Here is a 56228-nt window from a genome sequence, read left to right on the forward strand (position 1 = left end):
GCCCCAAGGCAAAAGCGCCCCCTTGGGGGGCAGCAAGCCGAAGGCGCGGCGTGGGGGCCTTTATTTATTGCGCTGGTTCAGTGCGGCGATCAGGCCGTCGATGCCGTTCTGGTTGATCTGCTGGGCGAACTGGTTGCGGTAGTTCTCGATCAGCCAGATGCCTTCGACGTTCAGGTCATAGATGCGCCAGCCCTGGCCGCCTTCCTTGCCCAGGCGGTAGTCGACCTGCACGGGGGTGTTGTTGGACTGGGTGATGGTCGAGCGCACCACCACGTCGTCGGCCTTGGCGTCGCCGCGGAACGGCAGCAGTTTCACGGCGGTGGAGCTGTCGGCCTTGGCCAGCGCGCCGCTGTAGGTGCGGATCAGCGTGCCGCGGAAGGCTTCGGCCAGTGCGGTGCGCTGCTGCGGCGTGGCTTGGCGCCAGTAGCGGCCAGCGGCCAGGCGGGTGGTCTTGGTGAAGTCCACGTACGGCAGGATGTGCTGGTCGACCACCTGGTTGATGCGGTTCAGGTCGCCGGATTTGATGGTGTCGTCGGCACGCAGCACGGCCAGCGTTTCGTTGGCGGCGGCCAGCACGAACTGGTCGGGCGGACCGTTCGGATTCGGCTTGGCGCCCTGGGCTTGCACGGCGGCGGCGGCAGCCATCAGGCTGCAGGCCAGGAACAGGCGTTGCATCAGGCGGGAAACGAAATACGACATGAAGACTCCTGGTTGCGGGGCGGCGAGCCACCCGGTGTTACTTGGCCGGCGCGGGGGCCGGCGCCGGGGCGGCGGCGGGCGCGTCGGCTTCTTCGTCGATGCTGTAGTCGGGCAGATTGGCGTCGCTGCCCGGCTTGGCGCCACGAACCATCGCGGCGCGGCGTTGCAGATAGGCGTCGCGCACGAAGCTGTAGGGGTCCAGCGCCACGCGGTCGACGGTGTCGGTGGCGCCCAGCAGGCTGGCGCGCGTATCGATCACTTCCAGGCCCCACAGCGAATTGCGCAGTCGAACGTTGTCGATCTCGCGCACCGAGACCACGTTGCCGGCCCAGTCGCCAACGCGGCCGACGCTGTCGCGCACGGTGCTGGGGCCCAGCAGCGGCAGGACCACGTACGGGCCCTGGCCCAGACCCCAGACACCCAGCGTCGTGCCGAAGTCGTTGGGGATCTTGTTCGCGCCGTTCATGGTGGCGACGTCGATGCAGCCGCCCAGGCCCATGGTGGAGTTGAACAGGAAACGGCCGAAGGTGTTGACGGCGTCGTGGCCGCGGCCCTGCAGCATGCTGTTGGCCGCGCCCCAGACGTCGCCCAGGTTGCTGAAGATGTTGTGCACGCAGCTCTGCACCGGATTGGGCATGACGTAGTCGTACGCCTGCGCGACCGGCTTGAACAGGCCACGGTCGACCGTATCGTTGAACTTGTACACGCCACGGTTGAAGCCTTCCCAAGGATCGCTCGGGCTCGGATTCTGGGGGGCGGCGCAACCTGCCAGCATGGCGGTAGCCAGGGCGGCGGCGGCGAAGCGGGGATTGACGGTGATGTTCATGGTCTTCTTGGAGGTCGATGGCCCGCGGTTGCGGCGGCGGGCGCTGCCGTACTCGTCAGTTCTGGGGTGCGGCCGGAGCGGGCGCGGAACCGCCTTCGGCGGAGGTGCCCTGCTTTTCGGCGGTGCCATACAGGAACTTGCTGATCAGCTGTTCCAGCACGACGGCGCTTTGTGTATAGCGGATTTTGCCGCCATCCGCAAAATTCTCTTCCTCGGCGCCGGGGACGAGGCCCAGGTATTGCTCGCCCAGCAGGCCCGACGTGAGGATCGACGCGGAGGAATCCTTGGGGAATTCGAAGCCCGTGTCCATGTCCAGCGTGACCACGGCCTGGAAGGTCTGGTTGTCGAAGCCGATGCTGGCCACGCGGCCGACCACCACGCCCGCGCTCTTGACGGGCGCGCGCACCTTCAGGCCGCCGATATTGTCGAAATTGGCGGTCAGGTGATAGGTGGGCTTGAACGAGAAAGTGCTGAGATTGCCGGCGCGCAGGGCCAGGAAGACCAGCGCGGCCGCGCCCAGCAGCACGAACAATCCTACCCAGAAATCGGTTCTTGCACGGGACATGATCGAGGAATCCGTAAGTTCAATTGCCAAACATCAGGGCGGTGAGCAGGAAGTCGAGGCCGAGCACGGCCAGCGAGCCCGCCACCACGGTACGGGTGGTGGCGCGCGCCACGCCTTCGGGCGTGGGACGGGCCTGCCAGCCCTCGTACAGGGCGATCAGGGTGACCGTGATGCCGAACACCAGGCTCTTGACGACGCCGTTGGCCACGTCTTTCCAGACGTCGACGCCGCTTTGCATCTGCGACCAGAAGGCGCCCGAATCGACGCCGATCAGCACCACGCCGACCAGCCATCCGCCCAGGATGCCCACCATGGAAAACACCGCCGCCAGCACCGGCATGGCGATGATGCCGCCCCAGAAGCGCGGCACCAGCACGCGCTGCACCGGGTCGACGGCCATGACCTCCATGGCGGAAATCTGTTCGCCGGCCTTCATCAGGCCGATCTCGGCCGTCAGCGAGGTGCCGGCGCGGCCCGCGAACAGCAGTGCGGTCACCACCGGCCCCAGTTCGCGGACCAGCGACAGGGCCACCAGCAGGCCCAGCGCCTCTTCGGAGCCGTACCGGTTCAGCGTGTAGTACCCCTGCAGGCCCAGCACGAAGCCGACGAACATGCCGGACACGGCGATGATCAGCAGCGAATAGTTGCCGATGAAATGCACCTGCTGCGACACCAGGCGGGGGCGGCGCAGCGCGATACCGCTGCGCGCCACCAGGGCGCACAGGAAACGGGCGAAGAAACCGACGCCGCTGATGCGCTCGCGGGTCCAGCCGCCGATGGCGCTGATGGGATTGCTCATTGCTTGTGCCCCTGCTGCTTGGCCAGCCAGGCCTGGAACGCGGGCGTGTCGGGGTATTGGAACGCCACCGGGCCATCGGGGGCGCCGTCCAGGAACTGCCGCACGTACGGGTCTTGCGAGCCGGACAGGGTTTGTGGCGATCCCGAGGCGGCCAGCCGGCCCTGCCCGACCAGATAGACCTGGTCGGCGATCGCGAAGGATTCCTGGATGTCGTGGGTGATCAGCACCGACGCACAGCCCAGCCGGTCGGACAGGTTGCGGATCAGGCGGGCGGTGATGCCCATCGAGATCGGATCCAGGCCGGCGAAGGGTTCGTCGTACAGGATGAGTTCGGGTTCGAGCACCACGGCGCGGGCCAGCGCCACGCGCCGCGACATGCCGCCGGAGATCTCGGATACCTTCAGGTGGGCCGCGCCGCGCAGGCCGACGGCGTCCAGCTTGTCCAGCACGCGGTCGAGGATTTCGCCCTCGCCCAGCCGGGTATGTTCACGCAGCGGGAAGGCAACGTTCTCGAAGACGTTCAGGTCGGTGAACAGCGCGCCCTGTTGGAACAGCACGCCCATGCGCTTGCGCAGGTCTTGCAATCCCGACGCGGGCAGGCCGGCCAATTCCTGGCCGAACACCTGCACGGAGCCCGACTGAGGCGGGATCTGGCCGGTGGCGGCACGCAGCAGCGTGGTCTTGCCCGAGCCCGATCCGCCCATGACGGCCACGACCTGGCCGGCATGAACCTGCATGCTGATGCCGCGGAGCACAGTGAAGTCTCCGTATCCCAGGTCCACGTTTTTCAGGGACAGGACGAGTTCCGAACGGTTGGAAGGGGGCATAGGTAATGTGGTTTCTGCGGGGCATGCGCACGGCGCGTGCCCGGCGAAGGCGTCTGCCATTGTAGCTGGTCGCTTAGGGGGCTCCGGGGAAAGCGTCAGTAATGGAACAGTGACAAATTGCGTACGGCCCGTGCCCGCGCCCGATCCGGCCCGCTGGCATGCCAAGGCTAGGGCATGCGCTTTAAGACGGGTTTAAACGGGCCCGGCAGCCGGGCCCCTGGTAGCGCCTGGAAGCCTTATTTATTGCAGGGTTATATTGCCGGCCTTGATGACCTTCGCCCATTTGTCGGTCTCGGCGGCAATGAATGTCCCGAACGCCTCGGGCGTGCCGCCGCCGGCCTGGCTGCCGGTGTCGGCAATCGCCTTCTTCACGTCGGGGTCCTGCAGGATGCGGTTGAACTCGGCGTTCAGCTTGGCAATGATGGGGGCGGGCGTACCGGCCGGGGCCACGATACCTTGCCAGTTGTACGACTCGAAGCCCGGCAGGCCGGATTCGGCCATGGTCGGCAGGTCGGGCAGCACGTCCAGGCGCTTGGCCGACGTGACGGCGATGGGGTGGATCTTCTTGCCCTGGATGGCAGGCAGCGCCGAGTAGCCCATTTCGAACATCATGGTCAGGTGGCCGCCCATCAGGTCGGTGGCGGCCAGGCTGCCGCCTTTGTACGGCACGTGGACGATGTCGATGCCGGCCTGTTCGCGGAACATCTCGCCCGACAGGTGGTGGGCGCCGCCCACGCCGGACGACCCGAAATTGAGCTTGCCGGGCTCTTTCTTCGCCAGCGCGATCAACTCTTGCAGGGTGTTCACCTTCAGTGTGGTGTTGACGCTGAGCACCAGCGGGCTGTTCTCGATCAGGATGATGGGGGCCAGATCCTTGCGCGGGTCGTACGGCATGTCGCGCATCAGCGTGGGGTTGACGGCCATGGGCGCCAGGTTGCCCGTGCCGATGGTGTAGCCGTCGGGCGCGGCCTTGGCGATCAGGTTGGTGCCGATCACGCCGCCGGCGCCGGCCTTGTTCTCGATGACGATGGGTTGGCCCAGGGACTCGCCCAGCTTGCGCGCCAACAGGCGCACCCGCGTGTCGGCGAAACCGCCGGGGGCGTAGGGCACGATCATGGTGATGGGTTTGCTGGGCCAGTTGTCGGCGGACTGGCCGTGGGCGGCCGTGGCGATCAGCGAGGCGCCGGCCAGGATGGCGGCGAGGATGGCGCGAGGGGTGCGCATGCGAGCGTCTCCGTTGTTATGGATTTACGCCTGCATTATGCGCGACGCGGGCCAGGCTTTACACCTGGCCCGCGTCGTGCTCGTGCGAAACGATCAGCGCGGCAGCTCGCTCGAGCCCATCAGGAACTCGTCCACCGAGCGGGCGCATTGGCGGCCTTCACGGATGGCCCACACCACCAGCGACTGGCCGCGGCGCATGTCGCCGGCGGCGAAGATCTTGTCCACGCTGGTGCGGTAGTCGTCGGTGTTGGCGCGCACATTGCCGCGGCCGTCGCGATCCACGCCAAAGGCGTCCAGCACGGTGGCGGTGGGCGAGACGAAACCCATGGCCAGCAGCACCAGATCGGCCTTGATCTCGAATTCCGAGCCTTCGACCTCGTGCATCTTCATCTGGCCGGTGGCGTCGTCCTTGACCCACTCGACACGCGCGCCGACCAGTTTCTGCACCTTGCCGTCCGCGCCGACCAGCGCCTTGGTGGTGATGGACCAGTCGCGCTCGCAGCCTTCGTCGTGCGACGAAGAGGTGCGCATCTTCAGCGGCCAGTACGGCCACACCATGGGCTTGTTCTCGCTTTCCGGCGGCTGAGGCATCAATTCGAACTGGGTGATCGAGGCCGCGCCGTGGCGGTTGCTGGTGCCCACGCAGTCGGAGCCGGTGTCGCCGCCGCCGATGACCACGACGTGCTTGCCGCGGGCATTGAGCGGGTCCTTCAGGCGGTCGCCCGCCACGGCCTTGTTCTGCGGGCGCAGGAAGTCCATGGCGAAAGCCACGCCGTCCAGCTCGCGGCCGGGCACGGGCAGGTCGCGCGGGGTTTCCGAGCCGCCGGTCATGACGATGGCGTCGAACTCGGCCTTCAGCGATTCCGGGGTGCGCACGGTCAGGCCGTCGGCGGCGTCATCCGTGGCGCGGCCGATGTAGGTGGACGGCGCGAACTCGACGCCCTCGGCTTCCATCTGCGAGATGCGGCGGTCGATCTGCGACTTTTCCAGCTTGAAGTCGGGGATGCCGTAGCGCAGCAGGCCGCCGATGCGGTCGCTCTTCTCGAACAACGTGACCGCGTGGCCGGCGCGCGCCAACTGCTGGGCGCAGGCCAGGCCGGCCGGGCCCGAGCCCACCACGGCGACCTTCTTGCCCGTCTTGCGGGCGGGCAACTGCGGCACCACCCAGCCTTCGGCCCAGCCCTTGTCGATGATGGCGTGCTCGATCGACTTGATGCCCACCGCATCGCTGTTGATGTTGAGGGTACAGGCGGCCTCGCAGGGCGCCGGGCAGATGCGGCCCGTGAACTCGGGGAAGTTGTTGGTGGAGTGCAGCACGTCCAGCGCGCGGCGCCAGTCCTGCCTGAACACCAGGTCATTCCAGTCGGGGATGATGTTGTTGACCGGGCAGCCGTTGTTGCAGAACGGGATGCCGCAGTCCATGCAGCGCGCGGCCTGCTGCTTGGCCTGGTCGTCGGTCAGGTGCAGCACGAACTCGCGCCAGTGCTTCAGACGCTTCTGCGGGGCCTCGGAGGCCTCCTGCAGGCGTTCGTATTCCATGAAGCCAGTGATCTTTCCCATGTTCTTCGTCCTCAGGCGGCCAGCTGTTGCGGGTTGGCGGCGCGCCACATTTCACGCAGGGCCCGGCGGTATTCCGTGGGCATGACTTTGATGAACTTGCCGCGCGAGGCTTCCCAGTCGCCCAGGATTTCACGGGCGCGGAAGCTGCCGGTGTAGCGGAAGTGATCCTCGACCAGGCGGCGCAGGATGGCTTCGTCGGTATCGCGCTCGCCGCCGCGCTGGGCGCTGTGCCACGTGTCCTTGTCCTGCGAGGCCTGCTCGGCATGCGGCGTGACCGGTTCGAGCTCGACCATCGACAGGTTGCAGCGATGCTTGAACGAACGGTCCGGATCCCAGACGTACGCCACGCCGCCCGACATGCCTGCCGCGAAGTTGCGGCCCGTGTCGCCCAGCACCACGACGGTGCCGCCGGTCATGTATTCGCAGCCGTGGTCGCCCGTGCCTTCGACGACGGTGGCCGCGCCCGAGTTGCGCACCGCGAAACGCTCGCCGGCCACGCCGTTGAAGAACGCCTCGCCGGCCAGCGCGCCGTACATCACCGTGTTGCCGGCGATGATGTGGTCGGGGCCGAAGCCGCGGAAGTCGTTGGGCGAGCGCACCACGATGCGGCCGCCCGACAGGCCCTTGCCGACGTAGTCGTTGCCTTCGCCGACCAGGTCCAGCGTGATGCCGTGCGCCAGGAAGGCGCCGAAGCTCTGGCCGGCCGTGCCGTTGCACTGGATGTGGATGGTGTCGTCCGGCAGGCCCTCGTGGCCGTAGCGCGCGGCCACCGCGCCCGACAGCATGGCGCCGATGGTGCGGTTGCGGTTGCGCACGGGGGTGATGAACGAGACCTTCTCGCCACGCTCCAGCGCGGGCTTGCTGCGCTCGATCAACTGGTGGTCCAGCGCGCCGGCCAGGCCGTGGTCCTGCGTTTCGGTCTGGCGCACGTCGGCATCGCTTTGCACGCGGTGGAAGATGCGCGAGTAGTCGAGCCCGCTGGCCTTCCAGTGTTCGATGCCGGCGCGCATGTCCAGCAGGTCGGTGCGGCCGATCAGGTCGTCGAAGCGGCGGATGCCCAGCTGGGCCATGATCTCGCGCACTTCGTCGGCGACGAAGAAGAAGAAGTTGACGACGTGCTCGGGCTTGCCCTGGAACTTCTTGCGCAGTTCCGGATCCTGCGTGGCCACGCCCACCGGGCAGGTGTTCAGGTGGCACTTGCGCATCATGATGCAGCCTTCGACCACCAGCGGCGCGGTGGCGAAGCCGAATTCGTCGGCGCCCAGCAGCGCGCCGATGATGACGTCGCGGCCGGTCTTCATCTGGCCGTCGGCCTGCACGCGGATGCGGCTGCGCAGGCGGTTCAGCACCAGGGTCTGCTGCGTTTCGGCCAGGCCCAGTTCCCACGGCGTGCCGCAGTGCTTGATGGACGACACGGGCGAGGCGCCGGTGCCGCCGTCATGGCCGGCGATCACGACGTGGTCGGCCTTGGCCTTGGCCACGCCGGCCGCCACCGTACCCACGCCGACTTCCGACACCAGCTTGACCGAGATCGACGAACGGCTGTTGACGTTCTTCAGGTCGTGGATGAGCTGGGCCAGGTCTTCGATGGAGTAGATGTCGTGGTGCGGCGGGGGCGAGATCAGGCCCACGCCCGGCACTGAATAGCGCAGCTTGGCGATGTAGTCGGTGACCTTGTGGCCGGGCAGCTGGCCGCCCTCGCCGGGCTTGGCGCCCTGCGCCATCTTGATCTGGATCTGGTCGGCCGAGGACAGGTACTCGGCGGACACGCCGAAGCGGCCCGAGGCGACCTGCTTGATCTTCGAGCGCAGCGAGTCGCCCGCCTTCAGCGCGACGTCGGCGGCGATGCGTTCCTCGCCCAGCACCGAGGCCAGCGTGTCGCCGTCCTGGATGCCGCTGTTGCCGTTGCGCATTTCCTCGCGGTAGCGCAGTTCGTCCTCACCGCCCTCGCCGGTGTTCGACTTGCCGCCGATGCGGTTCATGGCCACGGCCAGCACCGAGTGGGCTTCGGTCGAGATGGAACCCAGCGACATGGCGCCGGTAGCGAAGCGGCGGACGATTTCCTTGGCGGGTTCGACTTCGTCCAGGGGAATGGCGCGGCTGGGATCGACCTTGAACTCGAACAGGCCGCGCAGCGTCATGTGGCGGCGGCTCTGGTCGTTGATGATCTGCGCGTATTCCTTGTAGGTGCGGTAGTTGTTGGCGCGCGAGGCGTGCTGCAGCTTCGCGATGGAGTCCGGCGTCCACATGTGCTCTTCGCCACGGATGCGGAAGGCGTACTCGCCGCCCGCTTCCAGGTCGTTGGCCAGCACCGGGTCGGCGCCGAACGCCGCGCGGTGCATGCGCAGGGCTTCTTCCGCGACCTGGAAGATGCCGATGCCTTCGATGTTGGTGGCGGTGCCGGTGAAGTACTTCTGCACCAGTTCGCGTTGCAGGCCGACGGCTTCGAAGATCTGCGCGCCGCAGTACGACATGTAGGTCGAGATGCCCATCTTGGACATGACCTTGTTCAGGCCCTTGCCGATGGCCTTCACGAAGTTCTTGACGGCCTTCTCGGGATCGGCCATGCGGCCCAGCGATTCCAGCGCCAGGTACGGGTGGATCGCTTCGGCGCCGTAGCCGCCCAGCAGGGCGAAGTGGTGCACTTCACGGGCCGAGCCGGTTTCCACCACCAGGCCGGTGTTGGTGCGCAGGCCGGCGCGGATCAGGTGCTGGTGCACGGCCGAGGTGGCCAGTAGCGCGGGGATGGCCACGCGCTCGCTGTCGACCAGGCGGTCGGACACGATCAGGATGTTGTAGCCGCTCTTGACGGCATCGACGGCGCGGGCGCACAGGGCGGCCACGTGGGCCTCGATGCCCTCCGAGCCCCAGGCGGCCGGATACGTGATGTCCAGCTCGCAGCTGCGGAACTTCAGCGACGTGACCTGCTCGATGTCGCGGATCTGCGCCATGGCGGCGAAGTCGAGCACGGGCTGCGTCACTTCCAGGCGCAGCGGCGGGTTGACGTTGTTGATGTCCAGCAGGTTGGGCTTGGGACCGATGAAGGACACCAGCGACATCACCATCTGTTCGCGGATCGGGTCGATCGGCGGGTTGGTGACCTGCGCGAAGAGCTGGCGGAAGTAGTTGTAGAACGGCTTGGCGCGGTTGGACAGCACGGCCAGCGGGGCGTCGTTGCCCATCGAGCCGATGACTTCCTCGCCGCTGGTGGCCATGGGTTCCAGGATGAACTTGTAGTCTTCCTGGGTCCAGCCGAAGGCCTGCTGGCGGTCCAGCAGCGGCACGGGCGATTGCGCGGCGGGCGACGCGCTGGACGGCGCCGGCAGCGACTCCAGCTTGACTTGCAGGCGCGAGATCCACTGGCGGTAGGGGCGGCTGTTGGACAACTGCGACTTGATCTCGGCGTCGTCGATGATGCGGCCTTGTTCCAGGTCGATCAGGAACATCTTGCCCGGCTGCAGGCGCCACTTCTTGACGATGCGGTTTTCGGGGATGGGCAGCGTGCCGGCCTCGGACGCCATGATGACCATGTCGTCGTCGGTGATGAGATAGCGCGCCGGGCGCAGGCCGTTGCGGTCGAGCGTGGCGCCGATCTGGCGGCCGTCGGTGAAGGCCACGGCGGCCGGGCCGTCCCACGGCTCCATCATGGCGGCGTGGTATTCGTAGAAAGCGCGGCGGCTTTCGTCCATCTGGGTGTGCTGTTCCCACGCCTCGGGGATCATCATCATCATGGCGTGCGACAGCGAATAGCCGGAGTTGACCAGCAGTTCGAGGCAGTTGTCGAACGTTGCCGTGTCGGACTGGCCTTCGTAGACGATGGGGTACAGCTTGGGCAGGTCTTCGCCCAGCACCGCCGACTGCATCATGCCTTCGCGGGCGCGCAGCCAGTTGAAGTTGCCCTTGACCGTGTTGATTTCGCCGTTGTGGGCGATCATGCGGTACGGGTGGGCCAGCGGCCAGGCCGGGAAGGTGTTGGTGGAAAAGCGCTGGTGCACCAGCGCCAGGGCGGACACCGTGCGGGTGTCGGCCAGGTCACGGTAGTAGCGGCCCACCTGGTCGGCCAGCAGCAGGCCCTTGTAGACCACGGTGCGCACCGAGGCCGAGGGCACGAAGTATTCCTTGCCGTGCGCCAGCTGCATGTGCTGGATGGCGTGGCTGGCAGTCTTGCGGATGACGTACAGCTTGCGCTCGAGCGCGTCGGGAACCATGACGTCGGGACCGCGGCCGATGAACAGCTGGCGGATGACGGGCTCGACCGAGCGCACGGTGGGCGACATGGGCATGTCGACGTCCACCGGCACGTCGCGCCAGCCCAGCACGATCTGGCCTTCGGCGCGCACGGCGCGTTCCAGTTCCTGTTCGCAGGCCAGGCGCGAGGCGGTTTCCTTGGGCAGGAACACCATGGCCACGCCGTATTCGCCGGGCGGGGGCAGGACGATGCCTTGCTGCGCCATCTGGTCGCGGTACAGCGCGTCGGGGATCTGGATGAGGATGCCCGCGCCGTCGCCCATCAGCTTGTCGGCGCCGACGGCGCCCCGGTGATCCAGGTTCTCGAGGATCTTCAGGCCCTGCTGGATGATGGAGTGGCTTTTGCGGCCCTTGATGTGGGCGACGAAACCGACGCCACAGGCGTCGTGTTCGTTGGACGGGTTGTACATGCCCTGGGCCGCGGGGATGCCGATGCGGGTGGCGTCGATAGCCACCGCGCGGGCGGCGGGACGACAGGATTCGGAGGAAGAGATTTGGGACATGGCGCGCTCCGCAGGGGTCTGCGTCGAATTGTTGCAGTGCAGGAGGCGACAATACTGCGGAGCGAGGGGACGTGCAATAAAAATAATAGGGGTGCGTCCCTAAATAAATTCGGGTGCCTTCTCTATGGAATATATTGGGGACGTATTAAAAGATTCCCAGCAAATCACGTTCCCATAGGCGATTGAATTCCGTCCCTGCCCACGGCATGGACTTTTTAATGCGTCCCTTAATATTCAACGCGCGCAACCAGGCATCGGCGCAACCCCGCGCCTGGCGTTGCCTCAGGGCATCAAGGCGTCTGGGTGGGATCGGTCGCGGGGGCGGCGGGGGCCACGGGCGAAGCGGGCTTCTTGCGCGGGCGTCCACGCTGGCCCGGCGCGACCCGGCGGCTGGCGGTGTGGGCCAGGCCGGAGATGAAGGTGGGACCGCCGAGCGCCCACTGGCCGGACACGGCCTGCTCGATACGCAGGGATTCTTCGCGCGACAGGCCGTCGTGCAGCCGCCGGCGGTAGTTGGCCTGGCGGTCGAACGGGGTGTTGCCACACGCCCAGTAGTCGGCGTGATCGGATTGCCACTGGGCCGGCTGGGCACGGGTATTGCCGGTGTGGCTGCCCGCGGACGACCAGGGCCAGCCGTCGGGTTCGGTGGCGTTGCCGCTGCGCACGGGGTAGGTCTCGAGCCAGATCAAGGCCTTGAGCACCCAGGCGCCCGGTTCGAGCAGGGCCGACCGGTAACGACCAGCGAATACACGGCCGCCGCGCAGGCGGGCGGCCAGATTGCGACCGAGGGTCTGCATGAGCCGGGGCAGGCCGTCTTCGTCGGCAGGAGTGGCCAGCAGCAGGATACGGTCGGTGGCCAGCACCCAGCCATGCACCGCCACGCGGTGGCGTTGGGCGGAATCCCCCAGCCAGGTGGCCAACTGATTCAGGATGTCCTGCGGCGCAGGTTGGGACGGCGCGGCAAGCGGCTGAACGAAATTGGCCTGCACCAGTTGGGGCAGCCCGGGGGCGTACAGGCGGGGCAGACGGGCCATAGCTCTGGGCTTGCGGTATACGCAAGAACGGTTGCTGTTCGTTGACTATATATAGGTTGCCGGCGACTTGCACTATATAAATAGTGTCGTTGCCGACGGTCAAGCGTGGTAGCAGCCTGCGACAGCGAGTGGCCGGGCCGGCGCGACTGGTGTGAGGGTCAGGTTAACATTCCGCGCTGGGATGCAGTACCCCGCAGATATACCTACGCCGGGGCCTTGCATGAAGACCGAACGATGCACGGCCAGCCTGTCCGCTGGACGTTGATCCCCCGACGCAACCCGGCAGAACCGACATGACGACTTCCCTGGAACTGGTTTCGCAACATCGCTGCTTCGGCGGCTGGCAGCGCTATTACCGCCATCAATCGGCCCAGATCGGCCTGCCGATGCGTTTCTCGGTCTTCGTGCCCGAGCAGGCCGAGGCCGGGCGCCTGCCGCAGGCACGCCTGCCGGTATTGTTCTTCCTTGCCGGCCTGACCTGCACCGAGGAAACCTTCATGATAAAGGCGGGTGCGCAGCGTTTCGCGGCGCAGCATGGCCTGATGCTGGTGACGCCCGACACCAGCCCGCGTGGCGCGGGCGTGGCGGGCGAGGACGCCGACTGGGACTTCGGCACGGGGGCGGGCTTCTACCTGGACGCCACCGCCGAACCCTGGAAAACCCATTACCGGATGTATAGCTACGTGGTCGAGGAATTGCATGGCATCGCCTGCGGCGAGCTGCCGGGCGACCCGGCCCGCGCCGGCATTTTCGGCCACTCGATGGGGGGCCACGGCGCACTGGTCCTGGCGCTGCGCAATCCTGGAAAATTCCGCTCGGTGTCGGCCTTCGCGCCCATCGCCGCACCCTCGCAGTGCCCCTGGGGCCACAAGGCGTTCGGCGGCTATCTCGGCGAAGACCGGGCCCAATGGGCCGCTTACGACGCCACCGAACTGATGAAGGGCATGAAGGCACCTTTCCCGGCGGGTATCCTGGTCGACCAGGGCCTGGCCGACAACTTCCTGGCCCAGCAACTGCATCCCGAGGCGTTCGAGGCCGCCTGCCAGCAGGCCGGCCAGCCGCTGACGCTGCGCCGCCACGACGGCTACGACCACGGCTACTACTTCATCTCGACCTTCATCGAGGATCACATCCGGTTTCACGCCGAGCGTCTCGGATAACCTTCGCAGGGCAGGCCTCTCCTTATACTGAGGCCCCAGGCGGCTGGCTCCGGCTTGCCGCGGTACAAGGAGCTTGCGCCCCGTGATCGATTTCGCCCCTTTTGCCTGGTTTGCTCTGGGCGCCATCATTGCCTTGCTCATCGGCCTGGGCATGCTGCTGGGCCGCGGCGGCCCGCGCGACGACATGGGCCGCAAGGTCTTCCGCCTGCGGCCGGTTCGCCGGCTGTTCGGCCTGTTGATCGTGGCCCTGGCCTGCGTGTCGGGCCTGCTGGCCGTTTCCCTGGTGCAGTTCTACCGCCTGACGGCCGACAAGCCGGTCGCCGCGGTGAAGATGGTGCGGCAGAACGAGCAGACCTTCCTGGTCAGCATGCAGCCTCAGGGGGGCGAGCCCAGCGAGTACACCTTATATGGCGACCAGTGGCAGATCGATGCCCGCGTGGTGCGCTGGCGCCTGCCCGCCATGCTGGCGGGCGCCGAGCCGCTGTACCGGCTGGAGCGCCTGTCGGGCCGCTACGGCGACGCCGACAAGGAGCGCGCCGCGCCGCGCTCGGTCCATAGCCTGGACGACTGGCCCGTACCCGACCTGGGCGAACTCAAGCGCACGTTCCCCAACTGGCTGCCCTTCGTGGACGTGCAATTCGGCAGCGCGGCCTACATGCCCATGTTCGACGGCGCACGCTACGAGGTCTATCTGGATCCGCGCGGCGCGCTGTTCATCCGCCCCGCCGATGCCGCGACCGAGGCGGGCCTGAAGCAGCAGGGCTGGTAATCAGGGACACACAAAACCGGCGGGCGGAAGGCCGTTCTCCGGAACTCCCTACAGACTGTACGGTCGAATTAGCACTCGACAAACGAGAGTGCTAACATCCCTTGTCCGTATCCACCTTCCCCCTGGAGGCCGCAATCATGAAGCAACCCAGTAGTTCGTTGGCCCCCTCCGGCAACGCCCTGGCGCTGGCGATTGCCAATCCGGGCGCGCTCGGCACCATCGATGCCTATATCTCCACGGTCAACCGCCTGCCGGTGCTGACCCCCGAGCGCGAACACGAACTCGCCCGCCGTCTGCACGACCACGACGACCTGGACGCCGCCCGCGAACTGGTGCTGTCGCACCTGCGGCTGGTGGTGTCTGTCGCGCGCCAGTACCTGGGCTATGGCCTGCCGCACGCCGATCTCATCCAGGAAGGCAACGTCGGCCTGATGAAGGCCGTCAAGCGTTTCGACCCCGAGCGCGGCGTGCGCCTGGTGTCGTTCGCGGTGCACTGGATCAAGGCCGAGATCCACGAATACGTCATCCGCAACTGGCGCCTGGTCAAGGTGGCCACCACCAAGGCGCAGCGCAAGCTGTTCTTCAATCTGCGCAGCATGCGTCCCGACGGCCATTCGCTCGACCCGGATCAGGTCGATCACATCGCCAGCGAACTGAACGTGCGCCGCGAAGACGTCAGCGAAATGGAAGTGCGCCTCAGCGGCCGCGACCTGTCGCTGGAAAACCAGGACGATGACGACGACAGCTTCGCGCCGATCTCGTACCTGTCCGACGAGGGTCGCCAGGAACCCACGCGCGTGCTGGCCCGCATGGCTCACGACGACATGCAGGGCGCTGGTCTGGCCAGCGCGCTGGAAGCGCTCGACCCGCGTTCGCGCCGCATCATCGAGGCGCGCTGGCTGCAGGACGATGGCGGCTCCACGCTGCACGAACTGGCCGCCGAGTTCGGCGTGTCGGCCGAGCGTATCCGCCAGATCGAAACCGCCGCGCTGAAGAAAATGCGCGGCACGCTGCAAGCCGCATAAAGGGGCGGCGCATTTTCCTGGACTAAAGGATTGATACAAAATCGGCGACGATTTTTTTATCGAACCGGGAAACTTTGCCGCGCCGGCACAGACTAACTTACGTAGACCGCATGAGTTGGGAGCAATTCCCTGTCGGCAGTCTTGTCGTCCGTCTCGGCTTCTCCTCTTTCCCCTCCCCTATGAGACGGATGCTTGCGGGGCATCGGTATTCCGATGCCCCGTTTTTTATTGCCTGGCTGTTCCACGGTAAGAAAGCGCGCCTTGGGGCGGCAAGCCGCAGGCGCAGCGTGGGGGCGGTTTCTATTGTCGGTGTGCCCGGACAATAAATGACAGAAGGCCCGCGATAATGCGGGCCTTGGCTTTTGCAAAACAGATTTTCAATAATCCTGCGATAACGACACGCTACGACATGCGCGTCATGCCGCGCGAGGTTGCGCCGCGTTGCACAGCGCATGCCAGGTGGCGGGATGCAGGCGCCGCACGCCGGTGGCCAGCGAGCCGTCGCGATACAGCTTCAGCCACCGATATCCCGGCGCGGCGCCGTCCAGCGTGTGCCGGCCGTTGTGCACGGCGAACTGGAAGCACGTCGACGGCGAGGCCAACAGGCGCAGATTGTGGCGGCGGCGGTCGAACTGGCGGTGCACATGGCCCCACAGCACCACGCGCGCCTGGGGGATGTCCGCCAGGCGCTGGAACAGCGCCATCGGGTTGTCGACCATCATCGTGTCGTGCCGGTCGCTGTCCATCTGCACGGGGTTGTGATGCAGCGCCACCAGCATGTGGCGATCGCCCGCGGTGGCTGCGGCCTGGTCCAGCAGGTCGAGCTGGGTGTCGTCCAGATGGCCCGCGTCGGAGCCGCGTACCGTCGAGTCCAGCATCACCACACGCCATGCGCCGACGTCGGTGATCGGCGTGGTCCAGTCGGGCAGCACGGCGTGCATGGCGGTGACGTCGTCATGATTGCCGGGCAGGCAGCGCACGGTCGTGCCCAGTTGACCCAACAGGCCGCGCAGGCGCCTGTAGGCCGCGCGGCTGCCGTCCTGGGCCACATCGCCTGTGGCCATCACCAGTTGCGCATCGGGCATCTCGCGCACGGCCTGCCGCAGCACGGCCTTCAGGCTCGCTTCGGTGTCGACGCCCAGCATTTCCGCGTGCGGCTCGTCCATCAGATGCATGTCTGTCAACTGAATCAGCAGCGCGGGTTGTTCATCGATCGGGGTGACGTGGGCGGCGGACATGGCCTCTCCAGCGGTATTGGGTTGATTCCAGCACATTAGCCAGAAAGCACGGCAAAGAGGTCTTGCTGTGTGCGCAGCCGTAACCAAAGGTCGCCGCGCAATGTCTCTGCCATCCGCCCCGCGCGGGCGGTCGGTGGACAAAAAACCGCTATCCTTTAGCGTCGCACGCGCCTTTCCCGGAAAAGAATTCACACATGGATGTCGGTCTCATTGTCTTCGGCTTGGCAGGTCTGCTGACGCTGGTGTGTTTCATGCCGCCGCTGGCTGGCCGCCTGAAGCTGCCCTACTCGGTGTTGCTGGCCATCGTCGGGTGCCTGCTGGGGATCGTGGTGCACGTGCATGGCTGGGCGCCGCCGGTGCTGGGCGACATGCTGGACAGCATCGAACGCTTCGAGATCTCTTCAGAGACCTTCCTGATGGTGTTCCTGCCGGTGCTGCTGTTCGAGACCTCGCTGGCCATGAACGTGCGGCGCCTCATGGACGACATCGGGCCGATCCTGATGATGGCCATCGTGGCGGTGGTGGTGTGCACCATCTTCGTGGGTTTCACGATGAACGCGGTGTCGTCGTACGGCCTGATCGTGTGCCTGCTGCTGGGCGCCATCGTGGCCACCACCGATCCGGTAGCGGTGGTCGGCATCTTTCGCGAAGTGGGTGCGCCCAAGCGCCTGACCACGCTGGTCGAAGGCGAGAGCCTGTTCAACGACGCGGCGTCGATCGCGCTGTATTCGGTGCTGCTGGCCGCGCTGGCAAGCGGTTCGGGCAAGGTCGGCGTCGGCGACGTGGTGGGCGATTTCCTGCGCACCTTCATCGGTGGCGGCATCGCCGGCTACCTGATGGGCCGCGGCGCCTGCTACCTGTTCGTGTGGCTGCGCGGTTTTCCCACGGCCGAGATCACGCTCACGCTCACGCTGGCGTATCTGTCCTTCTTCATCTCCGAGCACTATCTGGGCGTATCGGGCGTCGTGGCCACTGTCATCGCGGGCCTGGTGGTGGGCTCCACGGGCCGCACGCGCATGTCGCCGGCCACGTTCGAATACCTGTCCAGCGCCTGGGAGCAGTTCGGCTTCTGGGCCAACTCGCTGATCTTCCTGTTCGCTTCCATGCTGATTCCCCGCCTGATGGAAGCGGCCGACTGGCAGGAACTGCTGCTGGTGGCGCTGCTGTTCGTGGCGACGCTGGTGGCGCGCGCGATCGTGGTGTTCGGGCTGTTGCCCATGCTCGGGTTGACGCGGCTGGGCACCAAGGTCAGCAATCCCTACAAGACCGTGATGTTGTGGGGCGGCCTGCGCGGCGCCGTGTCGCTGGCGCTGGCGCTGGCGGTGACCGAACAGGAAGCCGTGCCCGAAGAGGCCCGCCAGTTCGTCGCCGTGGCCACCACGGGCTTCGTGCTGATGACGTTGTTCATCAACGGCATCAGCCTGCGTCCGCTGATCCGCATGCTGGGCCTGAACCAGCTGTCGCCCGTCGAGCGCACCATCCGCAACCAGGCGCTGTCCATCGCCCTGGAAGACTTGCAGGGCAAGGCCGACGAGATCGCCAAGACCGATCACATCAGCCCCGAGGCCAGCGAGCGCATCCACGCGGTGTTCGATGCCAGCCTGGCCAGCGTGCACGACAGCCAGGTCAACCTGATGAGCCTGGAGCAGCGCGTGGCGGTGGGCCTGGGCATCGTGGCGCGGCGCGAAGAGGAAATGTTCTTCGACATCCTGAAGGCGCAGATCGTCGACTGGCGCATGGCCGAGACCTTGCTGGCGCGCGCCGAACGGCTCGAGGACGCCATTCGCGTGGGCGGCCTGCAAGGGTTCGAAGCGGCCATCGAGGCCGACGTGCGCTACTCGCCGGGGTTTCGCATGGCGCTGCGGCTGCACTACACCTTCGGCTTCAAGTCGTGGCTGGCGCGCGAACTGGCGCATCGTTTCTCCAACCTGATGACCAAGCGCTCGGTGGCGCAGCGGCTGATGCAGTTCTCGCGCGAACAGATTGCGCCCTTGCTGGGCGAGGATGCCGCGCAGCGCATCGTGGGGGCGCACCAGCGCCGGCTGGACCTGATCGAGAACGCCCTGCAGGCGCTCAACCTGCAATACCCTTCGTATGCGCTGTGGCTGCAGGAAAGCTATCTGGGGCGCGTCGCGCGCGAGCTCGAGCGCCTGCGTTACCGAGGCATGCTCGACCAGTTCCTGATCAGCGGCGAGGTCTATGCCGACCTGATGGCGCAGTTGAAGGACCGCTGGGAACACATCGACCATCATTCCGGCCTGGACATGGAGATGGGGGCGGCCGAGCTGGTCAAGCGCGTGCCCCTGTTCGAAGGACTCAGTGCCGACTCGCTGCGCGCCATCTGCCGCCTGCTGCGGCCGCGCCTGGCGCTGCCCGACCAGCCGGTGCTGGGCGGCACCAGCCGTCATGGCGAGGAAATGTGCATCGTGGCCTCGGGCGCCGTGGCCGTGCACCTGCCTGACGGCACCACCATCGAACTGGGCAGCGGCGAGTTCTTCGGCGAGTTGGCCCTGCTGGGCGAGAAGCAGGTCAATCCCGATGTGACCTCGCTGGGCTACAGCAAGCTGTTGATGCTGTCGGCGCGGGATTTCCACGCGCTGCTGGCGCGGGACGAAGCCTTGCGCGAACGAATCCAGACGGTGGCCAAGCAGCGCCTGCGCGCCATCGAGGTGTGGAAGCAGCACCAGAAAATGGCGCAACAGTTGCCTTGACCCGTCCGCCGCCGGCGTCTTCGCGCGAGGGCCCGGATGCCCGGCCACCGGGGCATTCCTTCGCGGAGGGCGGCGGGAGCACGCCGGGCGGGGCTTTGCGTGAAACGGCCGCGCAGCCGCCGTCAGGTCGTCTCGCGCTGCTTCAATTCGAACCCCAGATCCACGTGCCGCTGCGGCAGTGGCTCGTCCGCCAGATGCTGCATCAGCATGCGCGCAGCCGTGGCGCCGATGTGCAGCCGTGGCGTGGCGATGGTCGACAGCGGGGGCATGGTCCAGGCGCTGCCGCCCAGATCGTGGCAGCCCACCAGCCCCATCGATTGCGGCACGGCAAGCCCCAGGCGCGCGCACTGGAACAGCGCGCCCTGCGCCAGATCGTCGTTGCACAGGAACACGCCGTCGCAATCCGGATGCGCCTCATGCAGTTGCGTCAGCAACCGCGCGCCCAGCGCGACCGAGGTGTCCTCGGGGCTGCTGACTTCCAGCGCGGGATCGTACAGGCCGGCTTCACGCAGGGCCTGGCGGCAGCCTTCGCGGCGGCGTATCGAACGCGGGTCGGGATGCGCGCAGGCGATGCCGATGCGGCGGTAGCCGCGCTCGACGAGATGACGGCCGGCGGCATGGCCCGCGCCGAATTGCGAGAACCCCACGCTCATCCCCGCGTGCTCGGCCGGCAGCAGGTCGATGGTGTGCACCGCCGGCACGCGGTGCGTGCGCAGCAGCTTCCATGTGCCGTCGCTGTGGTCGATGCCGGTCAGGATCGCGCCGTCGGGCGCGTGCTGCAGATACGTGCGCAGCATGTTTTCCTCGGCTTCCGCGCCGTAGCCCGTGACGGCCAGCAGCATGTGATAGCCGCGCGCCTCGATCACTTCCTTGATGCCGGCGACGATGTCGATGAAGACCACGTTCGACAGCGAAGGAATCAGCACCACAATGGCGTGCGAGCGCGCCGAGGCCAGCGCACTGGCGGCATGATTCAGCACATAGCCCATTTCGCGGCACAGTTGCTGGATGCGCTCGCGCACCAGAGGGGCAACCTTGTGAGGGGTACGCAGCGCGCGGGACACGGTGATTGCGCTAACGCCGGCTCGCGTAGCCACGTCCTGCATCGTCACACGGCCATTGCGGGTACTGCGGGGCTTCCTGGGGGGCATGCTGGTGCTGCGGCTTCGCGCGGAATCAGTAGAGTCGTTATGACGTCAGCATATCCCATGCATCCGTGGCCGCGACAGCCACGTTACAAAAGCTCGGGATGTTATCGATAGCATCGGCTTGCAGGGCCGATGTGTACACTGGAAGCAGGTGCCGGCCCAGAAAAACAGGATGCGGCGGGCCGATCGCCGGCGCCTCTTCGTTCCCCAAAACGAGAGGTGACTATGTCCGATTCCCACCGCCGGCTGCGTAGCCAGAAATGGTTCGACGATCCCACGCACGCCGACATGACCGCGATCTACGTCGAGCGTTATCTCAACTATGGCCTGACACGCGGCGAACTGCAGTCAGGCCGCCCCATCATCGGCATCGCCCAGACAGGCAGCGACCTGGCGCCCTGTAACCGCCACCACATCGAACTGGCCAAGCGGGTGAAGGAAGGCATACGCGACGCGGGCGGCATTCCCATGGAGTTTCCCGTGCATCCGCTGGCCGAGCAGGGCCGCCGGCCAACCGCCGCGCTGGACCGCAACCTGGCCTACCTGGGGCTGGTCGAGATCCTGCACGGTTATCCCCTGGACGGCGTGGTGTTGACCACCGGCTGCGACAAGACCACGCCGGCCTGCCTGATGGCGGCCGCCACGGTCGACATCCCCGCCATCGTGCTGTCGGGCGGCCCCATGCTCGACGGCTGGCACGAAGGCCAGCGGGTGGGTTCCGGCACGGTGATCTGGCAGGCGCGCAACCTGATGGCCGCGGGCAAGCTGGATTACGAAGGCTTCATGGAACTGGCCACGGCGTCGTCGCCGTCGGTCGGCCACTGCAACACCATGGGCACGGCGCTATCGATGAACTGCCTGGCCGAGGCGCTGGGCATGTCGCTGCCGACCTGCGCCAGTATCCCGGCGCCCTATCGCGAGCGCGGCCAGATGGCCTACGCCACCGGCAAGCGCATCTGCGACATGGTGCATGAAGACCTGCGGCCCTCGCGCATCCTGACGCGCGAGGCCTTCGAGAACGCCATCGTCGCGGCGTCCGCGCTGGGCGCCTCCAGCAATTGCCCGTGGCATCTGGTGGCGATCGCGCGGCACATGGGCGTGTCCCTGACGACGGAAGACTGGCAACGGGTGGGCGAGGACGTGCCGCTGCTGGTGAACTGCGTGCCGGCGGGCGAATACCTGGGCGAGGGTTTCCATCGCGCGGGCGGCGTGCCCGCCGTGTTGCACGAATTGTGCGCGGCGGGGCGCCTGCATGAGGACTGCATGACGGTGTCGGGCCGGCGCATCGGCGAGATCGCGCGGGCCTCGCCCGCACATGACCGGCAGGTGATCCGCGCCTACGAGGCGCCGCTGATGCCGCACGCCGGATACATCGTGCTGTCGGGCAATTTCTTCGATAGCGCGGTGATGAAGATGTCGGTGGTCGGCGAGGCGTTCCGCCGCACCTACCTGTCCGAGCCCGGCGATGAAAACGCCTTCGAGGCGCGCGCCATCGTGTTCGAGGGTCCCGAGGATTACCACGCCCGCATCGACGATTCCGCCTTGCAGATCGACGAGCACTGCATTCTGGTGATACGCGGCTGCGGGCCGGTCGGCTATCCGGGCAGCGCGGAGGTGGTCAACATGGCGCCGCCCGCGGCGTTGATCAAGCGCGGGGTGGATTCCCTGCCTTGCCTGGGCGATGGCCGTCAGAGCGGCACGTCGGCCAGTCCGTCCATCCTGAACCTGTCGCCCGAGGCGGCGGTGGGCGGCGGCCTGGCGCTGCTGAAGACGGGCGACATCCTGCGCGTGGACCTGAACCAGCGCAGCGTCACGGTGCAGGTGGACGAAGATGAACTGAAGCGCCGTGCGGCCACCATGCGGACCGTGGTCCCTGAATCGCAGACGCCCTGGCAGGAACTCTATCGCAGCATGGTGGGCCAGTTGTCGACCGGCGCCTGCCTGGAGCCGGCCACGCTGTATCTGCGGGTGGTGGAGACGCGCGGCGACCCGCGGCATTCGCATTGAACGCCGCGGCCGTGCGGTCAGCGCCTCAGCCGATGCGGCCCTGCGCGCGTTGCTGGATGATGTCCTCGACGATGACCAGCGCCGCTTCCAGCGTGAATTCGCCGGCCTCGACGCGCTGCAGCACGTCCTCCACCGGCAAGGCGGCGATCTCCATCACCTCGCCATCCCGGTTGGCGGGCTGCACGCCATCGTCCAGCACACAGGTGCTGACCAGCAGGTCTTCCACCTGGTAGCCTTCGGGCAGGCGGCGGTGCATGCGCAGGATGGTGCGCAGCGGTTCGCGGGCGTGCAGGTGGTGCGGATCCAGGCCCGCCTCTTCGCCGCATTCGCGTTCCAGCGCCCGTTCCATATCTTCGCCGGCGCCGGCCAGGCCGCCCACCAGGCTGTCCCACATGCCGGGGTCGGTGGACTTGCTGAGCGCGCGGCGCGCCACCCACATGCGGCCGTCGGGCGTCCAGGCGCTGAGGTGCACGGCCCGGGTCGGCAGGCCCAGGGGCCGCATGGCGGCGCGCTCGATGACGCCCAGGCGCACGTCCCCCGCCGTCACCTCCAGCAGTTCGTCGCGCCAGCCGCGCAGGCAGTTGGCGTCGCGCAGGGTCTGCGCCACCTGCGCCAGCACGGCGTCCAGCTCGGGTCCGGGATCCAGTCCGGGCCCCAGCCGCAGCGCGTCGGCCTCGATGGCGGCCAGGCCGGTGCCGCGCAGCGCATCGCATGCCGCATGCGTCGCCCAGCCACAGCAATGGCCGGCGATATAGAGCGGACGCGCCAGTTGCGGCGGCAGTTCATGGGCGCGCGCGCCCAGCCGATCGTACAGTTGGGCCAGGCGCGAGGCTTGCTCGGTCGGGTCCTGGATGGCGGTGTTCTGCATGGCGCGGATTTTAGTGCAGCGGGCTGACATGGGGTTTTCGCCGAGACGCGATCCGGCCCCGCGACGGCCCACGGCCAGAGGTGTCCGCTATAATTTCGCGGTTTTCTTGTGAACTCGCGCGGAGTCGATGGGGTAGTCTTAACCCCGGCGAGTACCCGACGTCTAATAACAGTGCGCGAAAAACAGTGCCGGCAGCCGCCTTGCGGCTGAACAGGAGATACCGGAGAACTGCGCGCCGTATCACGAGGTAAGCATGAAGAAGTGGAGAGGGAGGTTCCTGGGCGCCTGTGCCATGCTTCTTTGCACCGCCGCAAGCGCGCAGGTGCAGGACATGCCGGGGGGGCCGAAGGTCAATCAGCTGAACCTGCACGAAGGCGTCACGCAGATGACCCGCGACGTGATGTGGTTGCACTGGATGATGCTCACGATCTGTATCGTGATCTTCGTCGGTGTGTTCGGCGTGATGTTCTATTCCATCTGGGCGCATCGCAAATCGCGCGGCCACCAGCCGGCCACCTTCCATGAACACCTCGGCGTCGAGGTGGCCTGGACGGTCATCCCTTTCATCATCGTCATCGCCATGGCCCTGCCGGCCACGCGCGCGGTCGTCGCCATGAAAGACACTTCCAGCGCCGATCTCACCGTCAAGGTCACCGGCTACCAATGGAAGTGGGGCTACGAGTACCTCGATGGCGACGCCGCCGGCGTCAAGTTCCTCTCCAACCTGTCCACCCCTCGCGCGCAGATCGAAGGCCGCGAACCCAAGGGGCAGTTCTACCTGATGGAAGTCGACAACCATCTGGTGGTGCCCGTGGACAAGAAGGTGCGCATCGTGCTTACCGCCGCCGACGTCATCCACTCGTGGATGGTGCCGGACTTCGGCGTCAAGCAGGACGCCATCCCCGGCTTCCTGCGCGACACCTGGTTCCGCGCCGAAAAAACCGGCGTCTACCGCGGGCAATGCGCCGAGCTCTGTGGCAAGGATCACGCCTTCATGCCCATCGTGGTCGAGGTGAAGTCGCAGGCGGACTACGATGCCTGGGCGGCCGAGCAGAAGAAGAAGCTGGCCGCCAACGCCGACGATCCCACCAAGGAATGGACCGAGGCCGAACTGATGGCCCGCGGTGAAAAGGTCTACACCGCCAACTGCGTGGCCTGTCACCAGGCCACCGGCAAGGGCGTGCCGGGTTCGTTTCCCGCGCTCGATGGCGACCCCACCGTCCTGGGGCCCAAGGCCAAGCAGATCGAGACCGTGCTGAAGGGCCGTCCCGGCACCGCCATGCCGGCCTTCGGTCCGCAACTGAATGACGTCGAGATCGCCTCGGTCATCACCTATACCCGCCATGCCTGGAGCAACGCCGGCAAGGGGCAGGATCCGGTGGTGCAGCCGAAGGACGTCACGGCGGGGCGCTGAGCACCGCGCTTTCCTGGCAAAAAACACAGTTTCCCGAGACAGAAACACGCCGCCGGGCTTCTGGACCGAGCCCGGCGATCAGCAGGAAGGAGTCCTCCATGAGCAGCGTCACCGCAGACCACGTGTCGCCCGGCCATCACGGCCACGGTCACGATGATCACCACCATCCCATCCCGACGGGTTGGCGTCGCTGGCTGTTCGCGACCAACCACAAGGACATCGGGACGATGTATCTCATCTTCTCGTTCGTCATGCTGCTCGAAGGCGGCACGCTGGCGTTGCTGCTGCGCACCGAGCTGTTCGAGCCGGGCCTGCAGTTCTTCCAGCCCGAGCTGTTCAACCAGTTCACCACCATGCATGGCCTGATCATGGTGTTCGGCGCGATCATGCCGGCCTTCGTGGGCTTCGCGAACTGGATGATCCCGCTGCAGATCGGCGCCTCCGACATGGCGTTCGCGCGCATGAACAACTTCAGCTTCTGGCTGCTGCCGGTGGCGGGCCTGATGCTGACGGGCTCGTTCTTCGTGCCGGGCGGCGCCACCGCCGCGGGCTGGACGCTGTACGCGCCGCTGTCGGGGCAGATGGGCCCGGGCATGGACCTGGCCATCTTCGCCGTGCACATCATGGGCGCCTCGTCCATCATGGGCGCCATCAACATCATCGTCACCATCCTGAACATGCGCGCGCCCGGCATGACGCTGATGAAGATGCCGCTGTTCTGCTGGACCTGGCTGATCACCGCCTTCCTGCTGATCGCCGTGATGCCCGTGCTGGCCGCCGCCGTCACCATGGTGCTGACCGACCGCCACTTCGGCACCGGCTTCTTCAACGCGGCCGCGGGCGGCGATCCGGTGCTGTACCAGCACGTGTTCTGGTTCTTCGGGCACCCCGAGGTCTACATCATGATTTTGCCGGCGTTCGGCATCGTGTCGGCCATCGTGCCGGCCTTTGCCCGCAAGCGCCTGTTCGGCTATGCCTCGATGGTGTACGCCACCGCCGCCATCGCCGTGCTGTCCTTCATCGTGTGGGCGCACCACATGTTCACCACCGGCATGCCGGTGACGGCGCAGCTGTACTTCATGTACGCCACCATGCTGATCTCCATTCCCACGGGCGTGAAGATCTTCAACTGGGTGGCCACCATGTGGCGCGGTTCGATGACGTTCGAGACGCCCATGCTGTTCTCGATCGGCTTCATCTTCGTCTTCACCATGGGCGGTTTCACGGGGCTGATCCTGTCGGTGGCGCCCATCGACATCCAGGTCCACGACACCTATTACGTGGTCGCGCACTTCCATTACGTGCTGGTGGCGGGCTCGCTGTTCGCGCTGTTCGCGGGCGCCTACTACTGGCTGCCCAAGTGGACGGGCGTGATGTACAACGAGAAGCTCGGCAAGCTGCATTTCTGGTCGTCGATGATCTCGTTCAACGTCACCTTCTTTCCCATGCACTTCCTGGGCCTGGCCGGCATGCCGCGCCGTTATGCCGACTACGCGGCCCAGTTCACCACCTTCCACCAGATCGCCACCATCGGTGCGTTCTGGTTCGGGTTGTCGCAGCTCATCCTGCTGTATGTGGCCATTCGCAGCTTCGCAGGCAAGGGCGAACCGGCGCCGGCCAAGCCGTGGGAAGGCGCCGAAGGCCTGGAATGGACCGTGCCGTCGCCGGCCCCCTTCCATACCTTCGAGACGCCGCCCGAGGTCAAGTAAGCGCCACGCGCCGGGAACATCGCCATGGCCACGCCTGAGCAAAGCCGCCGCAACCGCAAGGTCGGTCTCATCCTGCTGCTGTTCGTGCTGGCGGTGTTCGCCTGGACGATCTTCCGCGGCGCCGGGCTGCTGGCCGGCAAGCTGGGGTAAGCCATGACCGATCCGCAGCCGTCGCCGCCGCGCAAGGCCGGTTTCCTGCAGACGATGCGGGCGGTGCTGTGGGCGTTTCTGGGCGTGCGGCGCGGCGCGGGGTATCAGGAAGACGCCGCGCGCCTGAATCCGGTGCACGTCATCGTCGCGGGCATCTTGGCGGCGGCGCTGTTCGTCATCGGGTTGATCTCGATCGTGCGCTGGGTGGTGGCAAGTTCCTGACCTGAAGTCGTTGTATCGAACCAATCGTCCGACCAATCAGAATTCGCAAGTACCAGGGAGAAGTCCATGAGTGCAAGCCACTCGGTTCATCAGGGCAATGAGGCGCCGTACTACTACGTCCCGGCCGATTCCAGGCACCCGGTGCGCATGGCCGTCGCGTTGCTGTTCATGGGCGTGGGCGCGGCCACGTGGGTCAACAGCGTCGGCTGGGGCAAGTGGGCCGTGCTGGTCGGCCTGATCGGGCTGGTCATCGTGCTGTTCCAGTGGTTCGGCGACGCCATCCGCGAATCCGAGGGCGGGCTGAACAGCAAGAAGATCGACCTGTCGTACCGCTGGGCCATGAGCTGGTTCATCTTCTCCGAGGTCATGTTCTTCGCCGGCTTCTTCGGCGCGCTGTGGTACACGCGCACCGTCACCACGCCGTGGCTGGGCGACCTGGATCACCGCCTGATGCTGTGGCCCGATTTCCAGGCCATGTGGCCCAACTTCGGCCCGGCCGGCGTGGTCGAGCACTTCCAGACGGTGGGCCCGTTCTGGCTGCCCACCATCAACACGGCGCTGCTGCTGTCCTCGGGGGTGACGCTGACCATCGCCCACCACGCGCTGCGCGAAGACCATCGCACCAAAACCCTGATCTGGCTGGCCGCCACCGTCATCCTGGGCTTCATCTTCGTGGCCTGCCAGGCGCTCGAATACCACCACGCGTACACCGAGCTGAACCTGCGTTTCGACTCGGGGGCGTACGGCTCGCTGTTCTACATGCTGACGGGGTTCCACGGGTTCCACGTCATCATGGGCGCCACGATGCTGACGGTGATCTTTTTCCGCCTGCTGCGCGGCCACTTCACGGCCAACCATCACTTCGGATTCGAGGGCGCCGCCTGGTACTGGCACTTCGTCGACGTGGTGTGGCTGGGCCTGTACCTGTTCGTGTATTGGATGTAAGGCGGGCCATCGGCCGCGGTCCGCGCGCGTACGGACGTGGGCGTATCGTCAGGACCGCATGCGACAATGCCCCCGTCTCGGGGGCATTGCCTTGTGGGAACCGCCGGGTGCGGGCCTGGAACGCCGGCCCCGTGCGTTCATCGGATCCCGGTGCTTTCGATCCAGCCCATGTGATGGGCGAACAGCACGAACAGGAACAGGGCGACAGACAGCCCGATACGCACGGTCAGGGCATTGACCGTCCTGTTGGTGCCCCCCTTGTCCTTCATCAGGTAGACCAGGGCCGAGCCCAGGCTGACCAGGATGCCGATGAAGGCCACCACGACGATAATTCGCATTTTTAGGTCTCCTCCTGCGTGGAACGGAAATTATTGCAGACATGGCGCGAGCGCATTCCTTTCGGCTGACCGTGGCGGCGCTGGTGCTGCTGGCGGCGGCCGCCGCGATCCTCGCATCGCTGGGACGCTGGCAATTGCACCGTGCCGACGAGCGCCGCGCCACGCTGGCGGCCATCGAGGCCGGCCGCGCGCAGGCGCCCGTGACGCTGGCGGGCGACATGCCGGCCGGCGAGCTGCGCGCCTGGCGTCCCGCGCAGGGACATGGCCAATGGCTGCCCGCGCTGAGCGTGCTGCTGGAGAACCGCAACCAGGATGGCCGTCCGGGCTACTGGCTGGCCACCCCCCTGCTGCTGGAGCCTGCCCGGCGCCAGGCCGTGCTGGTGCTGCGCGGCTGGCTGCCGCGCACGCTGGACGGCACGCCGCCGACTGTACCGGCTGCCGCCGCCGGCGAACAGGACGTGACTGGCGAACTCGCCGCGCGCGTGCCGCGCTTGTTCGAACTCTGGTCCTTCGGCCCGCCGCGCGCGGCCCTGCCGGCCCGCTTGCCCACCCGTGGCGCCCTGCCTGCCGTGCAGAACCTGGATCTCGCCGATTACGCGCAAGCCACCGGCCTGGCCCTGCTGCCCGCCGTGCTGATGCAGACGCGCGGGGACGATGCGCTGGTGCGCGATTGGCCTCAACCTTCCGTCGACTACAACCAGAACCTGGGCTATGCCATGCAGTGGTTTTCGTTCGCGGGTATCGCGGCGATCGCCTGGCTGGCCGTGGCGGTGCGCGCCTGGCGGCGTGCGCGGCGCACGGGTTCGTAACGTTGGTGCTTCGCCCATGACTACGCCTTCCGTCTCGTCCCGTCCGCCGGCCAAGCGTTCCCTGATGCCGTTGGTGCTGGTGTTCCTGTGCGCGCTGGCGCCCATCGTGGCGGCCTTCGTCGTCTACTACAACCCGCAGTGGTGGCCCGAGGATTCGAGCAACTACGGCGCCTTGATCCAGCCGCAGCGCGTGGCGCCCGGCCCCGATGCGCTGGCGCTGACCACGCTGGACGGCCAGCCGTTCGACCTGCGCAGCCTGCGCGGCAAGTGGGTGCTGATCAGCACGGACCAGGCCGCGTGCCCGGAATCGTGCGCGCGCAAGTTGTTCGTGGCCCGCAACAGCCACGCCAGCCAGGGCAAGAACGTGGATCGCGTGGCGCGGGTCTGGTTCATCACCGATGACGCTCCGGTGCCCGACAAAGTGCTCGAGGCCTACAAGGGCACAGTGATGGTGCGGGCCCGTGCCGACCAGTTGCGCCCCTTCCTGCAGGGCCCGGACGGCGGCGCCGGGTCGCTGCGGGCCCCCATCTGGCTGATGGACCCGCTGGGCAACCTGATGATGCAATTCCCGGCCGAGGCCGACGGCATCCAGGTTCGCAAGGATCTGAGCAAACTTCTCTACCACTCGCGCATCGGCTGACGATGGAACACGATCGCATCAAACTTCGCTACCGCAAGCTCGTTTTCTTCACCTGGTTCCTGACGCTGGACCTCATCATGTTCGGCGCTTTCGTGCGCCTGACCGATTCCGGCCTGGGCTGTCCCGACTGGCCCGGCTGCTATGCCAGCGTGTCGCCCATCGGCGCCATGCATCACATCGATGCGGCCTCGCAGGCCATGCCGTTCGGCCCGGTCACGCTGTCCAAGGCCTGGATCGAGATGATCCACCGCTACGTGGGCGCCACGCTGGGCCTGCTCATCATCGCCATCGTGGTCATGGCCTGGCGCCATCGCGCCCGGTTGGGCCGCTCGCCGCTGCTGGCGACGGTCACGCTGGTGGCCGTATGCGTGCAGGGGGCGTTCGGCGCCTGGACCGTCACGCACAAGCTGATGCCGGCGGTGGTCACCTCGCACCTGGTGCTGGGCCTGCTGCTGCTGTCGCTGATGACCTGGCTGGCGGCGCGCGAGCAGCCGCACCAGGCGTTGTCGGCGGCCGCCGAGCGCTGGCGGCCCTGGATGCGGGGCGGGCTGTTGCTGTTGCTGATACAGGTGACGCTGGGCGGCTGGGTCAGCACCAACTACGCCGCGCTGGCCTGCATGGACTTTCCCACCTGCCACGGCGCCTGGGTGCCCGAGATGGATTTCCACGGCGGCTTTTCCATCATCCGGGGGCTGGGCGAACTGCCTTCCGGGGAAATGATCTCGCAGTCCGCGCTGACGGCCATCCACTGGGTGCACCGCAATTTCGCCTTCCTGGTGTTCGCCTACCTGGGCGTGCTGGGGTTCCGGCTGCGGTCCGAGCCCGGCATCCGGAAGCCGGCCACCCTGCTGCTGTGCCTGCTGGTAGCGCAGCTGTTGACGGGCCTGACCACCATTTTCTTCCAGTGGCCCTTGCTGATCGCCGTGTTACACAATGGCGGCGCGGCAGGCCTGACGCTGGCCAGTGTGGTCATTTTGGTACGGTTGGCCTCGGCCGGACAACGGCCGGTACAACCCGCCTGAGAGGGACAATGGCTTGCCTGCGACCCTAAGTCGCACCCCGTTGCGGCATGGGCGGGTAAAATAGAAAGGCTATGAGTACTGCCGTCGCTTCTTCCTCCGGACTTCTGCGTCAATACCTCGTGCTGACCAAGCCGAGGGTCACGCAGTTGGCCGTCTTCTGTGCGGTCATCGGCATGTTCCTGGCCACGCCGGGCGTGCCGCCGATGGATCGCGTGGTGTTCGCCACGCTGGGCATCTGGCTGCTGGCCGCCGCCGCCTTCGCCATCAACTGCCTGATCGAGCAGGAAGTCGACGCGCGCATGACGCGCACGGCGCGCCGCGCCACCGCGCAGGGCACCATCTCGTCCACGCAGGTACTGGGCCTGTCGGGCCTCTTGGGCGGCGCGGGCATGCTGGTGCTGTATCACCTGGTCAATCCCCTCACGATGTGGCTGACTTTCGCCACCTTCGTCGGCTACGCCATCATCTACACCGTCATCCTCAAGCCGCGCACGCCGCAGAACATCGTCATCGGCGGCCTGTCCGGGGCGATGCCGCCGGCGCTGGGCTGGGCGGCCGTCGCCAATGCCGTGCCGGCCGAGGCCTGGGCGCTGGTGCTCATCATCTTCATCTGGACGCCGCCGCACTTCTGGGCGCTGGCGCTCTACCGCACCAACGACTACGCCAAGTCCGGCCTGCCCATGCTGCCCGTCACGCATGGCCGCGCGTTCACCCAGCTACAGATCCTGCTCTACAGCGTGGCGCTGCTCGGTTGCACCATCATTCCGTACGCCATCCGCATGAGCGGCCTGATGTACCTGGCCAGCGCCCTGGTGCTGGGCGGCATGTTCCTGTCGTATGCCTGGCGCCTGTACCGCAACTACAGCGACGAACTGGCGCGCAGCATGTTCCGTTTTTCGATTCTCTATCTGTCGCTGCTGTTCGCCGCGTTGCTGGTGGACCACTGGATCGGCCTGCTGGTCTGATCGCTGGGCAGCCAGGCTCATCGGCCCGTCGGGCCCCACCCGGAGACTCCCGTTTTATGTTCGCGTCCGCTGCCCGTCGTCGCCTGTTGCAAGCCTGCGCCGCTGGTGCGGTCGCCATCGCCCTGGCGGCTTGCGGCGAAAGCAAGCCGTCCTTCAAGGGCAGCGACATCACCGGCACGAACCTGGGTAAAGACCTCGCGCTGACCGACCATAACGGCACCGCGCGCACGCTGAACGACTTCGACGGCAAGGTGAAGGTCGTATTCTTCGGCTTCACGCAGTGCCCCGACGTGTGCCCCACCTCGCTGGTCGAACTGGCCGACGTCATGAAGCGCCTGGGCCCCGATGCCGACCGCGTGCAGGTGCTGCTGATTACGGTGGATCCCGAGCGCGATACGCCCGAGATCCTCAAGCAGTACGTCACGTCGTTCGATCCGCGCTTCCTGGCCCTGACGGGCAATGCCGAGCAGATCCGCAAGGCGGCGGCCTCGTTCAAGGCCTATTACGCCAAGGTGCCGCGCAAGGATGGCGACTACACCATGGACCACACGGCCGCTTTCTACCTGATCGACGGCAAGGGCGACGCCCGGGTGCTGGCCAACAACAACATCGGCGCCGAGGCCCTGGCGCACGACATCAAGGCGCTGTTCTAGGCGCGTCGCCGGCGGCATCCCGCGGGGTGTCGCCTGGTGTTTTCGCTGCTGCAAGTCGTTGCGGCGGTTTCCAAGTGCTTCGCCGCCAAGCCGCCGTTCAGGCGGCTTTTGCCGTGCGCCACTGCCGATAGGCGTCGAGCGCCTCGGGGCTGAGGTCGTCCGGGGCGATGTCGTGGCGGTGGGCGATGATCATCAACGCATAGGGCCGGGCCAATGCCGCGGCCTGTGCGCACAGGCGCGCTTCCTCGCCTTGCGAGGGCGAACGGGCGCGCCAGTAGTTGATGGCGTCTTCCAGATCCGGCAGGGAGATAAGCTGATCCATAGGCTCCATTGTCCCAGAACCTGTTCGCGGCCGGTTGGTCTTGCAAAGGGTCACTATCGCAACACGCCGAAATGGCGCCTGGGTGCTATACCGTTTCCCCGTACGTACTTGGGAGACCCATCATGAACGTCTCGCCTTCGAGCGCCCGCAGTTCCGCGCCGCGCAGCGGCCTGCATCCCCTGATCGCCACCGCGGCGGTGTCCGTCATCGTGTTGTGCGCAGTGGCCGTCGCCGCCATCGCCGGATGGCTGCCGGGATCATCAGCCGACCGTGCGCCCGCCGAGCAGGCTGCCCTGCAGGAACCCGGCCAGCCGCCGCAACCCGGCCAGCAGCAGGCCGCGAAGGGCAAGGCGCCGGCCCCGGCTGCCGCCGCGCAGCCGCCCGCATGTGCCGCCTGCGGCACCGTCGAATCCGTGCGCACGGTCCAAGTGCCCGTGCGCAGCAACAGCAACAACATCGTCGGCACCTTGGCCGGCGGCGTGGTGGGCGGCGTGGTCGGCAACCAGATCGGCGGCGGCCGTGGCCGTGATGCGGCGACGGTGCTCGGCGCCGTGGGCGGCGCTTTTGCCGGCCATGAAATCGAGCGTAATATCAGGGCGCAACAGACGGTGACACACTACGAGCTTACCGTTCGCATGAGCGACGGCAGCGCGCGTTCGTTCCGCAGCGCCCAGCCCTTCCCTTATGCGTCTGGCACCCCCGTGCGGGTCGAGAACAATCAGTTGCTGCCGCTCTGACGACACGCCTCCAGGAGACCGCATGACCGATTCGAGCACCAATCCGTTCATCCTGCCCGGCATGGGCCAGAGTTCCAATCTCTCCGGCAATCCGCTGTTGGCCAGCATGGAAATGATGAAGCAGGCCTGGGCCGGCCTGACGGGGCCCGGCGGCCTCGCGCAGGCCCTGCCCATGACCGCGCCCATGAACGTCGAGGAGCTCGAGCGCCGCATTGCCGATCTGCGCGCCGTCGAAGGATGGCTGCGCATGAACCTGTCCATGCTGGGCAGCACCATCCAGGGCATGGAGGTGCAGCGTGCCACCATCGCCACGCTGCGCTCGTTCATCGACAGCGCCGCGTCCCTCGATACGGGCTCCGCGCCCGCGCCGGGTCAACCGACGCCGCTCGAGATCGTGCTGGGCATCAAGCCCGCGCCCAAGGACGACAAGGCGGCTTCGGCCGCCAGCAGCGCCGATGCGCCGGGCGCCGATGCGGCTTCCCCCGGCCCGGAGGCGCTGGACAGCGCGGCGCGCTCGGCCTCGCGGGCATGGTGGGACCTGATGCAGCAGCAGTTCAACAACATCGCCCAGGCCACCGTGGCCAGCATGTCCAGCATGGCGTCTGCCCCGGAAGCCACGGCGCAGCAGGCCCCGGCCGAGCGCGCGCCATCCGCACCCGCCGGCGGCGCACCCCGTGCCGCCGACGCCACGGCAGCGAAGACTGCCAAGCCCGCCGCGAAGAAGACGGCGGCACGCAAGACGCCGGCCAGGAAGGCCGCTGCGCGCAAGACGGCCGCCAAGCCCGCGGCCGACAAGACCTGACCTCCCTTCATCCTGGCCGCGCGGTCGCTGCCAAGGCGGCCGCACGCCTTTCTTACTGAATTCCACCCATGCTCAATGTAGTCATTCTCGCCGCCGGAAAAGGCAAACGCATGCAGTCCGACCTGCCCAAGGTCCTGCACTCGCTGGCTGGCAAGCCGATGCTGGCCCATGTGCTGGACAGCGCTCGCCAGCTCGACCCGGCCCGCATCATCGTCGTCGTCGGTCACGGGGCCGACCGTGTCCGCGGCGCTTTCGAAGGCCAGGACGGACTGGCCTTCGCGTTGCAGGATCCGCAGCATGGCACCGGCCACGCGGTGCAGCAGGCCGTGCCGCAACTGCTGGAAGGCGATGGCGCCGACGACGTCACGCTGGTGCTGTATGGCGACGTGCCGCTGGTGCAGCCCGAAACGTTGAAGCGCCTGCTGCAGGCGCGCGGCCAGGGCGCGGCGGTGCTGACCGAAGTGCTGGAGGATGCCACCGGCTACGGCCGCATCGTGCGCGACGCGAAAGGCAACGTGTCCAGCATCGTCGAGCACAAGGACGCCAGCGAAGCGCAGCGCGCCATCCGCGAGGTCAACACGGGCATCCTGGTGGCGCCCACCGCGCGCCTGAAGGATTGGCTGAGCCGTATCGACAACAAGAACGCGCAGGGCGAGTACTACCTGACCGACGTGGTGGGCCTGGCCGTGGCCGATGGCGTGGCCGTCGGCGCCGCGCAGCCGGAGGCGTCCTGGGAGACCCTGGGCGTGAACAGCCGCGTGCAACAGGCCGCGCTGGAGCGCAGCTGGCAGCGCGAGCAGGCCCGCCGCCATCTGGAAGCGGGCGTCACGCTGGCCGATCCCGAGCGCTTCGACGTGCGCGGCTCGCTGCAATGCGGCCGCGATGTGTTCATCGACGTGGGCTGCGTGTTCGAGGGCAAGGTCGAACTGGCCGACGGCGTTCGTGTCGGCCCCTATTGCGTGCTGCGCGACGTCACCGTGCAGGCGGGCACCCAGATCGAGGCCTACAGCCATCTGGCAGAAGCCACGGTGGGCGCGGATGCGCGCATCGGCCCCTACGCACGCCTGCGGCCCGGCGCCAAGCTGGCCGACCGCGTGCACATCGGCAACTTCGTCGAAGTGAAGAACAGCGTGCTGGCCGCCGACAGCAAGGCCAACCACCTGGCCTACGTGGGCGATGCCGACGTGGGCGAGCGCGTCAACATCGGCGCGGGCACCATCACCTGCAACTACGACGGCGCCAACAAGTTCCGCACCGTCATCGAGGACGATGCCTTCATCGGTTCCGATTCTCAACTGGTGGCGCCGGTGCGTGTGGGCAAGGGTGCCACGTTGGGCGCGGGCACCACGCTGACCAAGGACGCGCCCGCAGGCCAACTGACCCTCTCGCGCGCGCGCCAGACCACCATCGAAGGCTGGCAGCGTCCGGTCAAGCAGAAGAAGTAAGGTCTCCATGGACCGGGATCCGGCCGCGCCCCTCGCGCGTTCGCCGGATCCGCGGTCCCGGGGCGGACGGCCATGTCCGCGGCGCGCAGGGATACCCGTAGCCTGCCGCGCCATTTCCAGGACGCGTCTCGGGGAAAGAAGCACGAAGGCACATCCTTGAACGCCGCTGATACCCCGCCACCTCGCCAGGAACCCTCGGACGGGCTGCCCACGCCGCAACGCTATTGGGCGGCGGCCACCGTCCTGTTCAGCATCAGCCTGGCGGTGTTGGACGCCACCATCGTCAACGTGGCGCTGCCCTCCATCGCCATCGACCTGGACGCGCCGGCTTCGCGCGCGGTCTGGATCAGCAACGCCTACAGCGTGGCCATCGTGGTGATGCTGCTGCCCATCTCGGCGCTGGCCGAGCGGGTCGGCATCCGGCGCATGTTCACCTTCGGCCTGACGCTGTTCACGCTGGCCTCGGTGGCCTGTGCCCTGTCGGGATCGTTGTGGCAGCTCAGCCTGGCGCGGGTGGCGCAGGGCGTCGGCGCGGCCGCGCTGATGTCCCTGGTCGGGGGCATGGTGCGCAACATCTATCCCCTGCGGCTGCTGGGGCGCGGCATCAGCCTGAATGCCACCACCGTGGCCGTGATGTCGGTGCTGGGGCCCACCATCGGATCGCTGATCCTGTCGGTGGCCGACTGGCGCTGGATCTTCGCCGTCAATCTGCCCATCGGGATCGCCATCATGTTCGGGCTGCGCTTCCTGCCTGAAATACCGCGCACGCGCGCGCCCATGGATTGGCTCAGCGTGGCGCTGGTGATGATCGCCCTGGGCGTCTTCATCACCGGCATCGATTATCTGGGGCAGGACATCCTGGGCGGCATCGGCCTGGTGGCGATCGCCTGCGTGGCGGGCCTGCTGCTGCTGCGCCGCGCGCGTGGCCAGCAGGCGCCGCTGGTGCCGGTCGACCTGCTGCGCGTGCGCACCATCGCCTTCGCGGTGGCCGCCTCGGCGGCCACCTTCGCCGCGCAGATGGCGTCGTACGTCACGCTGCCGTTCTATTTCCAGCAGGTGCTGGGCCGCCCGCATCTGGAGGTCGGCCTGCTGATGGCCGCGTGGCCCATTGGCACCGCGCTGGTCGCGCCGCTGGCCGGCCGTATCTCCGACCGCTACTCGGCGGCGGCGCTCAGCGGTACGGGCGCGGGCGCCATGGTGCTGGGCCTGATCTGGCTGGCGGCGTTGCCGCTGGATGCGTCCAACGCCTGGATCATGGCCGGCATGTTCCTGGCCGGCGTGGGCTTCGGCCTGTTTCAGACGCCCAACAACCGCGCCATGCTGGGGGCGGCGCCACGGCAGCGCAGCGGCGCCGCGGGCGGGCTGCAGGCCACCACGCGGGTCTTCGGCCAAAGCTTCGGCACCGCGCTGGTGGCGGTGGCCTTCGGGGTCATTCCCAGCCAGGGGCCGGCCGTGGCCCTGGTGCTGGCGGCGGTCTGCGCGGCGGCGGCAGTGGCCGTCAACACGGTTCGGTCGGCCCGGGCGGCCTGACACAGAGCCGTCCAGAACAGGCTTCTATAATCGGCCCATCGTGGTGGGGCATCTGGTTCCGCCGAGATCAAGGGCGTTTCTCGAATGAAAATCACCGTGATCGGTACCGGCTATGTGGGCCTGGTTACCGGAGCCTGCCTGGCGGAAATGGGCAACCAGGTCCTGTGTCTGGATACCGATGCCGCCAAGATCGCCATGCTGCGCCAGGGCGCCATCCCCATCTACGAGCCGGGCCTGGACGAACTGGTCACCCGCAATGCGGCCGGCAATCGCCTGCGTTTCACCGACGACGTCGAGGAAAGCGTGGCATTCGGCGACCTGCAGTTCATTGCCGTGGGCACGCCGCCTGGCGAAGACGGCTCCGCCGATCTTTCCTACGTGCTGGCCGCGGCGCGCAACATCGCGCGCCACATGACCAGCCGCAAGGTCGTCATCGACAAGTCCACCGTGCCGGTGGGCACGGGCGATAAGGTGCGCGCGGCCATCACCGCCGTGCTGGCCGAACGCGGCGTCGACATTCCCTTCAGCGTGGCCTCGAATCCCGAGTTCCTGAAGGAAGGCGCCGCCATCAAGGATTTCATGGGGCCTGACCGCATTGTGGTCGGCGCCGACGACGAATACACCATCGGCATCATGCGCCGTTTGTATGCGCCCTTCCAGCGCACGCACGAGCGCCTGATGGTCATGGATGTCCGCTCTGCCGAGCTGACCAAGTACGCGGCCAACGCCATGCTGGCCACGCGCATCTCGTTCATGAACGAGATGGCGAACCTGGCCGAAGTGCTGGGCGCCGACATCGAACACGTGCGTCGCGGCATTGGCGCGGATCCGCGCATCGGCTATCACTTCCTGTATCCCGGCGTGGGCTATGGCGGCTCGTGTTTTCCCAAGGACGTGCAGGCGCTGGAACGCATGGCGGCGGAACATGGCATGCCCATGCGCGTGATCCACGCTGTGGAAGAGGCCAACGACGTGCAGAAACTGCGCCTGTCCGAGAAGGTCGTCAAGCGTTTCGGCGACGACCTTACTGGCCGTACCTTCGCGCTGTGGGGCCTGGCTTTCAAGCCCAACACCGACGACATGCGCGAGGCGCCCAGCCTGACCGCCATTGCCGACCTGACCGCGCGGGGCGCGCGGGTGTTGGCCTACGATCCGGTCGCCATGTCGCAGGCCGCCCGGGCCATCAAGGGCAATGCGTCGATCAAGCTGGTGGAAGACATGTACCAGGCGCTGGATGGCGCCGACGCGCTGCTCATTCTCACCGAATGGAAGCTGTTCCGCGCGCCCGACCTCGAACGCGTCAAGAGCCTGCTGAAAGCCCCCGTGATCTTCGACGGCCGCAATCTGTACGAACCGCTGGACATGGCCGAACAAGGCTTCGAGTATCAGGGCATTGGCCGCGCATGAAGATTCTTCAGCTCAACTTCGAGCGCGACTGGCGCGGCGGCGAACGCCAGACCATGTTCTGCATGCGGGTCTTCCGCGAAGAAGGCCATCAGGTCGAATTGCTGGCCCGGGAAGGTTTTCCCCTGGCCCAGCGGGCCGCGGCCGAAGGCTTCACGGTGCATGCGCGGCAGCAACCCGTGTCCATGGGCGCTTTTCTGGCGCAGCATGGCCGTCGCTACGACATCATCCATTGCCAGACGGCCAACACGCTGAGCTGGGCGGTCGGCGCCAAATGGCTGTATCGCCGTCCGCTGGTGGTCACCCGCCGCACGGCCATGCCGATCACGCGGCGCGAAGGCGCCACGGCGTTCAAGTGGCGGCATGCCGACCTGCTGTGCGCCGTAAGCGAAAGCGCCGCCGACGAGCCGCGCCGGCTGGGTTCGCATCCCGTCGTGGTGCACAGCGCCGTGCCCGATCCGCAGCCGGCCGATCCGGCGCGCCTGGCCGCCTTCGCCGCCGAGCATGGGCTGGAAGGCCGCCGCGTCATCATGACCGCCGCGTCGCTGACGCGAGAGAAAGATCCCGAGACGCTGCTGCGCGCCGTGGCCGCGCTGGCGCGGCGCCGGCAGGACTTCGTCCTGGTCCACATGGGCGCCGATGGCCCGTCGCGGCCCGCTGTGGAAAGCCTGGTCCAGTCGCAGGGCCTGCAACCGTACTACCGCTACGTGGGCTTCCAGGATCAGCCCGAGGGCCTGTACCCGCTGGCCGACGTGTTCGTGCTGACGTCCCGGCTCGAGGGCCTGAGCACCAGCGTGCTCGATGCCTTCCTGCGCGAGGTGCCGGTAGTATCCACCGACGCTGGCGGCCAGAAGGAAAGCCTGGCCGATGGCCGCGGCATCCTGTGCCCCATCGGCGACCACGACGCCGTGGCCGCCGGGCTGGACCGCATGCTGGGCGACGACACCCTGCGCCGCGAGACCGCGCGCCGGGGGCGTGACTACGCGCAACGCGAGCACGGCATCCGCGAGATGGGCCTGCGTTATCTGTCGCTGTACAAAGAACTGCTGGAGCGTCATGGCAAGCGTTGACACCGTCCGGCCCAAGCTGTCGGTCATCATCATCACCATGAACGAGTCGCGCCACATCGCCGCGTGCCTCGATTCCGTGGCGTTCGCCGACGAGATCGTCATCGTCGATTCGGGCAGCACCGACGGCACCTGCGACATTGCGCGCGCGCGCGGCGCCCAGGTCCACGTCACCGCCGACTGGCCCGGCTTCGGGCCGCAGAAGAACCGCGCACTGGATCGCGCCACAGGCGACTGGGTGCTGTCCATCGATGCCGACGAACGCGTCACGCCCGAACTGGCCGCCGAGATCCAGGCACTGCTGGCCGCGCCCACGCATCAGGCCTATCGCGTGGCGCGCCTGTCCGAATTCGAAGGCCGGCAGATGCGGCACACGGGCTGGTGGCCCGATCACGTGCTGCGCCTGTTCAAGCGCGGCAGCGCGCGTTTCTCCGACGCCGCCGTGCACGAGAAAGTACAGACCGAAGCCGATACCGGCGTGCTGCGCAGCCACCTGCTGCACTTTCCGTACGCCAACATCGAAGCCCTGCTCACCAAGGTGAACCGCTATTCTTCCGATGCGGCCCTGATGATGTACCAGCGCGGCAAGCGGACCACGGCGTTGGGTGCGCTGGGGCATGGCTTCTGGACCTTCGTGCGCATCTACATCATGCGCCGTGGCTTCCTGGACGGCAGCCAGGGCCTGATCGTGGCCTGCGCGGGGGCCTCGGGCAGCTTCTTCCGCTACATCAAGCTGCTGTCGCTGCAACGGCGCGGCGGGCCGGACCAGTAAGCGTCAGGCAATCGGTACCCGCGTCGGTACCCGGGTCGCTACGCGCGTCTCGAACTTCGCGCGGTGTACCGAGAAAAACGTGCGCACGTTGCGCACGTTGGCATGCCCGGTGAACACCCGGTGCGCCAGAGCATGGTAGGCGGGCATGTCCGCCACCTGCACGATCAATACGAAATCCGGCCCCGGCGAGACGCGGTAGCACTGCAGCACCGCGGGCTCGGCCTGCGCCAGTTGCTCGAAGGCGTCCATCGCTTCGGCCGCCTGCACATCCAGCGTGATCTCGACGATGGCCGTGAGTGTGGCGCCCAGCCGGGCCGGGTCGACGATGGCCACCTGGCGCGTGATGACGCCGGATTCCACCAGACGCCGCACCCGCCGCAGGCAAGTGGGCGGCGAGGCATGCACCCTCGCGGCCAATTCCTGGTTCGTCAGCGAGCTGTCCTGCTGCATCAATTCCAGGATACGGAGATCCAGGTCGTCCAGAACGAGAGAGGCAGGCATTTCTTGCACGATTAATCCATTTTTGATTATCAAATGGAAGAATATTTAATCACGTTTTTGTAAGAAAATAAAATTACATAACTAACTAGATAAAGAAATCCGATTTCTTTCCATGGCAGGCACAATGCGGCAAGCCCTTTAAGGAGAACCCTCTATGTGCGGCATCGTCGGCGCCGTCGCGCAACGCGACATCACCCCCATTCTTATCGAAGGCCTGAAGCGCCTGGAGTATCGCGGCTACGATTCCTGCGGTGTCGCGCTGTACATGGACGGGCATCTGCGCCGCACGCGCAGCACGCAGCGCGTGTCCGAGCTGGCTGACTTGGCCGCCCAGGACAAGCTGTCCGGTTTCACCGGCATCGCCCACACCCGCTGGGCCACGCATGGCGCGCCGGCCACGCACAACGCGCATCCGCATTTCTCGGCCATCGGCAAGGACGAGCCGCGCATTGCGCTGGTGCACAACGGCATCATCGAGAACCACGACGAACTGCGCCAGGAACTGCAGGGCGCAGGCTTCGTCTTCGAAAGCCAGACCGACACCGAAGTCATCGCCCACTTGGTCAATCACCTGTACCAGGGCGATCTGTTCGACGCCGTGCAGCAGGCCGTGCGCCGCCTGCAGGGCGCCTACGCCATCGCCGTGTTCTGCCGCGACGAACCGCACCGTGTGGTCGGCGCGCGCCACGGTTCGCCGCTGGTGGTAGGCGTAGGCCAGAACGAGAACTTCCTGGCCTCCGACGCCCTGGCCCTGGCCGGCACCACCGACCAGATCCTGTACCTGGAAGACGGCGACGTGGTCGACCTGCAACTGGCCCGCGTGTGGGTGGTCGACGGCGAAGGCAAGCGCGTCGAGCGCAAGGTGCACTCGGTGCAAGTCCACACCGGCGAGGCCGAACTGGGCCCGTACCGCCACTTCATGCAGAAAGAAATCTTCGAGCAGCCGCGCGCCGTGGGCGACACGCTGCAGGACATCGAGTCGATCACGCCGGAACTGTTCGGCGACAAGGCTCACCGGATTTTCAAGGACATCGATTCGCTGCTGATCCTGGCATGCGGCACCAGCTACTACGCCGGCCTGACCGCCAAGTACTGGATCGAGTCCGTGGCCAAGATTCCGGTGTCCGTGGAAATCGCCAGCGAATACCGCTACCGCGACAGCGTGCCGAACCCCAAATCCCTGGTGGTGACGATCTCGCAATCCGGCGAAACCGCCGATACCCTGGCCGCGCTGAAGCATGCTCGCGAGATGGGAATGAAGCACACGCTGACCGTGTGCAACGTGTCCACCAGCGCCATGGTGCGCGAGTGCGAACTGGCTTACATCACGCGTGCAGGCGTGGAGATCGGCGTGGCGTCGACCAAGGCGTTCACCACGCAGTTGACCGCGCTGTTCCTGATGACGTTGACGCTGGCGCAGACACGTGGCCTGCTGACGGCCGAGAAGGAAGCGGAAGGGTTGAAGGCGTTGCGGCATCTGCCGTCGGCCATTGGCTCGGTGCTGGCGCTGGAGCCGCAGATCATGGCCTGGGCGGATCGTTTTGCCTCGAAGGAAAACGCGCTGTTCCTGGGCCGTGGCATGCATTACCCGATTGCGTTGGAAGGGGCGTTGAAGCTGAAGGAGATCAGCTACATCCACGCCGAGGCGTATCCGGCTGGGGAGCTGAAGCATGGCCCGCTGGCGCTGGTGACCGAGCATATGCCGGTGGTGACCATTGCACCGAAGGATGCGCTGCTGGAGAAGCTGAAGTCCAACATGCAGGAAGTGCGGGCGCGTGGGGGTGAGCTGTATGTGTTTGCGGATGCGGACAGCAAGATTGCCAACGCGGAAGGCATGCATGTGATCCGCATGCCGGAGCATTATGGGTTGCTGTCGCCGATTTTGCATACGGTGCCGCTGCAGTTGCTGTCGTATCACACGGCTTGCGCGCGGGGGACGGATGTGGACAAGCCGCGGAATCTGGCCAAGAGCGTGACGGTGGAGTGATTCACAAGCGGGCGTGGGCTGGGTTGAAAACGAGAAATAAAGTCGGTCGCGCGGAATAAAGCCGGTCGTAACGCTAGCGGCTGTTTTTTTCGTCACCTTCGAAAGTGGGGAAGGGTCGTAGAAGCGGCCCTTCTTTTTTGCTCGTGCGCCCAGCATGGCAGCACTCCTGCGGGTGCAAGTCCCGCCGTAAGTCGATCACGACGAACGAAGCGAAGCCGATCGCGGCCCGGCGCAACTGCGTGAGGGCGCCCGAGCGTGGGGAGGAAGCGTGTAGCGTAAATCGCGAGCCGATGAACAAGAACCGGATAGAAGGCGTTGCCGAGCAGGGCGAGCGGGCAAGCAACCGCGAAGCGCTAGTGGTCAAGGCGAGGTGGCGTAGATCCGGCGGTTGTGCGATGAAGGAGTGCGCAATTACCTGGGGAGATCTCGCCTGATGCCTGAAAGGGCGACAGCGAAAGCTGGAGCGAGAAGTCGCAGAGGTCGTAGTAGCCGGAGTATCGGGGCTGGTGAGGCCAGAAGAGAAACGGCGAAGGACCGAAGGATAGGGAGGGCAAAGCCTCTGATTATCGGAATCGAAGGCTCAGATGTTCGCGAAAGCGAAGCTCGCCAGAGAGGTGGATAGGGGAAGCCCGACAGGCCGTGGCAGCGAGAAATCGAATCCGCCGAATCAGGTCAGGTAAGCCCAGGAGCCGGGTCGGCAGTGACACAAGCCCGGCGACCTCGACCCATCCAACCGCCCGGTGCGGACCCGCATGCCGGGGTGATGTGGCAGGGGCGCAGCCTGTAAGGGCTGCTCCTATGCGGATCAGTGTATTGAAACGGAGGGCTCGTCCCACTTCCCCGGAACTCGGCACGAGCAGCGCCGCCGAATAGTTTTACAACTATTGAATTGTAAAGCACAAATACAAAAATAAAGTTGTATTTTCGTTTTACAGCTTATGTTGAGCATTTCGATTTTACTGAGTAGAATTTGTAAATAGAAAAAACAACATGAGACTTGTATGTCCGACTTCACCGTCCGCACCGCGGAGCAACTACCAGAACTGCTCAAGGGTTTTCGCAAACAGTCCGGCCTGACCCAAGCGGATACGGCTATGCGCCTGGGTATCAGCCAGCAGGCCTTGTCTAATCTGGAGCGCCATGCCGACAAAGTCAGCGCCGATCGCCTGCTGGAGCTTCTGAGCATCCTGGGCGTCGAACTCGTGCTGCGCAAGGCCGGCGAATCGCCGTCGCCCAAGGCGTCGGCCGGCCCCAACTGGTGAGCCCGTGGGTCGGCGCTCCCACACCCGCACTCTGAATCTCTGGATGAACGGCGAATTCGTCGGCACCTGGAGCGTGCAACCGCATGCCGGAGAAGTCCTGCAGTATGCCGCCGCCTGGGTGGCTTCCGCCCAGGGGCGCCCGCTGTCGCTGTCTCTTCCTTTCACCCCGGGCAATCCGCCGCACCGTGGCGAAGCCGTGCGCACCTACTTCGAAAACCTGTTGCCGGACAGCAAGGATATCCGCGAGCGCGTCGCACGTCGGTACCAGGCCGGTTCGACCAACGCGTTCGCCCTGCTGGCTGAAGTCGGTCGGGATTGCGTCGGCGCGCTGCAGGTGGTGCCGGGCCCCGAGGCGCCGGACGGCGTTCAAGAGGTGAACGCGGTTCCGATGACCGACGCCGAGATTGCCCAGCTGCTTCGCAACACCCTGGCGCCAGGCCCCCTGGGCCGGGGCGCCGCCGAGAAGGAAGGCCTGCGTATCTCCATTGCCGGCGCACAGGAAAAGTCGGCCATGCTCTGGTACGACGGGCGGTGGTGCCGGCCGCATGGCGCGACACCGACCACTCACATCTTCAAGCTACCACTGGGCCTGGTCGCAAACATGAAGTTCGACATGAGCGATTCGGTCGAAAACGAGTGGCTGTGCTCCGAAATCCTGCGCGCCTACCAAATGCCGGTGGCGCGCACCGAGCCCCTGATGTTCGAGGACATGAAGGTGCTGGCGGTCGAGCGTTTCGACCGGATGTGGTGGGAGAACCTGGAGGGCGAGCGCTGGCTCATTCGGCTGCCGCAGGAAGACATGTGCCAGGCGACGGGAACCCCGCCGCATTTGAAGTACGAGTCCGACGGCGGGCCGGGTGTGCGCCAAATCATGAAGCTGTTGGCCACGTCGCGCGCTCCTGACCGCGACCGCCGCACGTTCTTCCAGGCCCTAGTCCTCTTCTGGATGCTGCGTGCCACGGATGGCCACGCGAAGAACTTCAGCATTTTTCTGCGCCAGGGTGGCACCTACGAACTCACCCCGCTGTACGACGTGCTGTCGGCTTATCCCATCATCGGCAAGGGGGCGAATCAACTGTCTCCGTACGACGCCAGGATGGCCATGGCCGTGCGCTCGAAAAACCCGCACTGGGTCATGCGCGACATCCTGCGTCGGCACTGGATTGCCGTGGGCACCGAGCATGGCGTAGTGAATCACAACGGTCAGGGGGTGGAGCACGTCCTCGACGACCTGGTGGTGCGCACGCCCGGGGTCGTGAAGACCGTCCGCGCGCTACTGCCGGCTGGATTTCCCGTGCACGTGGCCGACTGCATCCTCAACGGCCTGCAAGAGGCCGCCGACAAACTGGCAGGTTAGCGCCAGAGGATCAGCAGGGTGGAGCAGCCCGGCATTTGGGGATGGCCGGGGTCTCCCGACTTGGTCAGGCCCAGGCGCTTCGACCTCGGTGGCCGACGCTAAAAAAGCGTAGGTTTTCGATCGAGACGGCGGTCCTGCCTGCCGGGTTCCACTTAGGCTGGCAGCGCGTCAATCCCCTCGCGCCAGCCGCTCGGCGGTGGCCACCGCACGCATCAGGAAGGCCGAGCTGTCGTCCTTTCGATAACTCACGATCACCGGCGAAGTGAAGCCCGCTGCCGCGATCGGTACGTAGCGCACTTCGGTGCGATGCGCGCGCTGCACCGAGGCCGGCACGACGGTGACGCCGATCCCCACCGCCACCAATCCGAGCGCAGTCTGCAGCTCGTTCGCTTCCTGTACCACCTGCGGCGCGTGTCCCGCCTCGCGGAACAGGCCCAATACGTGGTCGGCGTAGTTGGGCCGCGGCCGGGCCGGATAGAGTACGAACGGCTCGGCCGCGAGCGCAGCGACCGCCACACGGGTGCGGCCCGCCAGCCGATGCGCCATCGGCAGCGCCGCCACGAGTGGCTCGTTCGTCAGCACGCGGCGCTCGATGTCCGGGTCGTCGAACGCGATGCGCCCGATGCCCAGGTCGATGTGGCCGCGTTTGAGGGCTTCGATCTGCGGCAGCGAGGTCATCTCGGTCAGGCCGACCTCGACCCGGGCATCGGCCTGGCGCACCTGGCGGATCAGCTCCGGCACGAAACCATAGAGCGATGAAGGCACGAAGCCGATCCCGAACCAGCGCGTGGCCTGCGCGCCCAGCCTGCGCGTGCCGGCCATCACGTCATCGAGACGCGCGGTGAGCTGCAACGAATGCTCGTAGAAATAGCGCCCGGCCTCGGTAAGCCGCAGGGCGCGCGGGGCGCGCTCGAACAGCACGACGCCCAATTCTTCTTCGAGCTGACGGATCTGGCGCGACAGGGGAGGCTGCGCGATGTGCAGCGTGGCGGCCGCGCGCGTGAAACTGCCTTCGCGCGCCACGGCCTGGAAATAACGCAGATGACGAAGTTCCATCAATGGATACCTTAAAGGTATGGGTAGAGACCAATATAGTCTTGGACGGCCTGGTCGTGCATGGGGATACTGGTGGTCGCCCTCTTTTCATCGTTTCAGGTATGACCGCCATCACCCTAGATTCCGTCGAGACCCTGCTGGTCGACCTGCCCACCATCCGGGCGCATCAGCTCGCCATGGCCGTGATGCAACGCCAGACGATGGTGATCGTGCGCGTGCGCAGCAGCGACGGCATCGAAGGCATCGGCGAGGCGACCACCATCGGCGGCCTGGCCTACGGCGAAGAAAGCCCCGAAGGCATGAAGCTGGCGATCGACACCTACCTGGCGCCGGCGCTGATCGGCGAGGACGCGAACAACATCAACGCCGCGATGCGCCGGCTCGACAAGATCGCGCGGGGCAATCGTTGCGCCAAGTCCGCCCTCGAAACCGCGCTGCTGGATGCGCAGGGCAAGCGCCTCGGCGTGCCGGTGAGCACCTTGCTGGGAGGCACAGTGCGCAGCTCGCTGCCCGTGCTGTGGACGCTCGCCAGCGGCGATACCGCGCGCGATATCGACGAAGCCCAGGCCCTGCTCGAAGCGCGCCGGCACAACACGTTCAAGCTCAAGGTCGGGCGCCGCGCGGTCGCCGACGATGTGCGGCACGTGGCCGAGATCAAGCGCGCGCTGGGTGATCGGGCCCGCGTGACTGTCGACGTGAACCAGGCCTGGAACGAAGCAGACGCCGCGGGCGCGATCGCGAAACTGGAAGACGCCGGCGTCGACCTGATCGAACAGCCCATCGCCCGCGACAATCGTGCCGGCATGGCACGGCTGGCCGCGCGCTTCGTGGTGCCCATCATGGCCGACGAGGCCGTGTGCACGCCGGAGGACGCGCTTGAGCTTGCACGCCTGGGCGCGGCCGATGTGCTGGCGCTGAAGATCGCCAAGTCGGGGGGCCTCACCGGCGTCGTTCGGGTGGCCGCGGTGGGCGACGCCGCCGGCATGGCGCTCTACGGCGGCACCATGCTCGAGGGCTCGGTGGGTTCCATCGCGTCGGCCCACGCCTTCTGCGCCCTGCCCACCATGGCCTGGGGCACCGAGCTGTTCGGCCCGCTGCTGCTGAAAGACGATATTGTCACGATGCCACCGACCTTTACCGATTTCGAAATGCACGTGCCGCCGGGCCCGGGCCTGGGCATCGTGCTGGACGAAGACAAATTGGCGTTCTATCGCCGCAAAGACTGAACGCCCTCGCAGCGATCAGGGTGGCACCGCGCACGCCGCGGCGCGGGCCACGATAAACACAGGAGACAAACCATGCAGATCAAGCAAACCCTCGTGCGCCTGGCCACCGGCCTCACGCTGTGCGCCGCCGCTCTGGCCGCGCACGCCGCCGGCTACCCCGATCGTCCCGTCAAATGGGTGGTGCCGTTCCCGCCGGGCGGCGCCATGGACAGCATCGCCCGCACGCTGGGCGAAGCGATGGGCCGCGAACTCGGCACCGCGTTCATCGTGGAGAACCGTGCTGGCGCGGGTGGCAATATCGGTGCGGCCACGGTCGCCCGCTCGGCGCCCGATGGCTACACGATCATGATCGCGGCCAACGGCATGGCCGTGAATCCCGCCCTCTATCGCGACATGAACTACGACCCGCAGAAGGACTTCGCGCCGATCTCGCTGCTGGCCGTCGTGCCCAACGTGCTGGTTGCCAATCCCGACCGCATTACCGCCAAGAGCGTGCAGGACGTGATCTCGCAGGCCAAGGCCAAGCCCGGTCATTACACCTACGCCTCGGCGGGCGTGGGCACCTCGATCCACCTGGCGGGAGAGCTGTTCGTGTCGTTGGCGCAGGTCGACATGCTGCACGTGCCCTATAAAGGCAGCGGTCCCGCCATCGCCGACCTGCTGGGCGGCCAGGTCGACTACATGTTCGACAGCATCACCTCGGCCAAGCCGCACATCCAGGCTGGCAAGCTGCGCGCGTTGGCCGTGACCACCGCCAAACGTTCGTCCGCCCTGCCCGACGTGCCCACCGTAGCCGAAGCGGGCCTGCCCGGCTACGAACTGATGCCGTGGTTCGCGGCCTTCGCACCCGCCGGCACTCCGCCGGATATCGTGGAGCGGCTGAACAGCTCGATGCGCAAGGCGCTGTCTGATCCCAAGGTCAAGGCGGCCATGGCCTCGATCGGCGCCGAACCCATCGGTGGCAGCCCCACCGAGCTGCGCGACCACCTCGCCAAGGAGACTGCGCAGTGGGCGGTGCTGGTGAAGGAACGGCACATCAAGATCCAGTAGACACATTAACGACGTATGAGGCTCGGCGCAGTTCATTCCTCGGTTCTCGGCATGTCTGTCATTCTGCGCGGCCTCTTGGCTGATCCCCCCGGCCCGCGAACCTACCAGGCGTGCCGGGCGTCATCCGGAAATGTCCCGTCCTTGACGGCGCGGACATAGTTTTCCATAGCCCCCTGGATGCTCGCCGCCCCCTCCATGAAGTTGCGCACGAACTTCGGCACCCGGCCCAGGTTCATGCCCAGCATGTCGTGCAATACAAGCACCTGACCCGCCGTCCCGCGTCCCGCGCCGATACCGATGGTGGCGCAGCTTGTCAATTCCTCGGTGAGTGCCGCGGCCACCGAAGCGGGAACCATCTCGAACACCACCATCGTGGCGCCGGCATCCTGGAGCGCCACGCTGTCCGTGCGCAGGCGCCGCGCTTCCTCGTCCGTTCTGCCTTGAACGCGAAACCCGCCCAGCGCCGAAACGGTTTGCGGTGTGAGTCCCAGGTGCGCGCAGACAGGCACACCGCGATCGACCAGGAAGCGCGTGGTGTCTGCGGTCCATCCGCCGCCTTCGAGTTTCACCATTTCAGCGCCCGATTGCATCACCTGGATCGCGGATGCAAGGGCTTGTTCCCGGGACTGCTGGTAGCTGCCGAATGGAAGATCCGCGATGACCAGCGCGGTGCCGCCCGCGCGTCGCACACCTTCGGCCACGCATCGGGTGTGATAGCTCATCTCTTGCAGCGAGACCCCCACGGTGGTCGTCAAGCCCTGGCACACCATGCCCAGGGAATCTCCGACCAGAATGCAGTCGATGCCAGCCCGGTCGGCGACCGCCGCGAAGGTTGCATCGTAGGCGGTGATCATCGCGATCTTCTCGCCTTCGGCATGCATCTTCGCGATCTTCAGCGGCGTGGTCTTTTTCCTTGGGGCGCTGGAAATGCCGCCATAAGGGGCGGTCTCTGCCGTGGACGTGGACGCTTCCGAGCCTTGGGGGGCGGTAGTCATGCTTGATCTCCTTGGGGCCCATGGGGCTTTGCCGAGGAGTAATAGTACGGAATTATGTTCCGGCCCTGATGGGATTCAAGCGAGGCCTTCCGCTGAAGAGCAGGACAGGCCTCGCATGCCGCTTGTGCCGACCCATGATCCGCCTGGCCTAGTGGTTACGGCTATCTGACGGCCCATCCGGACAGGCATCAAGGCGCCACTGCCGCGCCTTCTATCCCATGCCGCGCCAGCGCCTCGGCCACGAACCCGCTGCGCTTCACGTCCTCGGCGAAGTCGTGCAATAGCCTGGCCGCCGCAGCACCCCGTCCGCTCGGCAATCCCATCGCCTGCCGGATCGTCATGAAGCTGCCGGGAAGCAGGCGCAGTCCCGCATGGCGCTGTGCATCCCTCTCCAGCTGCTGCTTCACTCCAGCAGCCACGTCGTTGCCGTCGGCCAGGAACGTATCCACCACCGTCGGCGACGTCGCCGCGCGTGTGATCGTGGCGTGCTTCAGTTCTCGCGTCAGGAACAGGTCGTAGGCGCTGCCCTTGCCCACCGTTACACGATGCGCCGTCCGGTCCACTTCATCCACGGATCGCAGCGGCGACTCATCCTTCACCAGATACGCCCCTTCGATCAGCACATACGCTTCGGTGAACGTGATGCTGGCCGCGCGCTTGGGATCGATGGCGAAGAAGCCGATGTCCGCGGCTTCCCGCGATACCGTATCCACGGCCTCGCCCGCGCTTTCCAGCACGATCAGTTCCAACGCAACGCCCAGGCGCTGTGCGAAGGTGCGAGCCAGATCCACCGACACGCCAGCCGGCATGCCATCGGCATCGCGCCGCGCAAGAATGGGATTGCCCACATTGATGGTGGCGCGCAGCTTGCCGGTAGGTGTAAAAGCAGAAACGAGTTCGGATGCAATGGTCATGAATAAAAACTCTGTTGATCAAACGCTGAAGCGTTTCAGTTGAGGGGCGCAGCACAGGTCTATACACTGCGCCGTCAGGTCATCGCCAAACCACGCATTGATCGCGGCCTGGCGTTCGCCGACGTAATACGGTTTGCCGGCGCCATCGAGCTTCATGCCCACGTCATGCCCAGGCACCAGCAAGGTATCCGGCCTGCGCCGCCATAGCGCCCAGATCTGCGCCAGGCTGGCATGGCTGGCCTCGCGATCACCCGTATCCGCCACGGTGCCTGACACCAGCTCGGCGCGGTTCTTCGCGGCATCGCCCGTGAACAGGATCGTCTGCCCCTCCGCCTCCACATGGAACAGCAGATGCCCAGGCGTGTGGCCTGGCGCCGCGACCGCCGTCATGCCGGGAAGAAAACCCTCGCCATCCTGCAACCGCCGCACGCGATCGCGCTGCGCCAATTCGCGCACATACAACTCGGGCAAGGGGTTGAATCCAGGCGGCTGCGCGGCCGCCCAATCCAACTCCTTCGCCCCTATCCACACCGTGGCGTTGGGAAACAGCGTGAAGTTCACCGCATGGTCGTAGTGCGCATGCGTCAGCACCACATCCGTGATGTCGCCAGGCGCCACACCGCACGCCTTCAACTGCTGCCCCAGCAGATGCCGTACGCCAAAGGCGCCGACATCCACCAGGATGTTGCGCCCGTCATGCCGCAGCAGCGTGGTGGTGCTCCAGCCCAGTCCACCGTGGCACACCGCGCGGCCGGGGTAGCCCTGGATGAGGATATCGATCTGGTACATGGTCAGTCCGCCTTGACGTTCGCGTCCTTGATCAGCTTGCGGTAGCGCGCTAGGTCTTCCTGCATCTGCGCGGTAAAGGCCTCCGGCGTGCCGGCGACGATGTCGTTGCCGCCCTCGGTGGCCAGCTTCTGGATGATCTCCGGATCGCGCGCGGCGCGGACGACGGCGTCGTGCAGCTTGGCGATGATCTTGGGATCGGTCCGGGCCGGCGCCAGCAGGCCCTGGAACTGCGTGACCTCGAAATCCTTGTAGCCCAGTTCCCGCAGCGTAGGGATGCCGGGCAGTCCGGGCGCGCGGCGCGGGCCGGAGACGGCATAGCCGCGCAGCTTGCCCGAGCGGATGTGCGGCGTGGCCGTCACCACGGTGTCGAACGTGAATGTCAGTTGTCCACCCAGCACATCGGTCAGGGCCTGCGCATTGCCCTTGTACGGGATATGCGAGAGCTGCGTGCCCGTCTGCACGGCGAACAGTTCTCCCGCCAGATGCCCGCCCGCGCCGATGCCGGCGGAACCATAGGTGACGGTGCCCGGCGCCTTCCTGGCGGCGGCGATCAGGTCGGGGATGCCTTGTATCTTCGATTTCTCCGGCACCACCAGCACATACTGATAGCTGGTGATCTGGCTGATCGGCGCGAAGTCCTTGATGGGGTCGTAGGGCGTCGTGGCGTACAGCGATGGGTTCACGACCAGGGGGCCGCTGGCGTCCAGCAGCAGCGTATAGCCATCGGGCGCGGACTTGGCGACCATGTCGGTACCGATCATGCCGTTGGCGCCGGGCTTGTTCTCGACCACCACGGTGGCGCCCAGATCCCTGGTCATGCGCGCCGCCATGACGCGCGCCGTGATGTCCGCCGCGCCGCCCGCGACATACGGGACGATCATGCGGATCGGTTTGTCGGGATACTCGGCCATGGCGGCAGGGCTGGCCGCGATTGCAGCGCTCGCCAGCGCGAAGGCGGCGATCAGATAGTGTCTGTTCATTGTTGTCCCCTCGGTTGGCGCGCCGGCACCGGGCGCTGGATCAATCAACCGGCATGCCGCTCCAGCAACGCGATTACTTCCGCATCGATGGCAATGCCCTGGGCACGCTGCGATGCCATGCGCGCCAGTTCGATCTCTCCCGGCTGAATGACCGGCCGCGAGGCATCGGCCGGCGGGCTGTCATGCAGGATCGTGGCGAAGTCGTTCATGCGATCCGCCAGCCATTGCGGCGATCCCAATCGCCGCGTATCGATCAGCAGGAAGAAATGGCCCAGGTTCTGCGGTTCGTCCGGCGCATCGACCCACGACTTCACGTGGGTCAGATACGCCGCGTTGGACAGCACTCCGGCAAACAGGTCGACCATCAATGCCAGCCCGTAGCCCTTGTGCCCGCCGATGGGTTGCAGGAAGCCATCCAGGGCCTGCTTGGGGTCCGTGGTGGGCAGCCCCTGTGCGTCGGTGGCCCAGGTGTCCGGAATGCTCGTGCCGGCCTTCAGTGCGTTGCGGATCTTGGCGCGGGCGACCACGCTCATCGCCATGTCCAGCAGGAAGTGTCTGCCGTCCGGGTTGGGCACGCCGAAGCCGATGGGACTGTTGCCCACGCGGGCGTCGGTGCCGCCCCAGGGCGCGATGGTGGTGGTGGCGTTGCTGCCGATGATGCTGGCGAAGCCGGCTTCGGCGGCCAGCAGGCCATAGGGCGAGATGGGGCCGAAGTGGTTGCTGTTGCGGGCAAAGGCGATGCCCACGCCGTTCGTCTCGGCCGCGGCCATGGCGGCGCGCAGCGCATGCATGCCGACCAGCGGGCCCACGCCGTTGTCGCCGTCGATCAGGCGGATGGCGGGCGCGGGGCTCTCGACCCGGATGTTGGCGCGGGCGTTGATGCCTTGCACCTGCAGGCGCTCGCCATACGACTCGATACGTGACAGGCCATGGGTGGACAGGCCGAACAGGTCGGCCAGCACCAGCACCTCGGCCACGTCGGCGGCATCTTCTTGCGGCAGGCCGAGGCCCATGAAGGCCTGGACGCCCAGCGCCTTCAGTCGGGTTTCCGGGACGACGACTTTCTCACGGGTATTGGCCATGCTGATTCTTCCGATGGATGAGTGGGGGTTATTCGATGGAGAGCCGGGCGTCTTTCACGACCTTGCCCCAGCGCTTCTCTTCCGCGTCGATGAACGCCGCGAATTCGACGGGGCCGGCGCCCGAGGGCTCGCTGGCGTCGTGCGCCAGGCGGGTGCGCACGGCATCGGTGGCCAGCGCCTTGACGCCGGCCTGATGCAGGCGTTCGATCACGGCGGCGGGGGTTCCGGCGGGAGCCAGCAGGCCGAACCATTGCGAACTCTCGAAGCCGGGATAGCCTTGTTCCGCCACGGTGGGCACGTCGGGCAGCACGGACAGGCGCTTCTCGGAGCCCACGGCGATGATGCGGATGCTGCCGGCCTGCGCATGCGGCAACAGGCCCGGCGTGCCGGCGGCGGCCGCGTCGATGTTGCCCGCCAGCAGGTCGTTCACCTGCGCGCCGGTGCCCTTGTAGGGAACGTGCAGCACGTCGATGCCGGCGGCCGTCTTCAGCATTTCAAAAGCCAGATGACCGGCGCTGCCGTTGCCGGCAGATCCGTAGTTCAGTTCGCCCGGCTTGGACTTGGCCAGTTGCACGAACTCCGGCAGCGTCTTGGCGGGCACCTTGCCGCCCACCGCGAACACCATGGGCAGCTTGGCCAGCAGCACGATGGGCGCGAAGTCGCGGCGCGCGTCGTAGTTGAGCTTGGGCATCATGGTCGGGTTCACCGCCAGCGTGCCGACGTGGCCCAGGATCAGGGTGTACCCATCGGCGTTGGCGCGCGCCACCTCCGTGGTGGCGATGGTGCCCTGGCCGCCGCCCTTGTTCTCCACGATCACCTGTTGCCCGAGATCGCGCGACATCTCGGCCGCGACGGCGCGCGCGACCACGTCGGAACTGCCGCCCGGGCCGTAAGGCACCAGCAGGCGGATGGGGCGTTCGGGCCAGGCGGCGTGGGCTTGAGAGAAAGGCGCGCTGGCGATCAGCGCGGTGACGGCGGCAGCGGCCAGGCGCCGCCAGGGCAGGCTTTGATGCGTGGACATCGATCGGGTCTCCGTATGAGCCCGCCGGGCCGCCACCAGGGCGAATGGCATGGGACGCCATCAAGCGGGCGCCGCCTCTTGGAGCGGCTGACGGCTATCGTGCCCACGCGGCTAGATCGAGTAAAGTGCAAAAATTCGATCTATTCTTGTTCAAAACGCATGAAATTCGATCTGGGCGATCTGCGCGCCTTCCTGGCCGTGGCCGACTTGGGAAGCTTTCGCGCGGCTTCGGAAGCGCTGCATCTGTCGCAATCCGCGCTGTCCCGCCGCGCCGACAAACTCGAGGCGGCGCTGGGCGTGCAACTGTTCACGCGCACCACGCGCAAGGTCGAGTTGACGACTATCGGACGCGGCTTCGTGCCGCGCGCCCGCAACGTGCTGAACGAACTGGAAAGCGCGCTGGTAGGCATCCAGGACGTGGCCGAACGCTTGTCCGGCATGGTCACGATCGCCTGCGTGCCGTCCGCGGTGGCCTACTTCCTGCCCGACGTCATCCGCGACTATCACGCGCGGTATCCGCGCATCCGCATCCGCATCATCGATGAGTCGTCGTCGCAGGTGCTGACGGCCGTGGCACGCGGCGATGCCGATTTCGGCCTGACCTACATCGGCACCAACGACGCCGAGATCGAGTTCAAGCCCCTGCTGGAAGAGCCTTTCGTCGCCGCGGTCAGCCGAGGGCACGCCCTGGCGCGGCGCAGGTCGTTGAAGTGGTCGGACCTGGCTAACTATCCGTACATCTCGTTGGCGCAAGGCAGCGGCAACCGCTTCCTGATCGATCAGGCATTGGCGTTGAACGTCGAGCGTCCCCGCCATTTCTGCGAGGTGCAACACGTGCCGGCCTTGGTCAGCATGGTCGAGGCGGGACTGGGCATCGGCGTGGTGCCGCGCCTGGCGATGCCGCCCGCCGATCACGGCACGCTGGTCAGCATCGCGTTGCGGGAACCCGCCGTCACGCGCACGATCGGCCTGATCCATCCACGCGGCAAGACTTTGAACCCGGTGGCCAAGCTGTTCTATGAACTGCTGGCCGAGCGCGTGGAGTCGCGGCGCTAGCCCGGCTGGCTGCGGCCGCGTCCGTCGGACAAGACCGTCTCAATTCATTTGCGGCATCTTCGGCAGCGCCGCCAGCAAGGTCTTCGTGTAGTCGTGCCTGGGCGCATGAAAGACCTGCTGCGCGCTGCCATGCTCGACCATCTGGCCATGATGCATGACCATGATCTGATCCGACAGCAGACGCACCAGGTTCAGGTCGTGGCTGACGAAGAGATAGGTCAGGTCCAGTTCCGCGCGCAAGGCCATCAGCGTGCGCACCACGTGCGCCTGCAACGAGGCATCCAGCGCCGACGTCGGTTCGTCCAGGATCAGCAGCTTGGGATTGAGCACCGTGGCCCGCGCGATGTCCACGCGGGCGCGCTGCCCGCCCGACAGTTCGTGCGGATAGCGGTCCAGCAGCGCCAGCGGCAGTCCGGTGCGCGTGGCGGCCTGTTCCACCAGTTGCTCCACTTGCGCCTTTTCCTGCGGCGAGCCCAGCCGCAGCACGGGATCGGCGATGGCGCGGCGCGCACGAAAGCGCGGATTCAAGGACGCCAGCGGGTCCTGGAATACCATCTGTATGTCGCGCCGCTGGGGTTCGCGCGCGAAGCTCGGCCCCACCAGACGGCTGATGTTGCGCCGCTCCAGCAGCACGTCGCCCTCGGTCTGCGGGATCAGCCGCGCGATGATGCGCACCAGTGTGGACTTGCCGGATCCGGACTCGCCGACCAGGCCCATGACCTGGCCCTTGGGCACGCGGAAGCTGACGTCTTGCACGGCCTTGAGCACACGGCCTCGGCCGATGTCGAAGTGCTT

General features: G+C 66.5%; 51 protein-coding genes (1 of these 51 running past the window's edge). 28 read left to right on the forward strand and 23 right to left on the reverse strand.

Translation table 11 applies throughout. The features are described 5' to 3' along the window. Positions 1-60 precede the first annotated feature (60 nt). The 9 genes from A7W11_RS07640 to A7W11_RS07680 form a co-directional block, all read right to left on the reverse strand. Positions 61-699: an MlaC/ttg2D family ABC transporter substrate-binding protein gene (locus A7W11_RS07640; RefSeq protein WP_066410429.1), complete on the reverse strand. Its 639-nt coding sequence runs from the start codon at positions 697-699 to the stop codon at positions 61-63. Between the two features lie 37 nt (positions 700-736). Further along, positions 737-1525, reverse strand: coding sequence for an MlaA family lipoprotein (locus tag A7W11_RS07645; protein WP_066410430.1), 789 nt, complete (start codon positions 1523-1525; stop codon positions 737-739). 55 nt (positions 1526-1580) lie between these two features. Next, positions 1581-2090, reverse strand: a complete 510-nt coding sequence (mlaD, locus tag A7W11_RS07650; protein ID WP_066410431.1) for an outer membrane lipid asymmetry maintenance protein MlaD — start codon at positions 2088-2090, stop codon at positions 1581-1583. A 19-nt stretch (positions 2091-2109) separates the two neighbouring features. After that, a complete protein-coding gene (gene mlaE, locus A7W11_RS07655; RefSeq protein ID WP_066410432.1) occupies positions 2110-2889 on the reverse strand; it encodes a lipid asymmetry maintenance ABC transporter permease subunit MlaE in 780 nt (259 codons plus the stop codon). After that, positions 2886-3716 (reverse strand): ABC transporter ATP-binding protein, encoded by an 831-nt coding sequence (locus A7W11_RS07660; protein ID WP_235816827.1) that lies wholly within the window; start codon positions 3714-3716, stop codon positions 2886-2888. The genes mlaE and A7W11_RS07660 overlap by 4 nt, the downstream gene beginning before the upstream one ends. A 240-nt stretch (positions 3717-3956) precedes the next feature. After that, positions 3957-4940, reverse strand: a complete 984-nt coding sequence (locus A7W11_RS07665) for a Bug family tripartite tricarboxylate transporter substrate binding protein (RefSeq protein WP_066410434.1) — start codon at positions 4938-4940, stop codon at positions 3957-3959. 93 nt (positions 4941-5033) lie between these two features. Then, on the reverse strand, positions 5034-6500 hold the full coding sequence (locus tag A7W11_RS07670) for a glutamate synthase subunit beta (protein ID WP_066410435.1): 1467 nt from the start codon (positions 6498-6500) through the stop codon (positions 5034-5036). A gap of 11 nt (positions 6501-6511) precedes the next feature. Next, positions 6512-11251: a glutamate synthase-related protein gene (locus A7W11_RS07675; protein ID WP_066410436.1), complete on the reverse strand. Its 4740-nt coding sequence runs from the start codon at positions 11249-11251 to the stop codon at positions 6512-6514. 290 nt (positions 11252-11541) lie between these two features. Continuing rightward, positions 11542-12285, reverse strand: a complete 744-nt coding sequence (locus A7W11_RS07680) for a hypothetical protein (protein ID WP_066410437.1) — start codon at positions 12283-12285, stop codon at positions 11542-11544. Between the two features lie 293 nt (positions 12286-12578). On the opposite strand from A7W11_RS07680, the gene fghA reads away from it, so the two are divergent. The 3 genes from fghA to rpoH all read left to right on the forward strand — a co-directional run bounded on the left by fghA (position 12579) and on the right by rpoH (position 15239). Next, positions 12579-13445: an S-formylglutathione hydrolase gene (gene fghA / locus A7W11_RS07685; RefSeq protein ID WP_066410438.1), complete on the forward strand. Its 867-nt coding sequence runs from the start codon at positions 12579-12581 to the stop codon at positions 13443-13445. An 82-nt stretch (positions 13446-13527) separates the two neighbouring features. After that, on the forward strand, positions 13528-14214 hold the full coding sequence (locus tag A7W11_RS07690) for a hypothetical protein (RefSeq protein ID WP_066410439.1): 687 nt from the start codon (positions 13528-13530) through the stop codon (positions 14212-14214). A gap of 137 nt (positions 14215-14351) precedes the next feature. Next, complete coding sequence (rpoH, locus tag A7W11_RS07695) at positions 14352-15239, forward strand: RNA polymerase sigma factor RpoH (protein WP_066410440.1); 888 nt, start codon at positions 14352-14354, stop codon at positions 15237-15239. A 416-nt stretch (positions 15240-15655) separates the two neighbouring features. On the opposite strand, the gene A7W11_RS07700 is transcribed toward rpoH, so the two are convergent. Further along, positions 15656-16477: a metallophosphoesterase gene (locus A7W11_RS07700; RefSeq protein ID WP_066410441.1), complete on the reverse strand. Its 822-nt coding sequence runs from the start codon at positions 16475-16477 to the stop codon at positions 15656-15658. A 194-nt stretch (positions 16478-16671) separates the two neighbouring features. Between A7W11_RS07700 and A7W11_RS07705 the strand changes: the two genes are divergently transcribed. After that, entirely contained in the window at positions 16672-19188 is a 2517-nt protein-coding gene (locus A7W11_RS07705; protein ID WP_066410442.1) for a cation:proton antiporter, read from the forward strand. A gap of 122 nt (positions 19189-19310) precedes the next feature. Here the strand turns inward: A7W11_RS07705 and gntR are convergent, their stop codons facing one another. Further along, complete coding sequence (gene gntR / locus A7W11_RS07710) at positions 19311-20339, reverse strand: HTH-type transcriptional regulator GntR (RefSeq protein ID WP_066410443.1); 1029 nt, start codon at positions 20337-20339, stop codon at positions 19311-19313. Between the two features lie 222 nt (positions 20340-20561). Here gntR and A7W11_RS07715 point away from each other — a divergent pair, with 222 nt between their 5' ends. After that, positions 20562-22343, forward strand: coding sequence for an IlvD/Edd family dehydratase (locus A7W11_RS07715; protein ID WP_066410444.1), 1782 nt, complete (start codon positions 20562-20564; stop codon positions 22341-22343). Positions 22344-22368: 25 nt separating this feature from the next. Here A7W11_RS07715 and A7W11_RS07720 read toward each other — a convergent pair whose 3' ends face one another. Next, on the reverse strand, positions 22369-23211 hold the full coding sequence (locus A7W11_RS07720) for an NUDIX hydrolase (protein WP_235816874.1): 843 nt from the start codon (positions 23209-23211) through the stop codon (positions 22369-22371). 253 nt (positions 23212-23464) lie between these two features. Between A7W11_RS07720 and coxB the strand changes: the two genes are divergently transcribed. The 5 genes from coxB to A7W11_RS07740 all read left to right on the forward strand — a co-directional run bounded on the left by coxB (position 23465) and on the right by A7W11_RS07740 (position 27651). Then, positions 23465-24625 (forward strand): cytochrome c oxidase subunit II, encoded by a 1161-nt coding sequence (gene coxB / locus A7W11_RS07725; protein WP_066410445.1) that lies wholly within the window; start codon positions 23465-23467, stop codon positions 24623-24625. Positions 24626-24723: 98 nt separating this feature from the next. Beyond that, positions 24724-26334 carry a cytochrome c oxidase subunit I gene (ctaD, locus tag A7W11_RS07730; protein WP_066410446.1) on the forward strand — a complete coding sequence of 537 codons (1611 nt, stop codon included), beginning with the start codon at positions 24724-24726 and terminating at the stop codon, positions 26332-26334. A gap of 24 nt (positions 26335-26358) precedes the next feature. Beyond that, complete coding sequence (locus A7W11_RS28520; protein ID WP_218188578.1) at positions 26359-26484, forward strand: cytochrome oxidase small assembly protein; 126 nt, start codon at positions 26359-26361, stop codon at positions 26482-26484. A 3-nt stretch (positions 26485-26487) separates the two neighbouring features. After that, on the forward strand, positions 26488-26706 hold the full coding sequence (locus A7W11_RS07735; RefSeq protein WP_066410447.1) for a DUF2970 domain-containing protein: 219 nt from the start codon (positions 26488-26490) through the stop codon (positions 26704-26706). Between the two features lie 66 nt (positions 26707-26772). Continuing rightward, positions 26773-27651: a cytochrome c oxidase subunit 3 gene (locus A7W11_RS07740; protein ID WP_066410448.1), complete on the forward strand. Its 879-nt coding sequence runs from the start codon at positions 26773-26775 to the stop codon at positions 27649-27651. Between the two features lie 137 nt (positions 27652-27788). Here A7W11_RS07740 and A7W11_RS07745 read toward each other — a convergent pair whose 3' ends face one another. Beyond that, entirely contained in the window at positions 27789-27989 is a 201-nt protein-coding gene (locus A7W11_RS07745; RefSeq protein ID WP_066124206.1) for a twin transmembrane helix small protein, read from the reverse strand. A 41-nt stretch (positions 27990-28030) separates the two neighbouring features. On the opposite strand from A7W11_RS07745, the gene A7W11_RS07750 reads away from it, so the two are divergent. The 5 genes from A7W11_RS07750 to A7W11_RS07770 all read left to right on the forward strand — a co-directional run bounded on the left by A7W11_RS07750 (position 28031) and on the right by A7W11_RS07770 (position 32078). Then, positions 28031-28798, forward strand: coding sequence for an SURF1 family protein (locus tag A7W11_RS07750; RefSeq protein ID WP_066410449.1), 768 nt, complete (start codon positions 28031-28033; stop codon positions 28796-28798). A 16-nt stretch (positions 28799-28814) separates the two neighbouring features. After that, a complete protein-coding gene (locus tag A7W11_RS07755; RefSeq protein ID WP_066410450.1) occupies positions 28815-29438 on the forward strand; it encodes an SCO family protein in 624 nt (207 codons plus the stop codon). A 2-nt stretch (positions 29439-29440) separates the two neighbouring features. Then, positions 29441-30460, forward strand: coding sequence for a COX15/CtaA family protein (locus A7W11_RS07760; protein ID WP_066410451.1), 1020 nt, complete (start codon positions 29441-29443; stop codon positions 30458-30460). Positions 30461-30531: 71 nt separating this feature from the next. Next, positions 30532-31425 carry a heme o synthase gene (gene cyoE / locus A7W11_RS07765; RefSeq protein ID WP_066410452.1) on the forward strand — a complete coding sequence of 298 codons (894 nt, stop codon included), beginning with the start codon at positions 30532-30534 and terminating at the stop codon, positions 31423-31425. A 56-nt stretch (positions 31426-31481) separates the two neighbouring features. Then, positions 31482-32078 carry an SCO family protein gene (locus A7W11_RS07770; RefSeq protein WP_066410453.1) on the forward strand — a complete coding sequence of 199 codons (597 nt, stop codon included), beginning with the start codon at positions 31482-31484 and terminating at the stop codon, positions 32076-32078. A gap of 97 nt (positions 32079-32175) precedes the next feature. Here the strand turns inward: A7W11_RS07770 and A7W11_RS07775 are convergent, their stop codons facing one another. Beyond that, entirely contained in the window at positions 32176-32400 is a 225-nt protein-coding gene (locus A7W11_RS07775; RefSeq protein ID WP_066410454.1) for a DUF3717 domain-containing protein, read from the reverse strand. Positions 32401-32522: 122 nt separating this feature from the next. Between A7W11_RS07775 and A7W11_RS07780 the strand changes: the two genes are divergently transcribed. From A7W11_RS07780 to A7W11_RS07810, 7 genes are all read left to right on the forward strand, one after another. Further along, entirely contained in the window at positions 32523-33137 is a 615-nt protein-coding gene (locus tag A7W11_RS07780) for a glycine zipper 2TM domain-containing protein (RefSeq protein ID WP_066410455.1), read from the forward strand. 22 nt (positions 33138-33159) lie between these two features. After that, complete coding sequence (locus A7W11_RS07785; protein ID WP_066410456.1) at positions 33160-33939, forward strand: PhaM family polyhydroxyalkanoate granule multifunctional regulatory protein; 780 nt, start codon at positions 33160-33162, stop codon at positions 33937-33939. Positions 33940-34007: 68 nt separating this feature from the next. After that, positions 34008-35384: a bifunctional UDP-N-acetylglucosamine diphosphorylase/glucosamine-1-phosphate N-acetyltransferase GlmU gene (glmU, locus tag A7W11_RS07790; RefSeq protein WP_066410457.1), complete on the forward strand. Its 1377-nt coding sequence runs from the start codon at positions 34008-34010 to the stop codon at positions 35382-35384. A gap of 156 nt (positions 35385-35540) precedes the next feature. Next, positions 35541-36914: an MFS transporter gene (locus tag A7W11_RS07795; protein ID WP_066410458.1), complete on the forward strand. Its 1374-nt coding sequence runs from the start codon at positions 35541-35543 to the stop codon at positions 36912-36914. 84 nt (positions 36915-36998) lie between these two features. Next, complete coding sequence (locus A7W11_RS07800; RefSeq protein WP_066410459.1) at positions 36999-38321, forward strand: UDP-glucose dehydrogenase family protein; 1323 nt, start codon at positions 36999-37001, stop codon at positions 38319-38321. Further along, a complete protein-coding gene (locus A7W11_RS07805; protein WP_066410460.1) occupies positions 38318-39388 on the forward strand; it encodes a glycosyltransferase family 4 protein in 1071 nt (356 codons plus the stop codon). The genes A7W11_RS07800 and A7W11_RS07805 overlap by 4 nt, the downstream gene beginning before the upstream one ends. Continuing rightward, positions 39375-40157, forward strand: coding sequence for a glycosyltransferase family 2 protein (locus tag A7W11_RS07810; RefSeq protein ID WP_066410461.1), 783 nt, complete (start codon positions 39375-39377; stop codon positions 40155-40157). The genes A7W11_RS07805 and A7W11_RS07810 overlap by 14 nt, the downstream gene beginning before the upstream one ends. Positions 40158-40160: 3 nt before the next feature. On the opposite strand, the gene A7W11_RS07815 is transcribed toward A7W11_RS07810, so the two are convergent. Continuing rightward, the gene (locus tag A7W11_RS07815; RefSeq protein WP_066410462.1) at positions 40161-40658 is read right to left on the reverse strand and encodes an Lrp/AsnC family transcriptional regulator; all 498 of its coding nucleotides are present in this window, start codon (positions 40656-40658) and stop codon (positions 40161-40163) included. 154 nt (positions 40659-40812) lie between these two features. On the opposite strand from A7W11_RS07815, the gene glmS reads away from it, so the two are divergent. From glmS to A7W11_RS07830, 3 genes are all read left to right on the forward strand, one after another. Next, positions 40813-42645, forward strand: coding sequence for a glutamine--fructose-6-phosphate transaminase (isomerizing) (glmS, locus tag A7W11_RS07820; protein WP_066410463.1), 1833 nt, complete (start codon positions 40813-40815; stop codon positions 42643-42645). Between the two features lie 1001 nt (positions 42646-43646). Next, positions 43647-43907 (forward strand): helix-turn-helix domain-containing protein, encoded by a 261-nt coding sequence (locus tag A7W11_RS07825; RefSeq protein ID WP_066410464.1) that lies wholly within the window; start codon positions 43647-43649, stop codon positions 43905-43907. A gap of 4 nt (positions 43908-43911) precedes the next feature. Beyond that, complete coding sequence (locus A7W11_RS07830; protein WP_066410465.1) at positions 43912-45264, forward strand: type II toxin-antitoxin system HipA family toxin; 1353 nt, start codon at positions 43912-43914, stop codon at positions 45262-45264. 168 nt (positions 45265-45432) lie between these two features. Here the strand turns inward: A7W11_RS07830 and A7W11_RS07835 are convergent, their stop codons facing one another. After that, a complete protein-coding gene (locus A7W11_RS07835; protein ID WP_066410466.1) occupies positions 45433-46320 on the reverse strand; it encodes a LysR family transcriptional regulator in 888 nt (295 codons plus the stop codon). Positions 46321-46421: 101 nt separating this feature from the next. Between A7W11_RS07835 and A7W11_RS07840 the strand changes: the two genes are divergently transcribed. Further along, complete coding sequence (locus A7W11_RS07840; RefSeq protein WP_066410467.1) at positions 46422-47546, forward strand: muconate/chloromuconate family cycloisomerase; 1125 nt, start codon at positions 46422-46424, stop codon at positions 47544-47546. Between the two features lie 72 nt (positions 47547-47618). After that, positions 47619-48596 (forward strand): tripartite tricarboxylate transporter substrate binding protein, encoded by a 978-nt coding sequence (locus A7W11_RS07845; protein ID WP_066410468.1) that lies wholly within the window; start codon positions 47619-47621, stop codon positions 48594-48596. A gap of 101 nt (positions 48597-48697) precedes the next feature. Here the strand turns inward: A7W11_RS07845 and panB are convergent, their stop codons facing one another. The 6 genes from panB to A7W11_RS07875 form a co-directional block, all read right to left on the reverse strand. After that, positions 48698-49591, reverse strand: coding sequence for a 3-methyl-2-oxobutanoate hydroxymethyltransferase (panB, locus tag A7W11_RS07850; protein ID WP_066410469.1), 894 nt, complete (start codon positions 49589-49591; stop codon positions 48698-48700). A 188-nt stretch (positions 49592-49779) separates the two neighbouring features. Next, a complete protein-coding gene (locus tag A7W11_RS07855) occupies positions 49780-50505 on the reverse strand; it encodes an ABC transporter substrate-binding protein (protein ID WP_066410470.1) in 726 nt (241 codons plus the stop codon). 18 nt (positions 50506-50523) lie between these two features. Then, entirely contained in the window at positions 50524-51294 is a 771-nt protein-coding gene (locus A7W11_RS07860; protein WP_066410471.1) for an MBL fold metallo-hydrolase, read from the reverse strand. A gap of 2 nt (positions 51295-51296) precedes the next feature. Continuing rightward, complete coding sequence (locus A7W11_RS07865; protein WP_066410472.1) at positions 51297-52274, reverse strand: Bug family tripartite tricarboxylate transporter substrate binding protein; 978 nt, start codon at positions 52272-52274, stop codon at positions 51297-51299. Between the two features lie 44 nt (positions 52275-52318). Continuing rightward, the gene (locus A7W11_RS07870) at positions 52319-53356 is read right to left on the reverse strand and encodes an Ldh family oxidoreductase (RefSeq protein ID WP_066410473.1); all 1038 of its coding nucleotides are present in this window, start codon (positions 53354-53356) and stop codon (positions 52319-52321) included. Positions 53357-53384: 28 nt separating this feature from the next. Further along, on the reverse strand, positions 53385-54377 hold the full coding sequence (locus A7W11_RS07875; protein ID WP_066410474.1) for a Bug family tripartite tricarboxylate transporter substrate binding protein: 993 nt from the start codon (positions 54375-54377) through the stop codon (positions 53385-53387). A 159-nt stretch (positions 54378-54536) separates the two neighbouring features. On the opposite strand from A7W11_RS07875, the gene A7W11_RS07880 reads away from it, so the two are divergent. Further along, on the forward strand, positions 54537-55433 hold the full coding sequence (locus A7W11_RS07880) for a LysR family transcriptional regulator (protein WP_066410475.1): 897 nt from the start codon (positions 54537-54539) through the stop codon (positions 55431-55433). Positions 55434-55472: 39 nt separating this feature from the next. Here A7W11_RS07880 and A7W11_RS07885 read toward each other — a convergent pair whose 3' ends face one another. After that, on the reverse strand, positions 55473-56228 hold the 3' portion of the coding sequence (locus tag A7W11_RS07885; protein ID WP_066410476.1) for an ABC transporter ATP-binding protein. Its footprint extends 36 nt past the window's final position; the window shows 756 of its 792 coding nt (coding positions 37-792); the start codon falls outside the window, past its right edge; the stop codon is at positions 55473-55475.

The sequence above is a fragment of the Bordetella ansorpii genome (assembly GCF_900078315.1).
GTDB lineage: Bacteria > Pseudomonadota > Gammaproteobacteria > Burkholderiales > Burkholderiaceae_B > Bordetella > Bordetella ansorpii.

What these genes read in the sequence shown, in the direction of transcription:
- A7W11_RS07735 (WP_066410447.1), top strand. Translation starts at nt 26,488, where the DNA reads ATGACCGATCCGCAGCCGTCGCCGCCGCGCAAGGCCGGTTTCCTGCAG.
- A7W11_RS07865 (WP_066410472.1), bottom strand. Translation starts at nt 52,274, where the DNA reads ATGAACAGACACTATCTGATCGCCGCCTTCGCGCTGGCGAGCGCTGCA.
- A7W11_RS07750 (WP_066410449.1), top strand. Translation starts at nt 28,031, where the DNA reads ATGGCGCGAGCGCATTCCTTTCGGCTGACCGTGGCGGCGCTGGTGCTG.
- panB (WP_066410469.1), bottom strand. Translation starts at nt 49,591, where the DNA reads ATGACTACCGCCCCCCAAGGCTCGGAAGCGTCCACGTCCACGGCAGAG.
- gntR (WP_066410443.1), bottom strand. Translation starts at nt 20,339, where the DNA reads ATGCCCCCCAGGAAGCCCCGCAGTACCCGCAATGGCCGTGTGACGATG.
- coxB (WP_066410445.1), top strand. Translation starts at nt 23,465, where the DNA reads ATGAAGAAGTGGAGAGGGAGGTTCCTGGGCGCCTGTGCCATGCTTCTT.
- A7W11_RS07715 (WP_066410444.1), top strand. Translation starts at nt 20,562, where the DNA reads ATGTCCGATTCCCACCGCCGGCTGCGTAGCCAGAAATGGTTCGACGAT.
- A7W11_RS07870 (WP_066410473.1), bottom strand. Translation starts at nt 53,356, where the DNA reads ATGGCCAATACCCGTGAGAAAGTCGTCGTCCCGGAAACCCGACTGAAG.
- A7W11_RS07840 (WP_066410467.1), top strand. Translation starts at nt 46,422, where the DNA reads ATGACCGCCATCACCCTAGATTCCGTCGAGACCCTGCTGGTCGACCTG.
- A7W11_RS07810 (WP_066410461.1), top strand. Translation starts at nt 39,375, where the DNA reads ATGGCAAGCGTTGACACCGTCCGGCCCAAGCTGTCGGTCATCATCATC.
- A7W11_RS07720 (WP_235816874.1), bottom strand. Translation starts at nt 23,211, where the DNA reads ATGCAGAACACCGCCATCCAGGACCCGACCGAGCAAGCCTCGCGCCTG.
- A7W11_RS07805 (WP_066410460.1), top strand. Translation starts at nt 38,318, where the DNA reads ATGAAGATTCTTCAGCTCAACTTCGAGCGCGACTGGCGCGGCGGCGAA.
- A7W11_RS07780 (WP_066410455.1), top strand. Translation starts at nt 32,523, where the DNA reads ATGAACGTCTCGCCTTCGAGCGCCCGCAGTTCCGCGCCGCGCAGCGGC.
- A7W11_RS07845 (WP_066410468.1), top strand. Translation starts at nt 47,619, where the DNA reads ATGCAGATCAAGCAAACCCTCGTGCGCCTGGCCACCGGCCTCACGCTG.
- cyoE (WP_066410452.1), top strand. Translation starts at nt 30,532, where the DNA reads ATGAGTACTGCCGTCGCTTCTTCCTCCGGACTTCTGCGTCAATACCTC.
- A7W11_RS07740 (WP_066410448.1), top strand. Translation starts at nt 26,773, where the DNA reads ATGAGTGCAAGCCACTCGGTTCATCAGGGCAATGAGGCGCCGTACTAC.
- A7W11_RS07785 (WP_066410456.1), top strand. Translation starts at nt 33,160, where the DNA reads ATGACCGATTCGAGCACCAATCCGTTCATCCTGCCCGGCATGGGCCAG.
- A7W11_RS07875 (WP_066410474.1), bottom strand. Translation starts at nt 54,377, where the DNA reads ATGTCCACGCATCAAAGCCTGCCCTGGCGGCGCCTGGCCGCTGCCGCC.
- A7W11_RS07835 (WP_066410466.1), bottom strand. Translation starts at nt 46,320, where the DNA reads ATGGAACTTCGTCATCTGCGTTATTTCCAGGCCGTGGCGCGCGAAGGC.
- A7W11_RS07825 (WP_066410464.1), top strand. Translation starts at nt 43,647, where the DNA reads ATGTCCGACTTCACCGTCCGCACCGCGGAGCAACTACCAGAACTGCTC.
- mlaE (WP_066410432.1), bottom strand. Translation starts at nt 2,889, where the DNA reads ATGAGCAATCCCATCAGCGCCATCGGCGGCTGGACCCGCGAGCGCATC.
- mlaD (WP_066410431.1), bottom strand. Translation starts at nt 2,090, where the DNA reads ATGTCCCGTGCAAGAACCGATTTCTGGGTAGGATTGTTCGTGCTGCTG.
- A7W11_RS07745 (WP_066124206.1), bottom strand. Translation starts at nt 27,989, where the DNA reads ATGCGAATTATCGTCGTGGTGGCCTTCATCGGCATCCTGGTCAGCCTG.
- A7W11_RS07855 (WP_066410470.1), bottom strand. Translation starts at nt 50,505, where the DNA reads ATGACCATTGCATCCGAACTCGTTTCTGCTTTTACACCTACCGGCAAG.
- A7W11_RS07705 (WP_066410442.1), top strand. Translation starts at nt 16,672, where the DNA reads ATGGATGTCGGTCTCATTGTCTTCGGCTTGGCAGGTCTGCTGACGCTG.
- A7W11_RS07755 (WP_066410450.1), top strand. Translation starts at nt 28,815, where the DNA reads ATGACTACGCCTTCCGTCTCGTCCCGTCCGCCGGCCAAGCGTTCCCTG.
- A7W11_RS07770 (WP_066410453.1), top strand. Translation starts at nt 31,482, where the DNA reads ATGTTCGCGTCCGCTGCCCGTCGTCGCCTGTTGCAAGCCTGCGCCGCT.
- A7W11_RS07665 (WP_066410434.1), bottom strand. Translation starts at nt 4,940, where the DNA reads ATGCGCACCCCTCGCGCCATCCTCGCCGCCATCCTGGCCGGCGCCTCG.
- A7W11_RS07675 (WP_066410436.1), bottom strand. Translation starts at nt 11,251, where the DNA reads ATGTCCCAAATCTCTTCCTCCGAATCCTGTCGTCCCGCCGCCCGCGCG.
- A7W11_RS07760 (WP_066410451.1), top strand. Translation starts at nt 29,441, where the DNA reads ATGGAACACGATCGCATCAAACTTCGCTACCGCAAGCTCGTTTTCTTC.
- A7W11_RS07640 (WP_066410429.1), bottom strand. Translation starts at nt 699, where the DNA reads ATGTCGTATTTCGTTTCCCGCCTGATGCAACGCCTGTTCCTGGCCTGC.
- ctaD (WP_066410446.1), top strand. Translation starts at nt 24,724, where the DNA reads ATGAGCAGCGTCACCGCAGACCACGTGTCGCCCGGCCATCACGGCCAC.
- A7W11_RS07800 (WP_066410459.1), top strand. Translation starts at nt 36,999, where the DNA reads ATGAAAATCACCGTGATCGGTACCGGCTATGTGGGCCTGGTTACCGGA.
- glmS (WP_066410463.1), top strand. Translation starts at nt 40,813, where the DNA reads ATGTGCGGCATCGTCGGCGCCGTCGCGCAACGCGACATCACCCCCATT.
- fghA (WP_066410438.1), top strand. Translation starts at nt 12,579, where the DNA reads ATGACGACTTCCCTGGAACTGGTTTCGCAACATCGCTGCTTCGGCGGC.
- A7W11_RS07700 (WP_066410441.1), bottom strand. Translation starts at nt 16,477, where the DNA reads ATGTCCGCCGCCCACGTCACCCCGATCGATGAACAACCCGCGCTGCTG.
- A7W11_RS07860 (WP_066410471.1), bottom strand. Translation starts at nt 51,294, where the DNA reads ATGTACCAGATCGATATCCTCATCCAGGGCTACCCCGGCCGCGCGGTG.
- rpoH (WP_066410440.1), top strand. Translation starts at nt 14,352, where the DNA reads ATGAAGCAACCCAGTAGTTCGTTGGCCCCCTCCGGCAACGCCCTGGCG.
- A7W11_RS07645 (WP_066410430.1), bottom strand. Translation starts at nt 1,525, where the DNA reads ATGAACATCACCGTCAATCCCCGCTTCGCCGCCGCCGCCCTGGCTACC.
- A7W11_RS07670 (WP_066410435.1), bottom strand. Translation starts at nt 6,500, where the DNA reads ATGGGAAAGATCACTGGCTTCATGGAATACGAACGCCTGCAGGAGGCC.
- glmU (WP_066410457.1), top strand. Translation starts at nt 34,008, where the DNA reads ATGCTCAATGTAGTCATTCTCGCCGCCGGAAAAGGCAAACGCATGCAG.
- A7W11_RS07775 (WP_066410454.1), bottom strand. Translation starts at nt 32,400, where the DNA reads ATGGATCAGCTTATCTCCCTGCCGGATCTGGAAGACGCCATCAACTAC.
- A7W11_RS28520 (WP_218188578.1), top strand. Translation starts at nt 26,359, where the DNA reads ATGGCCACGCCTGAGCAAAGCCGCCGCAACCGCAAGGTCGGTCTCATC.
- A7W11_RS07880 (WP_066410475.1), top strand. Translation starts at nt 54,537, where the DNA reads ATGAAATTCGATCTGGGCGATCTGCGCGCCTTCCTGGCCGTGGCCGAC.
- A7W11_RS07815 (WP_066410462.1), bottom strand. Translation starts at nt 40,658, where the DNA reads ATGCCTGCCTCTCTCGTTCTGGACGACCTGGATCTCCGTATCCTGGAA.
- A7W11_RS07680 (WP_066410437.1), bottom strand. Translation starts at nt 12,285, where the DNA reads ATGGCCCGTCTGCCCCGCCTGTACGCCCCCGGGCTGCCCCAACTGGTG.
- A7W11_RS07660 (WP_235816827.1), bottom strand. Translation starts at nt 3,716, where the DNA reads ATGCCCCCTTCCAACCGTTCGGAACTCGTCCTGTCCCTGAAAAACGTG.